The organism is Bacillus marasmi (assembly GCF_902168435.1).
GTDB lineage: Bacteria > Bacillota > Bacilli > Bacillales > Cytobacillaceae > Bacillus_BU > Bacillus_BU marasmi.
Map to the genome: position 1 here is coordinate 115,343 of NZ_LR656167.1, position 57,671 is coordinate 173,013.

At 38.4% G+C, this 57,671-nt stretch carries 56 protein-coding genes (2 of these 56 running past the window's edge); 41 read left to right on the forward strand and 15 right to left on the reverse strand.

The genetic code is table 11. From position 1 onward, the window contains the following. Together phaZ and fabG are read left to right on the forward strand one after the other, a co-directional pair. A protein-coding gene (phaZ, locus tag FXW34_RS06515) for an intracellular short-chain-length polyhydroxyalkanoate depolymerase (protein WP_147533162.1) crosses the window boundary here: on the forward strand, positions 1-444 show its 3' end. 450 nt of this gene lie to the left of the window's left edge; the window shows 444 of its 894 coding nt (coding positions 451-894); its start codon lies beyond the left edge, outside the window; its stop codon occupies positions 442-444. A gap of 17 nt (positions 445-461) precedes the next feature. After that, entirely contained in the window at positions 462-1,202 is a 741-nt protein-coding gene (gene fabG, locus FXW34_RS06520) for a 3-oxoacyl-ACP reductase FabG (protein WP_147533163.1), read from the forward strand. 49 nt (positions 1,203-1,251) lie between these two features. Here fabG and FXW34_RS06525 read toward each other — a convergent pair whose 3' ends face one another. Beyond that, positions 1,252-1,479 carry a hypothetical protein gene (locus FXW34_RS06525; protein WP_147533164.1) on the reverse strand — a complete coding sequence of 76 codons (228 nt, stop codon included), beginning with the start codon at positions 1,477-1,479 and terminating at the stop codon, positions 1,252-1,254. Positions 1,480-2,178: 699 nt separating this feature from the next. On the opposite strand from FXW34_RS06525, the gene FXW34_RS06530 reads away from it, so the two are divergent. From FXW34_RS06530 to addA, 27 genes are all read left to right on the forward strand, one after another. Next, positions 2,179-3,696, forward strand: coding sequence for an acyl-CoA synthetase (locus tag FXW34_RS06530; RefSeq protein ID WP_147533165.1), 1,518 nt, complete (start codon positions 2,179-2,181; stop codon positions 3,694-3,696). 172 nt (positions 3,697-3,868) lie between these two features. Further along, positions 3,869-4,231: a group I truncated hemoglobin gene (locus tag FXW34_RS06535; RefSeq protein WP_147533166.1), complete on the forward strand. Its 363-nt coding sequence runs from the start codon at positions 3,869-3,871 to the stop codon at positions 4,229-4,231. Positions 4,232-4,572: 341 nt separating this feature from the next. Then, positions 4,573-6,009, forward strand: coding sequence for a circularly permuted type 2 ATP-grasp protein (locus FXW34_RS06540; RefSeq protein WP_147533167.1), 1,437 nt, complete (start codon positions 4,573-4,575; stop codon positions 6,007-6,009). Between the two features lie 23 nt (positions 6,010-6,032). Further along, complete coding sequence (locus tag FXW34_RS06545; protein WP_147533359.1) at positions 6,033-6,908, forward strand: alpha-E domain-containing protein; 876 nt, start codon at positions 6,033-6,035, stop codon at positions 6,906-6,908. Continuing rightward, positions 6,905-7,780, forward strand: coding sequence for a transglutaminase family protein (locus FXW34_RS06550; RefSeq protein ID WP_147533168.1), 876 nt, complete (start codon positions 6,905-6,907; stop codon positions 7,778-7,780). The genes FXW34_RS06545 and FXW34_RS06550 overlap by 4 nt, the downstream gene beginning before the upstream one ends. 220 nt (positions 7,781-8,000) lie before the next feature. After that, entirely contained in the window at positions 8,001-8,339 is a 339-nt protein-coding gene (locus FXW34_RS06555) for a helix-turn-helix domain-containing protein (RefSeq protein WP_147533169.1), read from the forward strand. Positions 8,340-8,383: 44 nt separating this feature from the next. Then, positions 8,384-9,082, forward strand: coding sequence for a YveK family protein (locus FXW34_RS06560; protein WP_187118858.1), 699 nt, complete (start codon positions 8,384-8,386; stop codon positions 9,080-9,082). After that, complete coding sequence (locus tag FXW34_RS06565; protein WP_147533171.1) at positions 9,066-9,728, forward strand: CpsD/CapB family tyrosine-protein kinase; 663 nt, start codon at positions 9,066-9,068, stop codon at positions 9,726-9,728. Before FXW34_RS06560 ends, FXW34_RS06565 begins: the two co-directional genes overlap by 17 nt. 381 nt (positions 9,729-10,109) lie before the next feature. Further along, positions 10,110-11,216 carry a glycosyltransferase family 4 protein gene (locus FXW34_RS06570; protein WP_187118859.1) on the forward strand — a complete coding sequence of 369 codons (1,107 nt, stop codon included), beginning with the start codon at positions 10,110-10,112 and terminating at the stop codon, positions 11,214-11,216. Between the two features lie 20 nt (positions 11,217-11,236). After that, positions 11,237-12,403: an O-antigen ligase family protein gene (locus FXW34_RS06575; RefSeq protein ID WP_222705313.1), complete on the forward strand. Its 1,167-nt coding sequence runs from the start codon at positions 11,237-11,239 to the stop codon at positions 12,401-12,403. Further along, positions 12,403-13,422 carry a glycosyltransferase family 2 protein gene (locus FXW34_RS06580; protein ID WP_147533174.1) on the forward strand — a complete coding sequence of 340 codons (1,020 nt, stop codon included), beginning with the start codon at positions 12,403-12,405 and terminating at the stop codon, positions 13,420-13,422. Before FXW34_RS06575 ends, FXW34_RS06580 begins: the two co-directional genes overlap by 1 nt. Then, positions 13,419-14,423 (forward strand): glycosyltransferase family 2 protein, encoded by a 1,005-nt coding sequence (locus FXW34_RS06585; protein ID WP_147533175.1) that lies wholly within the window; start codon positions 13,419-13,421, stop codon positions 14,421-14,423. Before FXW34_RS06580 ends, FXW34_RS06585 begins: the two co-directional genes overlap by 4 nt. A gap of 11 nt (positions 14,424-14,434) precedes the next feature. After that, positions 14,435-15,550, forward strand: coding sequence for a glycosyltransferase (locus tag FXW34_RS06590; protein WP_147533176.1), 1,116 nt, complete (start codon positions 14,435-14,437; stop codon positions 15,548-15,550). Beyond that, entirely contained in the window at positions 15,544-16,620 is a 1,077-nt protein-coding gene (locus tag FXW34_RS06595) for a glycosyltransferase family 2 protein (RefSeq protein ID WP_147533177.1), read from the forward strand. Before FXW34_RS06590 ends, FXW34_RS06595 begins: the two co-directional genes overlap by 7 nt. Beyond that, on the forward strand, positions 16,621-17,628 hold the full coding sequence (locus tag FXW34_RS06600; protein WP_147533178.1) for a glycosyltransferase family 2 protein: 1,008 nt from the start codon (positions 16,621-16,623) through the stop codon (positions 17,626-17,628). A 26-nt stretch (positions 17,629-17,654) separates the two neighbouring features. Then, positions 17,655-19,193 (forward strand): lipopolysaccharide biosynthesis protein, encoded by a 1,539-nt coding sequence (locus FXW34_RS06605; protein ID WP_147533179.1) that lies wholly within the window; start codon positions 17,655-17,657, stop codon positions 19,191-19,193. Between the two features lie 33 nt (positions 19,194-19,226). Continuing rightward, entirely contained in the window at positions 19,227-19,832 is a 606-nt protein-coding gene (locus FXW34_RS06610; RefSeq protein WP_147533180.1) for a sugar transferase, read from the forward strand. A 36-nt stretch (positions 19,833-19,868) separates the two neighbouring features. After that, complete coding sequence (locus FXW34_RS06615) at positions 19,869-21,005, forward strand: polysaccharide deacetylase family protein (protein WP_147533181.1); 1,137 nt, start codon at positions 19,869-19,871, stop codon at positions 21,003-21,005. 14 nt (positions 21,006-21,019) lie between these two features. Beyond that, positions 21,020-22,369: a glycosyl hydrolase family 28-related protein gene (locus tag FXW34_RS06620; protein WP_187118860.1), complete on the forward strand. Its 1,350-nt coding sequence runs from the start codon at positions 21,020-21,022 to the stop codon at positions 22,367-22,369. A 34-nt stretch (positions 22,370-22,403) separates the two neighbouring features. Then, the gene (locus tag FXW34_RS06625; RefSeq protein ID WP_147533183.1) at positions 22,404-23,498 is read left to right on the forward strand and encodes an acyltransferase family protein; all 1,095 of its coding nucleotides are present in this window, start codon (positions 22,404-22,406) and stop codon (positions 23,496-23,498) included. A 124-nt stretch (positions 23,499-23,622) separates the two neighbouring features. Beyond that, positions 23,623-24,525 carry a beta-1,6-N-acetylglucosaminyltransferase gene (locus tag FXW34_RS06630; protein WP_147533184.1) on the forward strand — a complete coding sequence of 301 codons (903 nt, stop codon included), beginning with the start codon at positions 23,623-23,625 and terminating at the stop codon, positions 24,523-24,525. Then, the gene (locus FXW34_RS06635) at positions 24,522-25,748 is read left to right on the forward strand and encodes a DegT/DnrJ/EryC1/StrS family aminotransferase (protein WP_147533185.1); all 1,227 of its coding nucleotides are present in this window, start codon (positions 24,522-24,524) and stop codon (positions 25,746-25,748) included. Before FXW34_RS06630 ends, FXW34_RS06635 begins: the two co-directional genes overlap by 4 nt. 82 nt (positions 25,749-25,830) lie before the next feature. Continuing rightward, positions 25,831-27,141, forward strand: a complete 1,311-nt coding sequence (locus FXW34_RS06640; protein ID WP_246140902.1) for a type III PLP-dependent enzyme domain-containing protein — start codon at positions 25,831-25,833, stop codon at positions 27,139-27,141. 17 nt (positions 27,142-27,158) lie between these two features. Next, on the forward strand, positions 27,159-28,118 hold the full coding sequence (locus FXW34_RS06645) for an ATP-grasp domain-containing protein (protein WP_147533186.1): 960 nt from the start codon (positions 27,159-27,161) through the stop codon (positions 28,116-28,118). Positions 28,119-28,146: 28 nt separating this feature from the next. Continuing rightward, positions 28,147-28,728 carry a hypothetical protein gene (locus FXW34_RS06650; RefSeq protein ID WP_147533187.1) on the forward strand — a complete coding sequence of 194 codons (582 nt, stop codon included), beginning with the start codon at positions 28,147-28,149 and terminating at the stop codon, positions 28,726-28,728. A gap of 361 nt (positions 28,729-29,089) precedes the next feature. Further along, the gene (gene addB, locus FXW34_RS06655; protein ID WP_147533188.1) at positions 29,090-32,599 is read left to right on the forward strand and encodes a helicase-exonuclease AddAB subunit AddB; all 3,510 of its coding nucleotides are present in this window, start codon (positions 29,090-29,092) and stop codon (positions 32,597-32,599) included. Beyond that, a complete protein-coding gene (addA, locus tag FXW34_RS06660; RefSeq protein ID WP_147533189.1) occupies positions 32,556-36,365 on the forward strand; it encodes a helicase-exonuclease AddAB subunit AddA in 3,810 nt (1,269 codons plus the stop codon). Before addB ends, addA begins: the two co-directional genes overlap by 44 nt. A 98-nt stretch (positions 36,366-36,463) precedes the next feature. Here addA and FXW34_RS06665 read toward each other — a convergent pair whose 3' ends face one another. Genes FXW34_RS06665 through FXW34_RS06690 form a run of 6 tightly spaced genes read right to left on the reverse strand, consistent with a single transcriptional unit; the run spans position 36,464 to position 38,417 of the window. Next, positions 36,464-36,682 carry a spore germination protein gene (locus tag FXW34_RS06665; protein WP_147533190.1) on the reverse strand — a complete coding sequence of 73 codons (219 nt, stop codon included), beginning with the start codon at positions 36,680-36,682 and terminating at the stop codon, positions 36,464-36,466. A 24-nt stretch (positions 36,683-36,706) separates the two neighbouring features. Next, on the reverse strand, positions 36,707-37,129 hold the full coding sequence (locus FXW34_RS06670) for a spore germination protein GerPE (protein ID WP_147533191.1): 423 nt from the start codon (positions 37,127-37,129) through the stop codon (positions 36,707-36,709). Positions 37,130-37,144: 15 nt separating this feature from the next. Beyond that, positions 37,145-37,318: a spore gernimation protein GerPD gene (locus tag FXW34_RS06675; RefSeq protein WP_147533192.1), complete on the reverse strand. Its 174-nt coding sequence runs from the start codon at positions 37,316-37,318 to the stop codon at positions 37,145-37,147. Further along, on the reverse strand, positions 37,315-37,938 hold the full coding sequence (gene gerPC / locus FXW34_RS06680; RefSeq protein WP_147533193.1) for a spore germination protein GerPC: 624 nt from the start codon (positions 37,936-37,938) through the stop codon (positions 37,315-37,317). Before gerPC ends, FXW34_RS06675 begins: the two co-directional genes overlap by 4 nt. A gap of 27 nt (positions 37,939-37,965) precedes the next feature. Further along, positions 37,966-38,187, reverse strand: a complete 222-nt coding sequence (locus tag FXW34_RS06685) for a spore germination protein GerPB (protein WP_147533194.1) — start codon at positions 38,185-38,187, stop codon at positions 37,966-37,968. An 8-nt stretch (positions 38,188-38,195) separates the two neighbouring features. Then, the gene (locus tag FXW34_RS06690) at positions 38,196-38,417 is read right to left on the reverse strand and encodes a spore germination protein (protein WP_147533195.1); all 222 of its coding nucleotides are present in this window, start codon (positions 38,415-38,417) and stop codon (positions 38,196-38,198) included. 237 nt (positions 38,418-38,654) lie between these two features. On the opposite strand from FXW34_RS06690, the gene FXW34_RS06695 reads away from it, so the two are divergent. From FXW34_RS06695 to FXW34_RS06705, 3 genes are all read left to right on the forward strand, one after another. Beyond that, on the forward strand, positions 38,655-40,256 hold the full coding sequence (locus FXW34_RS06695; protein WP_147533196.1) for a long-chain-fatty-acid--CoA ligase: 1,602 nt from the start codon (positions 38,655-38,657) through the stop codon (positions 40,254-40,256). Positions 40,257-40,377: 121 nt separating this feature from the next. Next, positions 40,378-41,559 (forward strand): DUF418 domain-containing protein, encoded by a 1,182-nt coding sequence (locus FXW34_RS06700; protein ID WP_246140904.1) that lies wholly within the window; start codon positions 40,378-40,380, stop codon positions 41,557-41,559. A 138-nt stretch (positions 41,560-41,697) separates the two neighbouring features. Next, a complete protein-coding gene (locus FXW34_RS06705) occupies positions 41,698-42,042 on the forward strand; it encodes a YisL family protein (RefSeq protein WP_147533198.1) in 345 nt (114 codons plus the stop codon). A 366-nt stretch (positions 42,043-42,408) separates the two neighbouring features. Here FXW34_RS06705 and FXW34_RS06710 read toward each other — a convergent pair whose 3' ends face one another. Beyond that, the gene (locus FXW34_RS06710) at positions 42,409-42,969 is read right to left on the reverse strand and encodes a DUF2777 domain-containing protein (protein ID WP_147533199.1); all 561 of its coding nucleotides are present in this window, start codon (positions 42,967-42,969) and stop codon (positions 42,409-42,411) included. 154 nt (positions 42,970-43,123) lie between these two features. On the opposite strand from FXW34_RS06710, the gene asnB reads away from it, so the two are divergent. Further along, positions 43,124-44,974 carry an asparagine synthase (glutamine-hydrolyzing) gene (asnB, locus tag FXW34_RS06715; RefSeq protein ID WP_147533200.1) on the forward strand — a complete coding sequence of 617 codons (1,851 nt, stop codon included), beginning with the start codon at positions 43,124-43,126 and terminating at the stop codon, positions 44,972-44,974. 159 nt (positions 44,975-45,133) lie between these two features. Here asnB and FXW34_RS06720 read toward each other — a convergent pair whose 3' ends face one another. Further along, positions 45,134-46,099, reverse strand: coding sequence for a nuclease-related domain-containing protein (locus tag FXW34_RS06720; RefSeq protein ID WP_147533201.1), 966 nt, complete (start codon positions 46,097-46,099; stop codon positions 45,134-45,136). A 321-nt stretch (positions 46,100-46,420) separates the two neighbouring features. On the opposite strand from FXW34_RS06720, the gene FXW34_RS06725 reads away from it, so the two are divergent. Further along, positions 46,421-47,896, forward strand: coding sequence for an alpha-amylase family glycosyl hydrolase (locus FXW34_RS06725; RefSeq protein ID WP_147533202.1), 1,476 nt, complete (start codon positions 46,421-46,423; stop codon positions 47,894-47,896). A gap of 45 nt (positions 47,897-47,941) precedes the next feature. On the opposite strand, the gene FXW34_RS06730 is transcribed toward FXW34_RS06725, so the two are convergent. Then, positions 47,942-48,433: a YajQ family cyclic di-GMP-binding protein gene (locus FXW34_RS06730; protein ID WP_147533203.1), complete on the reverse strand. Its 492-nt coding sequence runs from the start codon at positions 48,431-48,433 to the stop codon at positions 47,942-47,944. Between the two features lie 106 nt (positions 48,434-48,539). Here FXW34_RS06730 and FXW34_RS06735 point away from each other — a divergent pair, with 106 nt between their 5' ends. After that, positions 48,540-49,418 carry a CvfB family protein gene (locus FXW34_RS06735; RefSeq protein ID WP_147533204.1) on the forward strand — a complete coding sequence of 293 codons (879 nt, stop codon included), beginning with the start codon at positions 48,540-48,542 and terminating at the stop codon, positions 49,416-49,418. A 319-nt stretch (positions 49,419-49,737) separates the two neighbouring features. After that, entirely contained in the window at positions 49,738-51,654 is a 1,917-nt protein-coding gene (locus FXW34_RS06740; protein ID WP_147533205.1) for an oxidoreductase, read from the forward strand. A 109-nt stretch (positions 51,655-51,763) separates the two neighbouring features. Here the strand turns inward: FXW34_RS06740 and FXW34_RS06745 are convergent, their stop codons facing one another. After that, positions 51,764-51,895 (reverse strand): DUF3941 domain-containing protein, encoded by a 132-nt coding sequence (locus tag FXW34_RS06745; RefSeq protein ID WP_147533206.1) that lies wholly within the window; start codon positions 51,893-51,895, stop codon positions 51,764-51,766. A 73-nt stretch (positions 51,896-51,968) separates the two neighbouring features. After that, positions 51,969-52,829 (reverse strand): DegV family protein, encoded by an 861-nt coding sequence (locus tag FXW34_RS06750; protein WP_147533207.1) that lies wholly within the window; start codon positions 52,827-52,829, stop codon positions 51,969-51,971. Positions 52,830-52,932: 103 nt separating this feature from the next. On the opposite strand from FXW34_RS06750, the gene FXW34_RS06755 reads away from it, so the two are divergent. Both FXW34_RS06755 and FXW34_RS06760 read left to right on the forward strand, forming a co-directional pair. Next, entirely contained in the window at positions 52,933-53,775 is an 843-nt protein-coding gene (locus FXW34_RS06755) for a YitT family protein (protein ID WP_147533208.1), read from the forward strand. A 161-nt stretch (positions 53,776-53,936) separates the two neighbouring features. Continuing rightward, the gene (locus tag FXW34_RS06760; RefSeq protein ID WP_147533209.1) at positions 53,937-54,404 is read left to right on the forward strand and encodes a hypothetical protein; all 468 of its coding nucleotides are present in this window, start codon (positions 53,937-53,939) and stop codon (positions 54,402-54,404) included. Positions 54,405-54,479: 75 nt separating this feature from the next. Here FXW34_RS06760 and FXW34_RS06765 read toward each other — a convergent pair whose 3' ends face one another. From FXW34_RS06765 to FXW34_RS06770, 3 genes are all read right to left on the reverse strand, one after another. Continuing rightward, positions 54,480-54,665 (reverse strand): DUF3813 domain-containing protein, encoded by a 186-nt coding sequence (locus FXW34_RS06765; RefSeq protein ID WP_147533210.1) that lies wholly within the window; start codon positions 54,663-54,665, stop codon positions 54,480-54,482. 1 nt (position 54,666) lies between these two features. Beyond that, a complete protein-coding gene (locus FXW34_RS22840) occupies positions 54,667-54,819 on the reverse strand; it encodes a hypothetical protein (protein WP_187118861.1) in 153 nt (50 codons plus the stop codon). Between the two features lie 121 nt (positions 54,820-54,940). Next, positions 54,941-55,759 carry a Cof-type HAD-IIB family hydrolase gene (locus tag FXW34_RS06770; protein WP_147533211.1) on the reverse strand — a complete coding sequence of 273 codons (819 nt, stop codon included), beginning with the start codon at positions 55,757-55,759 and terminating at the stop codon, positions 54,941-54,943. A 180-nt stretch (positions 55,760-55,939) separates the two neighbouring features. On the opposite strand from FXW34_RS06770, the gene FXW34_RS06775 reads away from it, so the two are divergent. The 3 genes from FXW34_RS06775 to FXW34_RS06785 all read left to right on the forward strand — a co-directional run. Next, positions 55,940-56,251 carry a metal-sulfur cluster assembly factor gene (locus FXW34_RS06775; RefSeq protein WP_147533212.1) on the forward strand — a complete coding sequence of 104 codons (312 nt, stop codon included), beginning with the start codon at positions 55,940-55,942 and terminating at the stop codon, positions 56,249-56,251. Then, complete coding sequence (locus FXW34_RS06780) at positions 56,252-56,590, forward strand: DsrE family protein (RefSeq protein WP_147533213.1); 339 nt, start codon at positions 56,252-56,254, stop codon at positions 56,588-56,590. 642 nt (positions 56,591-57,232) lie between these two features. Further along, a protein-coding gene (locus FXW34_RS06785; protein ID WP_425457408.1) for an ABC transporter ATP-binding protein crosses the window boundary here: on the forward strand, positions 57,233-57,671 show its 5' end (the start). Its footprint extends 461 nt past the window's final position; the window shows 439 of its 900 coding nt (coding positions 1-439); the start codon lies at positions 57,233-57,235; its stop codon lies off the right edge, out of view.

Consider the following 57,671-nt stretch of genomic DNA (forward strand, 5'->3'; position numbering starts at 1 on the left):
GAGCAAATTAAAAATGATCGAATTAGAGTAATTCCAACACAGACTGCCTATGAACAAAAAAATCGTGAATTTCTTAGAGCCGTCTGGAATGCGGTTATTTATAATCATAATCAACCTGAACCTTGGCGTTATGAAGAATATATTGATGACATGTTAACCCAGCGTAATTATGCTGAAGTCATTCACGCGCTCAATATGTTTAATATTAGTGCTGTCGATAATGAAGCAGCAAAGGGTACCAATCAGGCTAGTAATATTCAAATTCCCGTTCACGTTTTACGTGGTGAGCATGATCTGGTGGTTACTGCAAATATGACCCAGGAAATTATTGCAGATCTTGGCGAAATAGCAAGTTATATAGAATTGAAGAATTGTGGACATTCACCGTTGGTTGATGATTTAGGGCAGCTATTAGAAGTTATCACTGATTTTCTAAATATTTAACTGAGGAGTGGGTTAGGATGAGATTATCTGGAAAAGTGGCTATCATCACAGGGGCAGCAAATGGACTTGGACTCGCAGCTGCGGAAATTTTTGCTAAAGAAGGTGCCAGTGTTGCAATTGCTGATTTCAATGAGGAGTTAGGTCAGGCTAGAGCACAAGAGCTAGCTGACCGAGGGCATCGAGTCGCCTTTTTCCAAGTAAACGTCGCCGACCAAAATAGCGTAAATACGATGGTAAAGAATGTACTAGATACTTTTGGGAAAATTGATATTTTAGTGAATAATGCCGGAATTACGAGAGATGCGATGTTGAAAAAAATGACGTTAGAAAACTTCCAAAAAGTCATCGATGTTAATTTAACCGGCGTCTTCCTTTGTACACATGCTGTATTGCCGTCAATGCTCGAACAAGGGAGTGGCAGAATTATCAATACATCATCCGTCTCAGGTGTTTATGGAAACATCGGTCAGACAAATTATGCGGCTGCAAAGGCGGCGGTTGTTGGAATGACGAAGACGTGGGCAAAAGAACTTGGTCGCAAGGGAATTAACGTAAATGCAGTTGCACCAGGTTTTATCGAGACAAATATGACAGCTGCGGTTCCAGAAAAGGTCCTAGATACGATTAAGCAAACGATTCCTCTTGGACACCTTGGTAAGCCGGAAGACATTGCTAATGCCTATTTATACTTGGCTTCAGATGATGGGAAGTATGTTAATGGAACTACACTCCATGTCGATGGCGGAATTATGATGTAAAAAACGGAGGCCTAGTTGCCTCCGTTTTTTTGTGGAATTTTGTACCCACCTAATGCGTTGTATTCCCACTGTATTCTTCCATTAAACTCACACACATTCCAAAGCCAAAGGTAACCATTGCTCCAATCAATACTCCTATTCCGGCAGCAGATATTGCGTGCGAATGGATGTAATCGCTTACAATCATTCCAATAATAAAGAGAATTAAGCCGAGTATAAAACCCCAAGTTGCAAGTGATCTAAAATTCGCTAATGTTCGTTTCGGGTTATTTTGCACAATATCATCCTCCTTGTAAAGAATATTCTAACAATTGTAACAATTTTGTCAAACTTTTTTGAAATCTTCCTCTAGTTGGTGATTCTGAAAAGAATAATCATATTGATGGATTGATTCTGAAAAGAATAATCATATTGATGGATTCTTTCCAAAAGATTGTTGCTTTTGGGCTTGAGGCAGAAGGGAATAAAAGTTTTGCGGACATATAAGCTGTTATTTGTGTTAAAACTAGCATTTTCGAGTTGTGAGCGGACATATAATCCGCTATTTGCCCAAAATGCAGATTAAATTGGATGATTTTCACGAAATAAGGTCGCTAGTGTCCGCTAAATTCTTAAATCAATGCATTTGACTGCAAATAAGGTATTCTGAGTCCGCTGAAATCACTAGCATCATCCGGAACGGACATAGGAGCCGTTATTTGTACAAAAAACAGTGCCATCCAGGCGTGAGCGGACATATAATCCGCTATTTTCCCAAAATGCAGATTAAATTGCATGATTTTCACGAAATAAGGTCGCTAGTGTCCGCTAAATTCTTAAATCAAAGGATTTGACTGCAAATAAGGTATTCTGTGTCCGCTGAAATCAGAAACCAGATAGTGAAACAAAGACTTGATAGACATGCTAAGCACCGTGTAACTCACTTGTAACTTTCCTCACGTATTATTAAAGCAATAATAACGAGGGAGAGATCACGATGCGGTGGGAAATGGATTGGATAGATAACAGAGCAAGATTGACGCCAAATCGGGTTGCAATTATTGATGCTGATACAAATGAAACCTATACCTATCGAAACATAAATATGAGAGCAAGCGCGCTTGCAAGTTGGTTTATAGAAAATGGGGTAAAAAAAGGCGACAGGGTTGCGCTTTTGTCCCCCAATCATATCTCCTATTTTGATTTACTTTTTGCTTGTGCGAAAATCGGGGCGATATTTGTTCCGCTAAATTGGCGCTTAGCCAAGGAGGAGTTAAATTATATACTGTCGGATTGTACTCCTGTTTTGATTGGATACCACACTCAGTTCCAAGAAAAAGTCGAGCAGCTACACGCAGAGACTGAAAGGTCCTTTTGTATTAACTCTGCTGAGTATGCTAATCTTCTCGTAAACAATACTAGCCTAAAAGATATGGTGGAACTAAGGGAAGAGGACCCACTGGCAATGATTTACACCGGAGGGACAACAGGTAAACCGAAAGGGGTTGTCCTGGCTCATCGCTCGATTATGTCCAATGCATTAAATACTGTGTTAAGCTGGAATTTAACGGAGCATGACTGTACATTATCCAGTATGCCAATGTTTCATACTGGAGGATTAAATGTATTATCGATACCACTCTTGCTTATTGGCGGAAAAGTAGTCATCACTTCAGCATTTGATCCAGTAAAATCAATTGAATATATTAACACATATCATTGTACAATCGTCATTTTCGTACCAACGATGTACCATATGATGTTTCAAACAGAAGAGTTCAAAAGCAGCAAATTTCCTTCAATTCGAATATTTCTTTCGGGTGGTGCCCCGTGTCCGCTTGAGGTTTATGATACTTTTCAAAAGAAAGGAATTGCCTTTAAGGAAGGCTACGGATTAACAGAAGCCGGTCCAAATAATTTTTATATTGACCCTAAAGTTGCCAATATTAAACGAGGGTCAGTAGGTAAACCTATGATGTTTAATATGGTTAAATTGGTTACAGAGGATGGACATGAGGCTGGGCCAAATGAAGTTGGTGAAATATTAATTAAAGGAAAGCATGTATTCATTCAATATTGGAATAATCCAGAGGCAACCGCTCAAAGCATGCAGAATGGGTGGCTTCATACGGGGGACCTTGGTCGGATGGACGAGGAAGGCTTCTTCTATATTGTCGGTCGAAAAAAAGATATGATTATTACTGGTGGGGAAAATGTTTATCCGCTTGAAATAGAGCACTGGCTTGAATCCCATCCTGAAATTGATGAAGCTGCCGTAATCGGCCTTCCAGACACGAAATGGGGCGAAGTTGTAACTGCCTTTGTTGTAGTGACAAATTCACTACTTCAGGGCACTGATTTAATAGCCTATTGCGGGCGCAAACTAGGAAAATATAAAATACCGCGGAAGTTCATTTTGGTCGATGAACTGCCGAAAACTCATGTTGGAAAAATTGATAAAAAACGTTTAAAGGAAATAGGTATTCAAGTGCTAGAAATGAATAAATCTAGTTGACCTGCAGGCTGTCGATTATTATAATCGACAGCTTTTGTTCGTTTCATATTTGTTTGTCGATGAATGTTAAGGTAGACTAACGATATATTAAAGTGAAACTTTCTTTGAATATTCACTAGCATTTTGTGGAATTATTTAGTTTGTAAGTTAGATGAAGGGAGCTTTTTCAAAAATGACAGAAAATCTTTACGAAAAGTTAGGCGGGGAACAAGCAGTATCAAAGGTGGTGGATTATTTCTATGATGAGCTGGTTTTAAAAGACGAGACAGTCAATGGTTTTTTTGAGAATACTGACATGGATAAACAGCGCAGCCATCAAACAAAATTTATTAGCTTTGCTTTAGGTGGACCTAATCAATACTCCGGACAATCAATGGCAAAGGCTCACGAGGGAATGAATCTCCATCCAGAGCATTTTAATGCAATTGCCAATCATTTACATAAAGCTTTAGCGCATCATGGTGTAAGTGAAGCGGACATAGACCAAGCTTTATCGAAGGTTGCTTCATTGAGAGAAGATATTTTATATAAATAAAAAATGCAAAAACAAAGCGATCCACTCCGTGGGTCGCTTTTGTTTGTATACCAACAATGTAAACGCTTTTAAAATATTAATAAATTCCAGCGTAATAAATAATTTACTGAATATTAAAATTTAATACATTGACAATGAATATCAGTGGTGCTATCCTTTGTGTTAGAAAAGCTTACATGTTAAGTTAGCAAATATAACTGAATTCTTTGTGTTAACGGTCGAATACAAAAATACCTACGCAAACGCCTAAGGTTATTGTTAGGAAATATTACATAATTCTTGTTTTTACGACAAAAGTTGATACGAAAGAAAATACATAGAACAGTTTTAGGAGGAAGAAGATGTTTTCAGAATACGATTTTGAATCTAGTTTTGATGAAATGTTTGATGAACAAGGTGGAATTCGCAATCATTATGAACAAATACATAGTCAACTATCAGAAATGGGTGAATCAGAATTAGCGGAATTACAAGCCGCTATGCAGAAGTATATGATGAAGCAGGGGGTAACGTTTACTTTATATAACGGTAACGAAGGTAATTCCTTGGAACGAACAATACCTGTTGATATCATACCAAGAGTTATTCCAGCTCCTGAATGGTCCCTAATTGAAAAAGGAATTAAACAGCGTGTAACAGCTATGAATCAATTTATCCGTGATGTGTACCATGAACAAGTCATTCTCCGCGAAGGCATTATTCCTCGGAAAATGGTTGTCTCTAATCCGTATTTCCTAACTGAAATGATGGGCGTTAAAGTTCCCGGTGATGTCTACATTCCTTTATCTGGGATTGATTTAATCCGCGATGAGTCAGGACAATACTATGTTTTAGAGGATAACCTAAGAACTCCATCAGGACTCTCTTATATTTATAAAAATCGAGCTTGGATGAAAAGGTTGTTCCAAGAGTTGATGACAAAACATAAGGTTCGTCCAATCGATAAAAGCTTGAATTCTTTACTATCGATACTAAGAAGTCTTTCTCCTACAAATAAAAAAAATCCGGTTGTTGTTCTATTGACTCCAGGTTGCTATAATTCCGCATATTTTGAACATACTTTTTTAGCTCAGCAACTTGGGATTCCGCTTGTTGAAGGCAAGGATTTAAAGGTCATTAATCAAAAGGTATACATGAAAACGATAAAAGGTCTGCAACAGGTAGATGTTGTATATCGCCGAGTCGATGATGAATTTCTTGATCCATTATGTTTCAGAGCTGATTCACTTCTAGGAGTCCCTGGAATCATGAATGCATATCGTGCTGGAAATGTGGCGCTGGCTAATGCACCGGGGACAGGAATTGCTGATGATAAAGCAATCTACACCTATGTACCAGATATGATTCGCTTTTATTTAAATGAAGAGCCGATATTGAAAAATATCCCAACGTATGTTCTTTCTAGGGAGAATGATCTGCGGTATGTTTTAGCTCATCTACCCGAAATGGTTGTAAAGGAAACTGCTTTATCGGGTGGGTATGGAATGTTGATTGGACCTAGTTCAACGCAACAGGAAATCGCTGAGTTTAAGCGAAAGATTGTTCAAGCTCCAGAAAAATATATTGCGCAGCCTACTATTAATCTTTCGAGTGTGCCTTCACTAGTTAGCGATGGAATCAAAGGTCGCCATGTAGATTTGAGACCGTTTGCGTTTATGGGGACCAATGAAATAGAGGTATTGCCTGGTGGTTTAACAAGGGTTGCCTTAAAGGAAGGCAGTCTGGTGGTTAATTCATCGCAAGGCGGCGGAAGCAAAGATACTTGGGTATTATACTAATATATTAAAGGAAGTGTGGATGAATGTTAAATCGAATTGTTGCATCATTTTATTGGATTGGCCGTTATTCTGAAAGAATTGATTACACAGCACGTCTCGCTGATGTGAATATTTACGGACATTATAAACTTAGTGATAATGAAGAGTATTACAATTCCGTCATGACCAACCTAACGTTTGTTAGAAATAATGTTCGTGAAATAAGACAATATGCGACCAATCGGATGTGGGATTGTATTAATGGTTTTTATTTATGGTTATCTGACCATGATCATGCTGCTGAGCATAGACCATTTAAGGTGTTAAATCGTGTTCGCAATGAAGTGTCCTTGTTTAAAAACGTTGCTGATTCATCAATGCTTCATGAAGTGGAGTGGCGATTTCTAACAGCTGGTGAACAACTAGAATGTGCTGAAAATACAGCTCGTATGATACTGCATGTACTAGACTCACTTGAGAGAGAAGAAGACTTACATAACTTAGAATATCATCGTCTAGTTACGTTGCTTGAAAGCGTTGATGGATTTGAAGCTTTTCGAAAGGTACACGCCAACCATTTTACAATAGATAAGATTATTGAATTTTTATTGTTAAATTCTCTTTTCTCTAAATCTGTCTATTATTCTTTATTTTCCTTAGAGGAAAATTTTAAAGGGTTAAAATTAGAATATCAATTGGATCATCTTTCGAAAGTAATTCGTTTAGTTAATCGATTACGTGCACTTTTATACCAAAGTTTAGACTTGAAAGGGAAAACAATTGTCGAGCACCGTGAATTTTTTAACACAATTATTCTAGGGTGTGGTCAAATCAATCAGGAAATTGAGAGAAGTATTGCCCATGAACCGGAAATGGATATTAAAGACAACTTTCATCGGAAACTGGCAGAGCTTGTATGAAGCTAGAAATCATTCATCAAACGAGTTATACATACGAGGAAGAGGTTGGCTACAGTGTCAATGAGATTCGTTTAACCCCAAGGACGAACTTTCGGCAATCCTGTGCCAATCATACAATAATGACTTATCCGAATACCGAATTGTTTTCCTATCAGGACTACTTTGGTAATATTGCCCATGCCTTTACAGTGGCAAAGCCACATCGCGAGCTTATAATTAAGACACATTCAATAGTCGATACCCATGAAAAAGATCGCAATGAGTACAATCTGTTTCCTTATCGAAAAGAAGAGGATTTTTTAAAAAGTGAAAAATTTATCAATCACCATGCAGAGTTTTTATCAGCAACACCCTATACATCGCTGACGGAAGAAGTGAAAAATTATGCAATGACCCTCTCTGGGATTGATTCAGCGGGGGGTGTCTATCAGTTGCTAAGAGAAATTTCCGAAACGATTTATTCGACTTTTATTTATGATCCAAATGCAACTCACGTACATACTACAGTAGAAGAAACATTAAAGCTCAAAAGAGGTGTATGTCAAGATTTTGCCCATCTAATGATCACGATTTGTCGGATAAAGGGTATTCCCGCCCGTTATATAAGTGGTTACCATTTTATCGGAGACCTTCAAGGTGGTCACGCTGATTTTGAACAAGCCTCCCACGCCTGGATTGAAGCTTATGTGCCGGGTATCGGCTGGGTTGGTTTTGACCCTACTAATAACGGTTTAATCAATTGGCGCTATGTGAAGGTGGGCCATGGACGTGATTATCGTGATATCGTACCTGTCAAAGGTATCTATCAAGGCGCATCAGCGCAAACGATGACAGTTGAAGTCGATGTAAAACTTGTAAACGATAAAAATTAACAAAAAACAACCTCATCAACAAGCGATGGGGTTGTTTTGACGTTTAGGAGATATATTCCGTTGACACTATATAACGAACGTGATATTTTATAAGAAACGCATTGTTCTGTATACAGAACTGTTATTTCGGGGAATTTAAATGTATTTATTTTAAAAGCATAAAGTTTATTAGGTTGAATGTTCTTTAAAGTGAACAAATAATGCTGAACGAGGTAAAGTGATGATTGGAAACATAATTAACGAACTTCGGAAAAAAAAGGGACTCTCGTTATCAGAATTAGCTGACCGTGCAAAAATCTCAAAATCCTATTTGAGTAATATTGAACGAAATTTAAACCAAAATCCATCTATACAAGTGATGCAAAAGCTTGCTAATGTACTTGGGGTAGATTTGAACTCCCTACTTATTCGTAAAAAAGAGGAACAGGATGAAGTAGTAAATGTAGAGGAATGGGAAGAAATTGTAAATGAGATTAAGGATTTAGAAAGAGAACAAATTAAGGAATTCAAAACGATAGTCGATTATATAAAGTGGAAAAATCAGCGTGAGATAAAATAGGTGTTTAATATAATAAACAAATTACTCATAAAAGTGGTGGGATTGTGGAGAAAGAAATCAATATAAAAAAATTGTTGTATGTGATTCGGAAGCGTATTTGGATTGTGATACTTCTTTCTATATTATTCTCTATATTTGGTGGAGTCTATAGTGTGTTTTTTACAAAGCCTCTCTATGAATCATCATCACGACTTATTGTAAATGCTGAGCCAGAGTTAATGAATACGTTAATGGTGATGATTGAGGAGCCATCTTTTTTGGAGTATGTGATTGTGGACTTGGGCTTAGAAAAGACTCCTGAACAATTAAGTGAACAAGTATATGCAGAAAGTATTGAAGGTTCTTCAATCGTGAAAATATCGGTTATGGATGCTAACCCGCTTATGGCGAAAAAAATAGCTGATGCAACAGCCAAGGTTTTTCAAAAAGAAGTACCAAAGCTATTAGAGTTTAAAGATATATCAATTTTTTCAAAAGCAAAGCTAGGATCAAAGCCAATTAATGATGATCATGAAACTAGAATGATGCTTGGCTTTATTGTTGGATTGATTACAAGTGTCGGATTAATCTTTTTAATGAATTTCTTCGATGACACAATCAAATCAGAAAAAGAAGCTGAGCTGTTATTGGACTTGCCTGTCTTTGGGTATATATCAAAAGTCGATACTCGGCAAAAATCTGGATTAAAAAATAAGCGGATAAAAGTTAAGGTTAGGGGAGCATCACATGGAACAATTGAGTAGAAAATCTACTAATGTAAGAAAAAAAATCAACCTGATCTCATCGACTAATTTTTATAGCAAAGTCCTTGAACAATATCGTTCAATTCGAACAAACTTTAATTCTTATATAAAAGGACTTGATTACCAAACCTTGTTGATTAGTTCTCCGAATAGCGGAGAAGGAAAATCAACTATCGCTGCCAATTTTGCGATTTCTTTAACACAACAAGGAAGAAGGGTTTTGCTGATTGACGCCGATTTAAGAAAGCCAACTCTTCATTTGTCATTTAAAACGGATAATACCTTTGGCTTATGCGATGTATTAAGAGGGAATATATTACTAGAGGATTCGATATCTAAGACTGATATCAGCAACTTAGATTTACTATCAAGCGGCTCGATTCCATATAATTCATCTGAGCTATTAGGTTCAAATGAGATGGAAAAGCTTATTGAAAAGGTTACCGGAATTTACGATGTCATTATTTTTGATGCTCCAGCATTGTTGGAAGTTGCTGATGGGAAAATAATAGCGAGTCAATGTGATGGAACAATTCTTGTTTTGAAGTGGGGAAAAACAAAAAGTGATGAGGCGTTAGAAGCGAAGAAATCACTTGAATCGACAAATGCAAAAGTTTTAGGAGTTATTTTAAACGAAAAGGATTAACAATAGTTTTTTCTGATGAACATCATTAATGTGTTCTTTTTTTGGGACTAATCGTTCTATATAACGTACAAATCATTCTATATATGGAAAAATATGGTGATGTCTTCTAACCGGTATCAATGGAGGCACTCGGTCGTGCTGCGGGTTTAAACAACCTTAGACGTAAATCGTCATAAGTGTGATGTGAGGTGGGGTTAGATGCCCTCTACTTATTGGATACGATCTGAAAAGTATCTTTGGAATTGAGATTTTTCATTATAATGTCTATTCAGATTGTATAATGAAAGTTTTCAATTAACTGCAAGCTGATTTTTTATTTAATTGAATTTGAAAAGGAGCGAAATGCTGGCATGTTTTAGAGTCAATGCTGGTAAAAGAAAAATGAAAAAAATACTTTATATCACAACTGTCAGTGATACTATTAATTCCTTTTTAGTACCCCATATAGAAAAGCTAATTAGCGAGGGAAATATAGTTGATTGCGCTTGCTTTATTGATGAAGAAATTGATCCCAAGCTTCGTTCCTTGGGTGTATTAGTTCACAATGTTCCATTTACGAGAAATCCGCTCAATCCAATTAATTTTAAGGCGTATAAAGAATTGATAAAAATCCAACAGGAGCTCTACTATGATATTGTCCATGTGCATACACCGATTGCTGCTATATATGGGAGACTGTTAAAAATAAAGTTTCCGAGAATCAGGACGATTTATACGGTCCACGGGTTTCATTTTTATAAAGGTGCACCATTAGTTAATTGGGGCCTTTATTATCCGATTGAGAAATTCATGACAAATTATACAGATGCGATGATTACAATTAATAGCGAGGATTATAAAATTGCAAAAAAACTAAGATGTAAGGAAACTCTCATCGTAAACGGTGTAGGAGTTAATTTTGCCTCCTATAATAAAGAATTATTTGACAGGAGCCATGTTAGAAAAAAACTAGATTTACATAATAATGATTTTGTATTGATTATGATTGCCGAGGTGAATAAAAATAAAAATCACCAACAAATGATCAAGGCTGTTGAGATTTTAAAGAATAAGGGAATCGAAGTCAAGGTAATCTGTGCTGGAGGCGGGCCGCTTCTTAACGTTCTTAAACAAGAGGTGAAAGCTAGGAAATTAGCAAACAATATTGTATTTTTAGGCTCGCGAACAGATGTCAATCAATTAATTGTCGCCAGTGATTTAGGTATATTAGTATCCTTTCGCGAAGGCTTGCCCCGAAATATTATGGAATTAATGGCCTGCCAAAAACCTGTAATTGGCACAAATATTCGTGGAATAAGGGACTTAGTTGAAGATGGAGTGACGGGATATTTAGTTGGTGTTGGTGACGAGAAAGCAACAGCGGCAAAAATTGAAGAGCTTTATCATCAGCGGGAGCGATTGGAGCAAATGGGCGCAAACGCATATGAATTTATCCAAAAATTTGATGTCGACTCCGTAATGAAAAGTATGGAAAGGGTTTATCGATAAAGATGGAGCAGAAATACGTAATGTTTAGCGTGCAAAATATCCTCATTTTAATGATGGTGCTTTTCTTTGGGTTTACTTCGTTAAGATTTGGTGGGTTTGGAATAGGTGAAATCATCTTATTATTCTTTTGCATTCTCCAATTAATTGGACAACGGAGTATCGTGTTATCGATAGAAAAACACCTGTTTTCCTTATTTTGGATAAGCTATCTTTTCGTTATTTCGATTGGATATTGCGTCAATCGATTTTTTGATATTAATCCGCAGTTTGTTTCTTTTGATTATCAGGCCTATATTGTTGTGCTGTTTTTATGCTTCACGTTTGAAACCTTGTTTAAAGAAAGTAGCTTTGTTCATCTATACAGTATCATCCGATTTATTTATTTTATTGGATTAGCTATGATTGGCGTATTATTTATTTTATTTTTGGAAGGCTATAGGGTTCTCTTTGGTTACTATATTACCTATGCAGGATCAGACATTTTCTCTCCATTTGCTAATGATTACCATCAATTTGCTTATTTTGTGGCCCCCCTCCCATTTATTGGATTGTACATTTTTACAAAGGAAAATAATTTTATCATAAAAATTCTAGCAGTGCTTGGCGTGCTGTTAAGTGTCGATATTGGCTTAGCCACTACCTCATCAACCCTAGTGGCAGCATGGATATTGGCATTATTAGTCCTCGTAATATCAATGATTACTTTCGGTCTGAAGAGACTACGGGATGATGCAAGCCTGCTACTAGTCCTGCTATGCATTGGGAGCTTCATTTTACTATTTAATTATGAAAAGATATTCGTCATCATTCAGGATTTTTTTTATGCAGATTCCAATGGTGGAAGCAGATTAACAATCTGGACTAACGCAATGAAAGCATGGCTCCACTCTCCAGTTTTTGGGCTTGGACCAGGTTCTTTCAGTGGCGAACATGTTTTTGATGGTTATGAGGCACATAATACTTTTTTACAAATATTAACACAAGGTGGAGTTGTTGCAGGATTCATCTATTTGTTGTTTATTTCAAAATTAATCAAAATGACGCATGTGAATCTATTTCTTTTATGTGGTGTTATATCATTAGTAGCCTATGGATTTGGAATCAATGATCTACGAAGAACCGTGCTTTGGTTTTATTTTATCTTATTCTATTATTTAAGCTTAAAAAGTAAAGGAGAAGGCAGTTGATGGAACAACCATTACTATCAATTATCATCCCCGTATATAATTCTGAGAAAACAATTAGCCGAGCAATAATAAGCGTTTTAGAACAAGCTTCGGTTGAGCTTGAATTGATTTTAGTCAATGATGGTTCAACTGATGAAAGCCTTCATTTAATGAAACGATTTACAGAAATGGATTCAAGAATTAAGTTGTTTACGAGGCAGAATGAGGGAGTCAGTTCAGCAAGGAATTTCGGAATTCAGCAGGCAAAAGGAAAATATATTACGTTTTTGGATGCTGATGATTATTACATTGAAAATGGCTTGGAAAAAATCATGAAGGATGTAAATGAAAATACTCAATTAGTCATCTATGGTTATGATATTGTTTATGAAAATAAAACAATTGAATGCAGTCCACCGTTTAAATCGTGCTTACAATTCTCTGAATACGATGACTTCCGCGAATACTGCCTCCTACTAATTGAAAACGAAATAATTAATGCCCCATGGAACAAAGTATATTTAGCTGAGTTTTTGCGAGAGCATAACATCCTATTTCCGCCTGAACTGGACATGGGGGAGGACTTGAAATTTAATCTCGGCGTCCTTAGAGATGTACAATACGTGAATGTAATACCCCAACCAATCGTAAATTATACGGTCAATAAAGGAGCAGGACTAGTTTCTAAATTCAGAGGAAACCGCCTCGAACTAAGGTATAATTTGATGGTAGAATTGAAAAATTTGATTTCTTATTGGCGAAAACTTGATAAGACAGAAGCCGTGATTGATTCGATGCTGATTCGAGATATCATGGCTTTTTTTATGGACTTTTTTAAATCAAATTGCGATTATACGAGAACAGAAAAACGGAAAATGGCTAAGACAGTACTTCGCCATGATGTAATTAAGCAAATCCTTGCTAAACAACATCAGTATGATTTAGCTACGAGGCTAATTAAAGGTATTTTAGTTACTAGCAATTCCAGTTTGATTTTAATCGCGGCTAAAATTCTGAATTTAGGGAGGAGATTTCGATGAAGATTAGTGTGATTGTTACTGCTTACAATGTTGAAAAATATATTGCTAAGTGTCTTCAATCAATTGTTTCCCAAACCTATCAAAATCTCGAAATCATTGTTGTTAATGACGGTTCCAACGATGGGACACTTGAGAAAATCTCAAGGTTTGCTCAAACAGATCAGCGTTTTATAGTGATAAATCAGAATAATGGTGGACTCAGCTCGGCGCGAAATGCTGGCTTGATGTTGGCAAGTGGGGCTTACATTGGCTTTATTGACGGGGACGATTATATTGCACTAGATATGTACGAGCATCTTTTCAAATTGGCTGTTGAGAACGATAGTGAAATTTCGATGTGTGCAGTACTAAAGGTATATAACAGTTATTTCGAAAAGGATTGCTACAATGAAACTTCTCGAGTCATGAATAAGCAGGAGGCTCTTCAAGCACTTGTCGAAGAGGAATATGTTAAGCATTATGCCTGTAACAAGCTATACAAGGCGAGTCTTTTTGCAAAGATTAACTATCCAGTCGGAAAACTGTATGAAGATATTTTTACAACGTATAAATTATTTGGCCTCGCTAATAAATTAGCTTATTCGAATAAAGTCGGTTATTACTATGTACAAAGACAAGGAAGTATTTTGCGGTCAAGGTTTGATGAAAGAAAACTGGATTGTATATCTGCGTTTACGGAATTTAAGGATTATGTGGATAAACATTACCCAGCCCTTAGCGGCAAGCTACGTTGGCGTGTCAACCTGTCAGTCATTAATTCGCTATTTGATATGCTAAAATCGGAAGCCGTCTATTCAGATTGCCAATATACGAATATTGCACCAAAGCTGATTACGCATGTACGCAAAAACCTATTATTCTACTTGTTTAGCACAGAAATATCACGAGAATATCGAGTGTTGTCTGTGCTTTCATTAGGAGGTTACTCATTTATGAAGCTTTTGTTTAAAAAGACAGTTATCAGAAGAATGGTTCTTAAGAAGTCTGCAAATTTGGCTTAGGAGTGTAATGGATGAAGAAGATTCTATTTGTTATTGATCGTATGGTCATCGGAGGCGCAGAGAAAGTGTTAATCGATATCGTTAACCATCTTCCGGAGAATCAATATGATATTACTGTTTTTTCGTTGTTTGCTGGAGGTGAATTATCAAACCAGTTTCGGAAAGGTGTTCACCATTATAGCTGGTTTGATAGACAGTATAAAGGAATATACAGAGTCATCCGTTATTTAAATCCCGAAAAAATCTATCGTAAATATATTCAAGATAGCTATGATATTGAAATTGCCTTCAAAACAGGAATGCCGGAGAAAATTATCGCTGCCTCACCTAACAAAAATTCTAAGAAAATCGCCTGGATTCATGGTGATATGGAACATCAAAATTTTGGTCTTGAAAGTCATCGAACAAAAGCAAAGCAACGTGAATGTTATCTGAAGTTTGATGAGATTATTGCAGTTTCACAAAAATGCAAGCGGAGCTTTCAACAAATCGTTGGGGATTTCAATAATGTAAAGGTCATCTATAACGGTGTCAATATTGAAAAAATCAACATATTGGCGCAAGAAATGCTAGAACTGCCAAAAGAGACAGATGTACTGAACTTTATTTCTGTAGTACGTTTGCACCATGATAAGGGAGTAGACCGGATGATTTTAGCGATTGAAAACCTGGTTAAACAAGGTGTCACCGGTTTCAAGGTTTGGGTAGTTGGAGATGGAGATTTAAGGAACTTTCTGCAAAATATGATTACCGAAAAAGGATTGGACTCGTACATTGTTCTGTTAGGATGGCGAATTAATCCTTATAAGTATATACATCATAGCGATGTGTTTATTTTACCATCAAGATCGGAACCATTTGGTATTTCTGTCATTGAAGCTATGAATTTAGGCTTGCCTGTCATTAGCACTAAATGTGGAGGTGCTGAAGAGATTATTGGTAATGATGAGTATGGAAGATTAGTAGAAAACAGCGTTGACGGTATATATTTCGGCATGAAACAGGCGATTGTTGATTTCAAAAGAAAAAAAGCGGTTGACTCTAAAAAAAGTCTAGAAAGAGGGACGGACTTCAGTATTCAAGCGATGATAAAAAATGTAGAGGAGGGAATATTGTCAAAATGGTAGACGAAGCTTTAGTTAGTATAGTGATGCCAATTTATAATGCTGAAAAATATCTTACTGTATCTGTAAACAGCGTGTTAAATCAATCGTATCGAAACATCGAATTGATTTTAATTAATGATGGTTCAGAGGATGATAGTGCCGCTATGTGCGATGGATTTGCGAAACGGGACAGGAGAATTCGTGTTTATCATAGTGAAAATAATGGGCCTGGAGCAGCAAGAAATTTAGGTATCTCTTTGGCAAACGGAAATTATATTCAATTTATTGATAGCGATGATTATATTGAAAGAGATATGGTTAAGCAGATGGTAAACTCACTGAAAAAAAGGTCTGCTGACTTAGCTGTGTGTGGGATGAGGAGGGTACATCCTGAAGAAAATGGTCAGGAGCTCTTCTTTATTCCTAAAAAATTATCATATTACCATGAAATAAAGAAGGATTTTATTCAACTGCTTAAGCAAGGATTAGCCTATTCACCCTGTAATAAACTGTACAAAAAAAGCATTATTGATAACCATAACATTCGGTTTGATCCTGACATATTAAATGGTGAAGATGCGATTTTCAATATTGATTACCTGTTACATTGTCAGAAAGTGAAGATACTTGATTGTGCCTTTTATGTCTATTATCAAAGATCTGGCAGTCTAACTCATCATTATTATAAAGATAAAGAAAAAGCACAATTATTACTATTTAATAAACTAAGCAAATATTTATCAATGAATATACCGAATGAAATACAAAAGGAATTCAATGCTTATTATTTAATGGAATTTAGCTATGTTATTTTTCAAACTAGCACAAGCGTAAGGAGCGTTAGTGAGTTACTTGGTGCAATAAAGCATACGAGGAAGTTTGTTAAAACTCCAGAGTTTTCAAATGTATTAACTAATACATATTCATATAGTTGGATTCAAAGATTGGTATTGTTTTTAGCAAAGTTTAAAGGTGAATCGCTAATTGTGTTAATTTTTTACGTATATAACAAGTTAAGGAACCGCAGTTATATGAGCTCCTTTATTGAATTAATGGCACTCCGAGAGCTCACGTCTTTGGGAGGAATATAATTGTGTAGGCTGTCAGTTATTATCCCGGTTTATAATGTGGAGAATTTTTTAGGTACTTGTTTAGATTCTGTATTAAATCAATCATTTGCTGACTTCGAAGTGATATTAATTAATGATGGTTCAATGGATGCCTCTGGAGAAATTTGTAATAGCTATGCTAAAGAAGATAGGCGAATAAAGGTTTTTCATCTGAAAAATTCAGGACCATCCGTAGCAAGAAATTTTGGGTTGAAGCAAGCTATTGGTGAATATCTCATGTTTATTGATAGTGATGATTACATTATTCAAGATACCTTTAGCTTGTTAATTGATACGGCTGAGAAAAATCAAGCAAGTCTGGTCGTCTACCCCTACTATGAGAAAAATGGGGACCAACTTATGTATCGAAAGGTAACGGAATGCTTCTATAACGAAATAGAGGGGAAAAGAGCGTTTTTAAAACACGTTTGGCTTGAGGATGAGTGGCTTGCCTCATTAGTCAATAAGCTCTACCGGACTGAAGTTATCAGAAACAATGGTTTATTTTTCATAGAAGAGTTTCATATTGCTGAAGATTATTTATTTAATTTAAGGTATGTCGATGCTGCAGAAAGTGCGATTAGCATCAATGTCCCGATGTACTATTATATTCGGCACGAGTCAAGCGTTTCTTCGAGGATCATATATAACAAATATGATATTGCCCTCACCTTGTATCGTGAATCCATGCAACTACTTATGAAATACAAACTGACGGACTCAAAGGCTATAGGCAAAATTTACGCTGAATTTGCCACCCACTTAGTTCGTGCTTTATACGAGCCAACGAGGCAGGGCTTCCAAGCTTCTATTTTTCATAAATTGGATGAAATAAGAAGATATATGAACTGCCGGGAAGCACGCTCACTCTTTGTAGCACGAATTGACCTTTCATCCTTCAACCAGTTCGCAATTTTTTGCTTGAAAAATAAACAAAGCCTACTATATTATTTTGTTTTTAAACTATTAAATATGCACAAGGGGTTGTAGTTAATCTCTATGAAAAGGGACTTTTAATGAGAAGTATAAATTCAATAAAAAACATAGCTGTTAGTATTTTGTTACAACTGGTGATTATTCTCCTTGGATTTATGTCGAGGAAGGTGTTTCTTGATAGCCTCGGTACGGAATACCTTGGAGTTAATGGTGTACTCACCAATATTATCGCGATTCTTTCGCTGGTCGAAGCTGGAATTAGCGGCAGTCTAACCTACAATTTGTATAAACCTTTGGCAGAAAATAATCGTGAAAAAATTATTGCTCTTGTGCAGTTGTATAAACAAGTATACAGGGTGCTAGCATTCATCATTTTTGTTGTAAGCTTGGCGATTTATCCAATACTTGATCATTTATTAAAGGGTAGTGAATCTGTATCGTTCTTAAAGCTAGCCTTTTTCATTTTTGTGTTAAAAAATATCGTTTACTACTTTTATGAGCATAAAGTGGCCATTTTTGTTGCTGATCAAAAGGAATATATCTTGACGCGAATCTATACGATTTTTCATGTCATTGCAACGCTGGCTAAAATGTTGATTTTAATCCTAACAAAGGATTTTATTCTGTTTTTAATCATCGAGTTAATAACGAATACTCTGCAATGCTTCATAAACAATCGCGTTGTGGCTAAACGTTATCCATACTTATTTACGAAGAAAAGATACCAACTTGAAAAGCAAGAAAAGGCTGGTTTAATCACTCAGATTAAGGCGTTATTTTTACACAAAGTGGGGACATATTTTATTTATGGAACTGACAATATGATTATTTCGTATTTTTTAGGGGTTGGAACAGTTGGGCTTTATGCCAATTATTTAATGTTAATTGGACAGGTTGGAGCTTTGTTTACGCCGATATTAGGAGGAATGACGGCGAGCGTTGCCAATGTGATTACCATCGAAGGCAAAGACAAACAGTATTCAGTCTTTAATATGGTGTATTTAATTAATTTCTGGTTATATTCTATCGGTATTATATTCCTGTATAACCTGTTAGAGCCTTTTATCAATTGGTGGCTTGGTGACGGCTATTTACTGGACCACCTCACCTTTATCATTTTGTTGGTGAATTTTTATTTAACCGGAATGAGAGCTTGTATTACAACCTTTAAAGAAGGTGGAGGCATCTTCGTGCTCGACAAATATACTCCGATAATTGAAGCTGGTTTGAATGTTGGGATATCGATGATATTAGTTCATTATTTAGGCCTTGCAGGAATTTTTCTTGGTACGACAATAAGCTTACTAGCAGTTTTTTGGTACCCTCCGAGATTAGTGTTCAAAAACATATTTGGGCAAAAGGTCAGTACTTACTTTTGGAAATATGGTTTTTATAGTTTACTAGCGGTGGTGACGTGTGTGGTCACTACGCTCTTGATAGATCATCTGTTTAGTGGAAATAGCTTATTGATTTTAGTTGGCAAAGGTTTAGTTTGTTTGTTTGTTCCAAATTTAGTCTATTTGCTCGTATTCTTTAAACGTCCAGAATTTCAATATTTGAAGGATATTATTGGAAATATCTTATTGTCGATAAAGTTGAAAGTTGCACCCTCCAAATAAATGTAAAGGGTGTTTTTGTGTTGAGGTGGAAAAATGAAAAGAATATTTGACTTAATCGTTGCGTGTGCAGGGATTACATTATTATCACCAATTATTTTATTAACTGCGCTGTTAATCAGACTGAAGCTTGGGTCACCGATATTGTTTAAACAGGAACGACCTGGTTTGCAAGGGAAAATATTTACCCTTTATAAGTTTCGGACAATGACTGATGAACGTGATGAAAAAGGTGAACTACTGCCGGATCATCTTCGTTTAACTGGTTTTGGGAAGCTGCTTCGAAAATTAAGCTTAGATGAATTTCCTCAGCTCTTAAATGTGGTCAAGGGTGAAATGAGTTTAGTAGGTCCAAGACCATTGTTAGTGGAGTATTTGCCATTGTATTCGTCACAGCAGCAAAAGCGACACAATGTCCCCCCAGGCATTACCGGATGGGCTCAAGTTAACGGACGTAATGCCATTACATGGGAGGAAAGGTTTGAGCTTGATGTTTGGTACGTGGAAAACCAAAGCTTCTGGCTTGATATGAAAATATTGTTTCTGACGTTCAAAAAAGTCATTATGTCAGATGGTGTTAGCCATCAAGATTACGTCACAATGCCCGATTTTGAGGGGAATTCACTAAAAAAATCAAATTAAATTAATAAAATTAATGTAAGAAGTGAGGATTTAGTTATGTTGCAGCTATTACCACGAATCCGAGAAAGCAAGCTTTTCAAGCCACTTCGTTCAATGAAAACACAGTATATAGCCAAGCAGTACTGGAAAGGAGTTATTCAAAAGTTAAAGTCACAAAATCAATCCAACCGTAAATCAAGTCCATTTCGGCCAGGAATCGCCTTTTCCTTTGATGATAGTTTTCGAGTCCATGATTGGTTTCAGTACGGTAAAGACTTATTTGGCTATTATGATGTGAAGGTAACCTTTAATATTAACGCATTTCACCATTTTGAAGGACAGCGGAAACACAACCAAGCTGAGATTGATATGCTCTTAGAGCTGCAGGCCGACGGACATGAAATTGCTCACCATGGCTATTCCCATCAAAATGCTAAAGAGTTTGCGGATGAGCATGGATGTCGCAAGTGGATTGAAGCTGAGATTGAACCATTGTTTGACTGGATGGATCAGCAATCTCATTCCATAACGAAAGAGAAGTTCAAAATGCCGGTTAGCTTTGCATACCCTTATACCCTTTATTCACAAGCAACAAATGCTGCGTTAGTGCCAGCTTATTTTAAAGTGGTCCGAGGCGGCTTTGATCGTTATGACTTGCCAAGCCATGATATTTCCGGATATGTTCCCTCTATATGCATTGACCAAAAGGAACTGTTTGATTTTTCCTATTTTAAACAAGCGATGAAGCTAGCTAAAGAAACGGGGACAAATTTAATCATTATGTGTCATTCAATATTGCCTAATGAAGTAAACTGGGATGATTTTGGCTGGGGAGAAGAGGCGCAGCTGCCTGGTCAATATCGAACTGCACCTAAATTGCTACAGGCGATTATAAAAGAAGCGAGAAAGCTTGATATGGCATTTTATACAACTGCAGAATTAGCAGGGATTGCCACATTTATTGATCGTAATCTAGAAGCTTATCTTCGCAACGAAGTGCTAAAAACTTCTGAAAAATGGATTAAGATTGTTGATTTGCATCATGTTAAAGAACTCGACCTGCGTCACTGTCACATTACTAATTTAGATGGTATACAGTACTTTATCAATCTCGAGAAATTGTATTTGGGTAATCATCACATTAATGACCTCAGCTTATTGAACAGATTACCTAAATTGTCAACCATCTTATGAATAGGAAGTATTTAATGGTCTGGATTTTCGTAATTGCAATAGGCGTGGTTGTGGGATGGCGAACACTAAGTATGGAAAATGGCAAGACAGCCTCCGACTTCGTTGTAGATGTGAAGGATTATGGTGCGGTTGGTGATGGAGTTAGTGATGATACAAAAGCCTTTCAAACAGCGATTGATGACGTAAAGAAGCATGGTGGAGGAACCGTATTTGTACCTTCTGGAACTTACAGTCTTCAGCCGGTTTTTCTAAAGAATCATGTTCATTTGCGGGGCGAAGACCGTGATAAGTCGATTCTTAAGCTTGCTGATGATGCTCCTGATGATTACACACGTTTACTCACCACTGCAAACAACACGAGTATTCAATCACTAACCTTCGATGGAAATTATCAAAAGCATCCAAATGGTATCGAGCATATGCATTGTATTTTCGTCTTTGATCATAAAAATGTCTTGATCAATAACAATAAAATCATGAATGCGGTTGGCGATGGTATTTCGGTGTCTGGGACTAGCAAAACTAGTAAAAACATCACGATTACCAACAATATTGTTGAGGAAAATCAACGTTCGCAAATTGTGATTGAGCAAGTGAATCAATTGCAGGTTAACAACAATGTGCTTCGCTCTAAAACCGCTCGACCAGCGCTTCATTTCGAGCCATGGGAAAAACAGCAATATGAGAATGCGCAAATTAGTAGTAATACGATTGAATCGAATGTTGAAGGCTATTGCGTTCTCCTTTCAGGTGCCGATTCGGAGTTAGCTGGAGAGGGTGAGCTTGGTTATTTTTTTAATGACATAGAGTTTAAGCAAAATAAAGTTGATTGTCCTCTAGGGGCTTTGCTAGTGATGGATACAAAAAATGCGAAGCTAATTGATAATGAGCTTAAAGTGTCAGAGATTCATGTTTGGCGTAAAAATCAGCAGGTGAACATTGTACGGAATACAATTAACTCCGTTAACGGAATTCGGCTTGAAGGGGGAAAGGATGGTGAGTTAATCTCAAACGGAACAAACATCTCTCATAATATAATTATAGCCTCCAATGATGGAGTAAATATCCACGCAGGTGCCAGCAATACAAATATTATTAGTAACCATTTTACTGGTTCGAAACAAGCAACAGGGGTCGCGCTTTTTGCATCGGATCATATTACAAATACGATCATTTCTAAGAACACCTTTCAGCACTATCGCTGGGGTGTTTTATTAGATTACGACAATTATAGTGATTCTGAAATTCAAGGTGTGATCATTTCTGGTAACAGGTTTGATAGTATAAACAAAGCGATTGAGCAAACGGTGCGAAACAGCAATCGCCTTAAAGACCTGGTCATTTCGAAAAATCACTATTACTAGCTTCACATTTTACTAAAAAGGAGATTTTCGCAATATGAAGGATCAAATGAAGAGAAAGCATTTAAACTTGATCCAATTTTCTCGGGCGCTCGTCCCGCTTTTCGTCCTTTTATTCCACGCCGAAGCATTTATGCATGTCTATTTCGATTATGATTTTTTGAAATTGCAGGATGTGTCAAAATCAGGGGGAGTTTACTATTTCTTTGCACTGTCAGGCTTTATGATTTTTTACATTTACCAGGGGGATTTTGGGAACCCAAAGAGATGGAAGTTTTTTCTGCATAGCAGGTTTATTAGAATCTATCCAATCTATTGGATATTATCGCTATGTATCCTTCCGGTATATATTCTCTTTCCGAGCTTCGGCCAAGGAAACGAATCTCAGCTCAATACGATTATTACCTCGCTTCTATTGTTTCCTAACGAAAACGAACCGATTTTAAGTGTCGCCTGGTCATTAGTTCATACGGTGTTTTTTTATCTAATATTTTCGGTTGTATTTATGAAAAATAAAACAATCACAACGGTTATCCTAATGACTTGGGCTATTGTTTCGCTTGGATTCAGCACCGATATTTTTATTTCAGCCAATTACTATGTAAACTTTTTGTTCAATGGAAATAATTTGGTGTTTTTATTGGGGGTCTTATGCGCTTATGCAGTGAGAAGAATTAAACTCCAAATGATCATAGCCTGGTTGCTGGTTGCAATAGGAATGATGGGGTTTCCATTCGCCTGGTTTAATACGCAATTTGAAATATTTCATCTCAGTCTACAACTCATAACGAGTCTTGCATCTGGTTTTATCATTTTTGGTTTATCAGCGATTGACCTTCAAGCTGAAGTCAATATTCCAGTATTTGCAAAATACCTTAGCGACGCCTCTTTTTCGATTTATCTTAGTCATTTTTTAATCATGTCAGGACTATGTAAATTTTTTAGTATAACAAATGTTTTAACGAATCACTACTTTATCATTAGTATTCTCTTAATCGTTCTAGCAACTGGCGGTGGTTGTTTAGTTTATTCATTTTTGGAAAAGCCATTAAATCGTAAAATAAAGGATTTAAACATAAAAAGGACCTTAGGTTCAGATGGTAATAAATTACAGATGGTAGAAAAGTCCTGATGATAGTCGAAAAGACCTGAAAAACAATTGACTTGTTCTTTATAGAGAACTATAATTACGATAAGTGTTTCTTAAAGTGAACAAAATTACTTTTTAGATTGTCATTTTTAAAGGGGATAAGGAAATGAATTCGACTCCGCGGACAGCTTATATTTTACAAATTCATAAAAATCCAGATCAGGTAAATAGGTTCATAAAACAACTGATCACTACAGAACATGCTGATGTTTTTGTTCATATTGATAAAAAAAACACAAAAATAATTAGCGGAAAAATAATGAAGCATCCACAGGTGAAAATTCTACCAATTAGCATCAATTGTGAGTGGGGGGACATCAGTCAGGTGGACACGACCATTCTATTGCTGAGAGAGGTACTGGCTTCTAAAAATGATTATGATTTTGTTGCCTTGAGAAGTGGACAGGATTTAATCGTTAAAGAAGGTTTTAAGCAGTTTTTAACGGAAAATACCGATAGAATTTTTTTACACTATAAAAAGGTAAGCGATGAAAACCTTGGCTTTATGAAAATAAATTGGCCTAGTTTTGCCAGAAAGCGCTACACGAGTAAGCATCCAATCAGAGTCTATCGACGGGTGTTACTGAATTGTTATAAAAGGGGAATTAATTTAGCACCAAATCATAACCATTGGCCGAAGGATTATTCATTTTATAAGGGATCACAGTGGTTTACGATTCCATTTCCAGTTGCAAAATACATGATTGATTTCATAGATAAAAATCCATGGTACTATCGTTTTTTTGAAAAAACTTTGGTTCCTGACGAAAGCTTTTTCCACACATTAATACTAAATTCACCTTATAAAGCAAATGTCGTTAATACAAATTTAATGTTTCTCAAATGGGGAGAAACATTAAGTGAGCGAAATTCTCCGCAAAATCTTACTAATGAAGATGTTTCGTTGATTGAAGCGTCCAATGAATTTTTTGCACGAAAATTTGACGAGGCTATTGATGGTAATGTTATAGAGTATTTCATCAAAAAGGTGGGAGGTGCAACAAAATGAAAAATGAGGAAAAAATCTTCCTGTCTTTGCCGCATATGAGCGGAAAAGAGCTTGCATATATAACCGAAGCATTTGAAACAAACTGGGTTGCACCTTTAGGACCAAATGTTGATCGATTTGAAAAGGAAATTGCTGATTATGTGGGTGTAGGAAACGCAATTGCTTTAAGCTCTGGTACGGCTGCAATTCACCTCGCTTTACGACTCCTTGATGTAAAGCAAGGCGATACAGTGTTTTGCTCCACGCTAACGTTTATTGCTAGCGCTAATCCAATTTTATACGAGGGAGCAAAGCCGATATTCATTGATTCTGAGCCTGATACATGGAATATGTCTCCCCAGGCATTGAAAGTAGCGTTAAGGGAGGCGGCGAAAAAAGGCAGCTTGCCAAAGGCAGTCATCGTTGTTCATCTATACGGGCAGTGTGCCAAAATGGATGAAATTATTAACCTTTGCAATCAATATCAGATTCCAGTCATTGAGGATGCGGCAGAATCGCTCGGTGCATTGTATAAAGGTAAAGCAAGCGGAACAATCGGTCACTTTGGAATTTACTCCTTTAATGGCAATAAAATTATTACAGCATCAAGTGGTGGTATGCTCGTTTCCAATAACCAAGCTGCGATAAAAAAAGCAGGTTTTCTGGCTACTCAGGCGAAGGATGACGCGCCATATTACCAACACTCGCAAATGGGTTTTAATTATCGGATGAGTAATATTTTAGCTGGCATCGGCCGGGCCCAATTAGAAGTGCTGGATGAAAGGGTTTCTGCAAGAAGAGCAATTTTTCAAAGATATTTTCAGCATTTATCACATATGCCTGGAATAACGTTTATGGGTGAACTGGAAAAAACAAAATCAAACCGCTGGTTAACGGTTATGTTAGTAGATGAAGAAAAATCTGGTCGTTCAGTAACGTCATTAATCAAGTATTTAACAAATGAAAATATAGAAGCAAGGCATGTGTGGAAGCCACTGCATTTGCAACCATTATTTCAAGATGCGCCGTACTACCCTCATAGTGAAACAGAGCATGTTGCCGAAAGATTATTTCGCAACGGTATCTGCCTCCCTTCTGGTTCTGGGATGTCAGAAGAGCAACAAATGAGTGTAATAAATTGCATTAAAGAATTCTTTATTTCAAAACCAATTCAAGAAAGTAGAAAAATAGAATTATCATCAAACCAAGCAGAAAAATCATACCAGTATAAGCTATTGGGGTGACTGAAAAGTGTATTGCTATGTCCAAAAACTAGTAGAAAAGACACGGTTATAAAAGACCTAACCTAAAAAGGGGGGAATAGGCTTGGTCAAGTCAACTGGTGTTGAAGGAGGCCTTACGGTGCAACAGAATCCGCTTGATGACTTCTTATCGGATCATAAAAAAATGACGGAACTGGAACATCAATTTGGTTCATCCTTTTACTTATTTAACACAGAGCAATTGCGGATGAATTATCATAAGATTGAAAGCGCCTTTAAAAGTAGATACAGTAATTTCATCATTGGCTATTCATATAAGACAAACTACTTGCCATATTTATGCAAGGTGTTATCAAAGCTTGGTGCATATGCTGAGGTTGTGTCTCGGCTTGAGTATGATTTGGCTTTGAAAATCGGAGAGAATCCAAAGCGGATTATCTTCAATGGACCATTAAAAAGCCGCGATGATATTTTTTATGCCATTGACAATGGCAGCTTGCTCAATCTTGATTCACTTTATGAGATAAAGTTCGTTGAGGAATATGCAAAGCAGTATCCTAAGCGTGATATTAAGATTGGCTTACGGCTAAACTTCGATATCTCAGAAAATGGAGTGAGTCCACTTCAGGAAGGGTATCCAATAAGTCGCTTCGGAATTTGTGTTGAGAGTGGGACACTTCATCAAGCTATTACCGAACTTTCAGCCTATAAAAATATAAAAATAGTGGGTTTGCATGGTCATTTTTCAACAAAAAAAAGAAATATCGAAGCCTATCAAAAAATTACTGAAACACTTTGCAAGATTGGAAAACGGTATATAGAGGAGTCGCTCGAGTATATCGATATCGGTGGTGGAATATATGGTGAGGTTCCGAAATCATTTAATCTAAACACACCAAGTTTTGATGATTATGCGACAGTTGTCTGCGAGATAATGAATCGAGAATTTGCACATTGGACGAACAAACCAGCCTTAATTTTAGAGCCAGGTATTTCGATGGTAGCTAATACATTCCAATTTGTTGCGAAAGTGATTGAAACGAAAACGATTCGTGGTCAGAATTTTGTGTTGGTCGACGGTAGTGTACATAATATTAAACCAACAATGCACAAGAATAATTTACCGATGAGAATCACAAGTCAATATCCAAGCTCCACAAAAGCTACAGTTTTCCATGTCGTTGGTTATACATGTATGGAAAAGGATTACTTAGCTCACGAAGTCGTGGCAGAATTACCGCAAATAAATGATTTTCTGATTTTTGATAATGTCGGTGCTTATACGATCGTCTTTAATCCTCCTTTTATAAAAGAAAGACCCGGTATTGTTGCAGTGGATGAGGATGAGTTTATGATCGTACGGAAGAAAGAAACATTGAAGCAATTTGTTAATGAAGAAATCTATACTTTTTAAAGTGAGGTTGAGTATATTTGAATATATTAATCTGCAGTGTCGGCCGACGTGTTAAATTAATTGAATATTTCAAAAATGAACTAATGTTGGTAGGCGGAAAAATTGTTGCCGTTGACTGTGACCCAACTGCGCCAGCCTTGTACCATGCGGATTGTTTCGAAGTTGTGCCCCGTATTGATCATCCAGACTATATTCATGAAATAAAAGAAATATGCAAGAAGCACCGTATTGATGGGATATTATCGTTGATTGATCCAGAATTAAGCTTGCTTGCCAGCGTGAAGGCTGAGCTGGCACAAGAAGGGGTTAATGTAATTGTCTCCGGGCAAACAGTGGTCGATCTTTGCTACGATAAATACGAGACAGCGAAATTTTTACAAGAACACAATCTTCCAGCCGTGCCAACTTATGTCGATATAAATGAAGTCATTACTGATATAAATGAAGGAAGACTGAAGTTTCCCTTAATAGTAAAACCGAGATTTGGCAGTGCGAGCATCGGAATCCATAAGGTTACAGCTTTAAGGGAGCTAAAGGTTTTCCAAAATGACGAGCAAGTATGGATTGTACAGCCGTTCATCAATGGAGAAGAAATCGGCTGCGATTGCTATGTTGATTTATTATCTGAGCAAACGACGAACATTTTTATGAAAAAGAAGATTCGAATGAGGGCTGGTGAAACCGATAAATCAATTGCCATCAAAGACTCTAGCTTAAAAATGATGATAGAAAGGCTGATTGCTGTCCTTAAACCACTGGGGCCCATCGACATTGATTGCTTTAAAACAGAGTCGGGCTACAATATCTCAGAAATCAATCCAAGATTTGGTGGAGGTTATCTCCATGCACATGAAATGGGTCAAAACTTCGTAAAAAACATCATTAGAAATTTGAAAGGCGAGCAGAATGAAAAGAACCACGAGGACTACAAAGAAGGAAGCACACTAATAAAATTCGACCACTTCATCGTTATATAGAGTCTTTAATTTACCTAGAGTGGAAATGATGGCTCTAGGTAAATTAAAACGGAAAATGAATTTACCTAGAGTGGAAATGACGGCTCCAGGTAAATTAAAACGCAAAATGAATTTACCTAGAGTGGAAATGCTAGCTCCAGGTAAATTAAAACGCAAAATGAATTTACCTAGAGTGGAAATTAGGGCTCCAGGTAAATTAAAATGCAAATTGAATTTACCTAGAGTGGAAATTAGGGCTCCAGGTAAATTAAAATGCAAATTGAATTTACCTAGAGTGGAAATGACGGCTCCAGGTAAATTAAAACGCAAAATGAATTTACCTAGAGTGCCAATTAGGGCTCCAGGTAAATTAAAATGCAAAATGAATTTACCTAGAGTGGAAATGCTAGCTCCAGGTAAATTAAAATGCAAAATGAATTTACCTAGAGTGCCAATTACGGCTCCAGGTAAATTAAAATGCAAAATGAATTTACCTAGAGTGCCAATTACGGCTCCAGGTAAATTAAAACGGAAAATGAATTTACCTAGAGTGGAAATTCTAGCTCCAGGTAAATTAAAACTCGAAATAAATTTACACATTCCATATTCCACTTTTTATCCCTCTCATTGACATTATTTAACGAAACATCCACCGTCAAAAATACCCGTAAAAATGATAAGATAGAGACATTGCTTAATTCGAAAAAAGAAGAATAGACTTTTTACAAGAGCAGTGGCTAGCTCCAGCGGCTAGGGGCTCGGGTCACAAGCGTGTCTAGCTTCAGCGGCTAGGAGCTCATGTCATAAGCCAAATCCCTCCAGAGACTTCAGTCTCTTGCGTGATTCGTCTTATGCCAACCGCTCCTGAACAAGCCACTTCCGCTTTTCGTACAATCCCTTCCAGAAATCAGGATTTCCTGCAGGGCTCGTCTTGTTCCTGTCGTCCCTGGGCAAGCCGCTTACGCTTTTCAAGGCAAAGGAGGATTACAATTATGTCTGTTCGATTCATGCTCGGGCGTTCAGGTAGCGGTAAGACAGAAACGTGCCTTAATGAGATACATGAAAAATTACTAGCCGCACCTGGCGGAGACCCGATTATATATTTAGTACCGGAGCAAATGACATTCCTATCAGAGCAGAGGCTGGCAACTGCACCTGAGCTAAATGGAATGATTCGTGCCCAAGTATACAGCTTTACCAGACTTGCCTGGAAAGTGCTGCAAGAAACTGGCGGTTTTAATCGCTACCATCTATCTAGCACTGGTATCAGCATGCTGATTAGAAAAATTATTGAAGATCAAAAGGACGAGCTCCACTTATTTAAACGAGCTGCCGATAAGAATGGCTTTATTGAACAGATGGAGCAGTTGTTAACCGAGTTTAAGCGTTATTGCATTAAACCGGAAGAGCTTGCATCTAAACAAACTGAATTAGCAAAGCACCACTCGCTACAAGACAAATTAGCGGATCTTGAAAAAATATATCAGCAATTTGAAGAGGCATTATTAGATAAATACATTGATTCAGAGGACTACTTTAAACTACTAGCAGAGAAGGCACAAGTCTCCACATTTTTGAAGAATGCCGAAGTTTATATAGACGGATTTTATAGCTTTACGCCGATAGAGTATATGGTGCTCTTACAATTGATGAAGCATTGCAAACGGGTCACGATTACGTTAACACTTGATCAAGTTTATACTGATGCACAGCCGGATGAGCTGCAGCTATTTAGGATGACTGGTGATACATGTCAAACGCTCTATGATATAGTCCGGGCTGAGGGGATTACCTGTGAGGAGCCGCTAATGCTTAACCAACCATTAAGGTGGAAAAATCAAGCATTTGGTCATCTCGAAAAATATTTCGATATGCTACCGGTCCAGTCCTACCAAGAGGAACCGGCCATTTCAATCATCCAGGCCGCAAACCGTAGGGCGGAAATCGAAGGGATTGCTCGAAAAATCAATAAGCTTGTTGCTGAAGAAAACTATCGTTATCGAGACATTGCCATTTTAACGAGAAATGCACAGGACTATCGGGATGTAATAGAAGCCATTTTCACCGATAACGAAATTCCGCTATATTTGGATCAAAAAACCTCGATGCAAAACCATCCATTAATTGAATTGCTACGTTCAAGTCTAGAAATATTAAATGGATTTTGGCGCTATGAACCTATTTTTCGTGCCGTGAAAACGGAGCTTTTATATCCGGTTGATGCAAATCCTTATAAGCTACGAGAGCAAATGGACCGTCTTGAAAATTATGTGCTCGCTTACGGAATCCAGGGTGATCGATGGACGAGAAAACAGCCGTGGATTTATCGTAAATTCCGGGGCTTAGAGTTAGAAAATCTTCCACAAACCGATAGTGAACGGCGAATTGAGGCTGAGCTAAATGAGCTTCGCGTGATGATTACCACACCACTACTACAGTTAGCTCGACGATTAAAAAAGGCAGAAACCGGTCGGGAGCTAGCGCAAGCATTATATTTATTTTTAGAAGAATTAGAGATTCCAAGCAAACTGGAGCAATGGAAGCAAATTGAAGAAGAAAACGGCAAGCTCATTAAAGCTCGTGAGCATGACCAGGTTTGGGATGGCGTTATTGACCTGTTAGACCAGTTCGTGGAAATGCTTGGTGATGAAAAACTTAGTCAAAAGAAATTTGCAGCAATCATCGATTCGGGGATTGAGTCGCTCCGATTTTCACTTGTTCCACCTGCACTTGATCAGGTTGTTGTTGCAGATTTGGAAAATTCCCGCTTAGAGGAAATGAAAGCGGTGTTTGTCATCGGCTTAAATGAAGGAGTTATGCCGGCAAAGCTAAATGATGAAGGGATTTTTGCCGAAGAAGATCGCGAGGCATTGCTGGCACAGGGAATCAAGCTTGCTCCATCTAGTAAGACAAAATTGCTTGATGAAAATTTTTTAGCGTACAAGGCGTTTACTTTACCTAAAGAGCAATTATTTTTAAGTTATCCGATGGCTAATGAAGAAGGCAAGGCGTTAATGCCATCGCCTTACTTAAAAAGGATGCAGGAGCTTTTCCCTCAGGCACCTCAGTATTCCTTTGTTTCTGACCCGACCGACTTAACCGAGGCAGAGCAGTTGGAGTATGTCGGAAATAAAAACACAACCTTAGCATATTTAACAGCGCAATTGCAGCTGAAAAAGGAACATTACCCAATATATGATTTTTGGTGGGATGTTTATAATTATTATATCGAAAACGATACATGGCGCAGACCAGCAGCAAAAGTATTCTCAAGCTTATTTTATGAAAATAAAACGGACAAGCTGAGTGAACAGGATAGTCTTGAATTGTACGGTGACCATATACAGGCTAGTGTATCGCGAATGGAAATGTTTCACAGTTGCCCATTTTCACACTTTGCCCATCACGGGTTGAAATTACGAGATCGCCAAGTGTTCCGCCTTGAAGCCCCTGACATAGGTGAACTGTTTCATGCTGCGTTAAAGCAGATTGCTGATACCGTGAATGAAAAAAATCTGTCCTGGGAAAACATGACCAAGACGGAATGTGCTGCGTTGGCTTATGAAGCAGTCGAAGTACTTGCGCCAAAGCTACAGCACGAAATATTACTTAGCTCCAATCGCCATGCTTATTTAAAACGTAAGCTAGAAAAAATTATTAGTAGAGCAACATTTGTGTTAAGTGAGCATGCTAAAGCGAGTGGTTTTGCGCCAATTGGCCTTGAATTAGGCTTTGGACCAAATGGCGACCTGCCACCGATTGGTTTTACGCTTAAAAATGGCACGCGAATGGAGCTTGTCGGTAGAATTGATCGAGTTGATAAGGCTATAGAGGGTAATCAAGTGTATTTACGAGTGATAGATTATAAATCGAGCGAGCGCGATTTGAATTTAAGTGAAATGTATTATGGACTATCACTGCAAATGCTCACTTATTTGGATATTTTGATTACCCACTCCAAGCAATTGGTTGGGACTCAGGCGACTCCAGCAGGTGTCTTATATTTCCATGTCCATGATCCACTAATTCAAACGAAGAAAATGCTGAGCTTAGAGGAAATCGAGCAAGCTATTTTAAAGCAGTTCAAGATGAATGGGTTGATTCTTGGCGAACAAAATGTCATCCAGTTAATGGACAAGACGCTTGAAACTGGAGATTCTCAAGTAATCCCGGCGGGAATAAATAAGGATGGTAGCATTCGTTCCAGATCCAAAGTCGTTACAAAGCCAGAATTTGAGCAGTTTACTAATTATGTTCGGGAAACCTATGTGAAATCTGGGGACCAAATGCTGGCAGGTGCAGTAGAGATTGCACCTTATAAAATGAAAAATAAAACATCTTGTACGTTTTGTTCATTTAAGTCGATTTGCCAGTTTGATCCTTCTTTAACCAATAATGAGTATCGCCATTTGCCGATACTATCGAAGGAAGAAATATTAAACAATATTCAAAAGGAGGATGTATCAGTTGGCACAATCGATAATACCTCCAAAACCGAGTGATGTAACCTGGACAGATGAACAGTGGAAAGCAATTTATGCGAAAAATCAAGACATCCTTGTCGCAGCCGCTGCTGGTTCTGGTAAGACAGCTGTTCTAGTCGAGCGGATGATTCAAAAGATTATTGCTAGCGATGACCCAATCAATGTGGATGAATTGTTAGTTGTAACATTTACGAATGCATCAGCTGCGGAAATGCGAACTCGGATTGGGGAAGCACTCGAAAAAGCAATACAAGCTGACCCAACCTCAATCCATTTAAGGAAACAGCTTACCTTATTGAATCGGGCAGCGATTTCAACTTTGCATTCATTCTGTCTTGAAGTCATTCGAAAATACTACTATTTAATAGATTTGGACCCAAGCTTTAGGATTGCTAATGAAACAGAAGTTCAATTGCTTCGCGATGAGGTGATGGATGAACTGTTTGAAAATGAATACGGTAAAAATGATAATGAACCCTTTTTTGCGTTAGTCGATGCCTTTACAAATGACCGTAGTGATGATGCCTTACAAGCTATTATCGGGGATGTTTTTAATTTTTCTGTTTCTAATCCCGCTCCGGATTTGTATTTGAAATCAATGATAGCAATGTACGAGGTAGATGAAGCAACAACATCGATTGAGAAGCTCCCTTTTGCGGAGCTGATTTTAGAGGATATTGAGTTACAACTTGAGGGTGCAAAAGGGTTGCTAATGCAGGGGTTGCAACTAACGAAAGAGCCAGGGGGGCCAGCTCCTAGGGCGGAAAATTTTATTGGTGACATTGAATATGTTGATGCACTGATAGCCGCAAAAAATGAATCATGGGATGCCCTTTATTCGTTGTTCCAAAAAATCGCGTTTGCACGGGCGAAAACGTGTAAAGGGGACGAGTATGATCCGGAATTAATTGAAAAGGCCCAAGAGTTGCGGAAAAAAGCAAAAAAAATTCTAACCGATATTCAAACTGAATTCTTTATGCGAAAACCACAAAGCTTCCTAAAAGATATGATCGAGATGAAGCAGTATGTTGAAACAATTGTCGGTCTTGTACAAGAGTTTACGGAAAGATTTCTTGCTTTAAAACGAGAGAAGGGTCTTGTTGATTTTTCAGATTTAGAGCATTATTGTCTTGAAATACTAACTGAAGAGTTGCAAGAGGATGGAACAAGGCAGCCCTCTGCCGCTGCTTTATTTTATCAAAATCGTTTCAAAGAAGTTCTAGTTGATGAGTATCAAGATACGAATATGGTTCAAGAAGCAATCCTGCAATTAGTTAAAAGTGGGAACGAAGAATGCGGAAATCTATTTATGGTTGGCGATGTCAAGCAGTCCATTTATCGGTTCCGGCTTGCAGAACCTAATTTGTTTCTTGGTAAATATCGCCGTTTCACTGTTGGAGGAGATGAGAGTGGTTTACGGATTGATTTAGCGCAAAACTTCCGGAGCCGCAAAGAGGTTCTAGATGGAACGAATTTTATATTCAAGCAAATCATGGGTGTACGCGTTGGTGAGATTGAGTATGATGATGCGGCACAGTTGAAATTGGGGGCAAGCTATCCCCTTGACGATTCATTTCCAGTTGAACTGATATTAATTGAACAGAGTGAAAAACAAGGTAGCTCAGCTCAGGACGAGAATACAGAGGATCAGGAAGATACAGCTGGGGATGAAGCCGTGTTTGATATGGCGGAATTGGAGCAATCGCAGCTTGAAGCACGTGTGATGGCGAAGAAAATCCGTGAAATGATAGAGGAACGCAAAACCGTTTACAATCCAAAAACGAAGCAATCAAATCCAGTGAAGTACCGTGATATCGTCATTTTATTAAGGTCGTTCGGTTGGGCAACGCAAATCATCGAAGAATTTAAACAACAGGGAATTCCCGTATATGCGAATTTATCCTCCGGTTATTTCGAAGCTACCGAAGTGTCAATTATGCTTTCCTTATTAAAAGTGATCGATAACCCATATCAGGACATTCCATTAGCTTCTGTATTGCGTTCACCACTTGTTGGTTTATCTGAAGCGGAATTAGCACAGATTCGTATTGCCAAAAAAAATGGAGCCTATTATGAGGCTCTTGTAGAGTTTAGTGAACAAACTCCATCATTGTTTGTTGCTGAATTGTATGAAAAGGTTCGCTTGTTTTTGGAGCAATTGGCGGACTGGCGGACCCGAGCAAGACAAGGGGCCTTATCGCAGTTTATTTGGCAGCTGCTAAAGGAAACTAAGTTTTATGATTTTGTTGGTGGGATGCCGGGCGGCAAGCAGCGCCAAGCCAATTTAAGAGCGTTATTTGATCGAGCCCGTTCTTATGAGGCAACATCATTCCGTGGGCTATTCCGCTTTTTGCGATTTATTGAGCGGATGCGCGAGCGGGGGGATGACCTTGGAACAGCTAGGGCACTTGGTGAGCAAGAAGATGTTGTTCGGATTATGACGATTCACAGCAGTAAAGGGCTTGAGTTCCCGGTGGTGTTTATTGCCGGAACTAATCGTAATTTTAATAAAAAAGATTCCCAAAAGCCTTACATGCTGGATAAAGAATTTGGATTTGCAGCAAAGTACATTGATCCGGAGAAACGGATCGCCTATTCATCATTACCACAGCTTGCCTTTAAGCGTAAATTAAAGCGAGAAATGCTCGCTGAAGAGATGCGTGTATTTTACGTAGCGTTAACTCGGGCAAAGGAAAAATTATTCTTGCTCGGATCCGTGAAAAAATTACCGAAGCTGTTAGATAAATGGGGTAGTACTGGAGCTCAGAATGATTGGCTTCTACCGGATTATCATCGAGCAACTGCCTCAACCTATTTGGATTGGATTGGCCCAGCCCTTGTTCGACATCAAGATTTTGTGGCTACACTTGGGAATAGCGGAAGCATTGCTCCCGGATTGATTCCAGACGAGGTTACGTGGCATTCATCCTCGTGGAAAATTATAACAATGAAAGCTGAGGATGTTGCAAAGTTCGAGGTTGACCAAGCCGAAGTAGAATCGAACTTATTGAACTATGTTAAAGACGGAAAGGTAGTGCCGGTATCGACTGATGCAGCAACTATTATTGGTGAGAAGCTATCTTGGAAATATCCATTTTCAGAGGCGGCAATGCACCGTGCTAAGCAATCTGTTTCTGAAATGAAACGACAACTGGAGCTGTCTGACGCTGAAAGCGGTTCGGATCTAAAAAGGAAATTCACGAAGCCGCTCTTTAAGCGGCCGCGGTTTATGCAGGAAAAAGCACTGACTCCAGCTGAGCGCGGAACGGCGATGCACATGGTAATGCAGCAAATCGATTTAACTCGATCAATCAATGAGGTTTATTTAGAAAATTTACTCGACGAGTTGCTTGAAAAAGAACTGCTGACTGTCGAACAGAAGGAAGCGATTGATTTAGAGCAGATAAATGCCTTTTTTGATACGGAAATTGGAAAGCGTATGCTGAGGGCAAAAAGTGTCCGACGGGAAACTCCATTCAGTGTTTCACTTCCAGCAAGCGAAGTTTATATAGCTTGGCAGGGTGATGATGAGTCAGTCCTTGTTCAGGGGATTATCGATTGCCTATTTGAAGATGAGTACGGTCAAACGATTCTCCTTGATTATAAAACGGATTCCATCACAGCGCGCTTTAAAGGCGGCTTCGCCGAGGGAGAACCGATATTACGCGAGCGCTATCAACTGCAGCTACAACTCTATGAAAGAGCAATCGAGTCAATTTTACAAAAGCAGATTGATGAGAAATATTTATTCTTTTTTGATGGCGGGCATGTAGTTAAAATGTAAACAAAAAAGACGTGAGCAGAGGTTCTCACGTCTTTTTTGTTTTTTGATTGTTACCATCCTAACCGCTAACTTTAAAATAAATATATAATCAACAACCCTCAGTTATTCCCAATGTTTGGTTGGTCAACGAGGTCTGGATCAAGGACATTCGTGCCGTTGACACCATTATTGGTAATGATGAATCCTCCAGTATTTCCTGCACCAGAGCCTGAATAAGATTTTGAATTATTTTTAGGTGAAATAAGAAACGTATCTCCAAATTGCACGACTCCGCCACTAATATTGACAACTTGGACTGGTCCAACGAAAGCAGGCATAGTAAACCTCCTTTTTCTACAGAATTAGTTTTCCTCTCCCGGTGATACTTCGGTTTCTTGTCCGAACGGAGAATCACCCTCATGTAAAAGGTGGCGGATATGCTTAATGCGCGCCTCCATCTGAATAATTTTACTATTGCCTACGTGAACAATCGATGAGGAGGAAACCCCTAGAATGTCAATGCTTCCAACTTTAATGCCAATTGACGCTTGATTATTGGTTGATAGGGACAACTGCTCTGTAATGGACGGCAAAAGGATGGGTTCGGAAAAAACGCGATAAGAACGCACATCGCCTTCCTGCCCCAAAAAGATTTCTTCCTCACGTTGCACCGCCAAAGCCAGGTTGCCCCCTTGAATATAACAGGAATCGCCTAACTGAATAATAGAGCTGTATTGAAGTGAATCCACCTTTAGTGAATCAACAAATGAGGTTCTTTTGAGCATTACGACATTCCTTTCTTAAGGAGCAAGCGGAACGAACGGACCGATAATGAGCGATTCGGCCGGGGTGTCGAAGGTAGAGGCAAGCTGAATAGACTCTGTATCTCCAACCAATAGTACCGAAGAACTAGATACCCCAATAATCCTAATATGCCCCACGCAAAGCTCGCGATTGTAAACCTGGAAGTTCATTCGTTCTTCATTCCTTTCATGTTATTCGGTAAATTGTTGATGAACGTGCAGATTCCATTCTCCATTTCCTTAAGAAGCTTGTTAACAATGCCCTGTTTCCAGCTTTCGCGTTCCTGTTCATCTCCCACAAATGGCGTTTGACGAATGTGATGTTGTACTCTTGGAGGAATCTGAATTTTAATATCTTCTTTAATAAAATCAATATATTGCTCATCAAGCTTTTGATTGACCCGTTGTTCAGCATTAGTGACTAAGGTCGGTAATTCAGTTTCTAAAATGTTGTACACTTCCTCCTCAAGCTCAATCGTATTGCGAAATTGTCCTTTTGGGTCATTGAAGCTTCCAGGTGGAGGCGCACCAGCTTGATTAATTTCCATACTATCGATGCCTTGTAAATCGGAAGGATTTAGACCTATATTTAATGTGCCTTCTAATGTTTCAACCTTTAATTGGTCAAATTTATATTCAATTTTTTCAACATTAATTTTTGGCTTTTCTTTCACTTCTTCTAACTCTATTCTTAGCTGTGCCACAGTTCCTTCAAGAGCTTGGATTCGTTGTTCTTGCTTTTGGATGGTCTCATGTAATTGTTGAAGATAATATTGAAACTCCTGATACATACAATCACCTCGCATTATCCAGCTTAGTTATGTTAAAGGAACGGAAGGGGGCTTTGTTACTGATGTCCCACCGCTAACCCCATTTGGTTTTGAAGCCTCCGGTGCCGGAGCAGTGAAACCGCCGGTATTATAAAGATAGGATGCAGGTTTAATGATCCCAGAGCTGCCAATTTGCAGGACAGATGAGTTGGAAATTCCAGAAACCTTTAAAAAATTAATATGAATTGATTGTTGTATATAGAAGTTCATCGTATCACCTAAACATTCAAATAGTTTCCTTGATCAAGACAATCCTGATCATAGGTATTCGTCGAACTGTAATGGTTGTTTACATTCAGTCCATCACCAGTATTAAAGGAACCGGCGCCAGAAAAAGTTTTGGCGTTGGCGAATGGCATGATTTTATAAACGTCACCGATATTGAAAACGGAACTTGAGCCGATGGATATCACTTGAACAACTCCAACGATTGCTGGCATACGAAACACCCTTTATTCATTATTTCTTTACTATCCTATGTATTAGGCGATGAAAGGTGATTAATTCGCCCAATTTCGATAAAAGATAACGAACCCATACATTTGATCTAATAAATCTGTCGAATAGTGTTATATAACAAGGGAATTTAGCAAATTCCATTCCGTCGAACGAAGACAGAATTGTGTTAAAATAAAGTATATTTTGAATATTTAAATCAAATTACGGGGGTTAATTGGATGAATGTACCATTAGTTTTAACGAGTTTTTTAGATCGAGCAGTATCCTTATACGGAACAAAACCATCAATTTTTAGTGACAATAGAGTGTTTACATATGCTGAAATAAACGAAAGAGTGAACCAATTATCACATGGTTTACAAGAACTAGGTGTTGTAAAGGGTGATCGAGTTGCATATTTAGCTCCTAATAGCCTAGAAATGTACGAAGGTTTCTACGGGGTTTATCAATTAGGTGCGGTTATGGTGCCGCTAAATACCCGACTAAAACCGGAAGATTACTTATTTATTTTAAATCATAGCGAATCTAAAGTTCTTTTTGTGGATCAAGATCTTTATAGCTTAATCGTTCCAATTAAGGACAAGCTTGAAACAGTTGAAGCAATTATTGTGCACTACAAAGAACAAGATACAACTGAAATCGGTTATGATGCGTGGTTAGAAAATCAACCTAAGCTTCCATTTAATCGTGTTGAACTTGATGAAAACGACGTTGCTAGCTTGCTTTACACAAGCGGTACGACAGGAAATCCAAAAGGGGTTATGCTAACTCATCGCAATAACTACCTACATGCATTAAGTGCTCAGCATCACCTGCGCGTTAATGATAATGATGTTTTATTGCATATCCTACCAATGTTCCATGTTAACGGATGGGGTTCACCTTTCTATTACACTTCCAATGGAGCATCTCAAGTGTTCTTGAGAAAAGCAACTGCCGATACAATTTGGGCTGAAATATTAAAACATAAAGTTACGATTATGCACATGGCTCCAACGGTTCTAAATGCCTTAATCCAATATTATGAGAAGAATGTTCCAGAAGCTGAACAGGATGTTCGCGTAGTGGTTGCAGGGTCTGCACCACCTCCGGCTTTCATTACAAGAGTTGAAGAGGAGCTTGGCTGGGAGTTCATTCAAGTTTATGGTATGACAGAACTATCACCATTTGCGACTGTATCAACTGTGCGTTCACATCTTAAACATTTACCTAAGAAGGACCAGTATCGTTTAAAAGCTAAAGCGGGATATGCACAAATGGGCGTTGAGGTTAAGCTTGTTGATGATAATGGTGATGAAGTTCCTCATGATGGTCAATCGATCGGTGAGGTTGTCGTAAAAAGTCATGGAGTAATGCTAGGTTATTGGAAAAATGAAGAAGAAACGATGAAAACGATTAAAAACGGCTATCTTCACACTGGAGATATGGGAACAATGGACGAAAACGGTTATGTCGACATCGTTGACCGCAAAAAGGATATCATCATTTCGGGTGGAGAAAATATTTCTTCGATTGAAGTAGAAGGTACACTTTATGAGCACCCATCTATTCTTGAAGCTGCGGTTATTGCTGTACCACATGAAAAATGGGGCGAAACTCCACACGCATTTGTAGTTGTAAAAGAGGGTCATAGCTTAACAGAGAAAGAGGTTATCGCTTTCTCAAGAGAAAAATTGGCACACTTCAAAGCTGTTACGGGCGTAACTTTTGTAGACGAATTACCAAAAACTGCATCAGGTAAAATTCAAAAAATCCATTTAAGAAATGATTATTGGGAAGAGAAAACTGGTGAAAAAGAAGTAACTCGTTTTGTAAACTAATTTAATCAATGATATATAAAACAAAAGGATAGATTGGCAAAAGCCTGTCTATCCTTTGTTGTTTGGACATTACTCTCTATATGGTACGATAGAAAATATGGATTTGAGAGGAGTTGGGGAAGTGTCAAGACAAGACGGTGGAAGAATCATTTCATTGGATACTATACGTGGCGTATCGATTCTCGGGATATTTCTAGTAAATATGATGTCATTCCATTCCCCACTACTATATATTGATCCTTTGCAATGGTGGAATGAGCCATTAGATCAAGCCACCTATATGTTCATAGATATTTTTGCACAAGCAAGCTTCTATCCGCTGTTTTCGCTGCTGTTTGGCTTTAGTCTCGTCATTTTTAGGGAAAATGCTTTAAGGCGTGGTATGAACTTTTCGGTGCTAGCAGTTAGGCGTCTATTGATGCTTCTTTTTATTGGAATTCTACATGCTTTTTTTGTTTGGCACGGTGATATCTTAATAGAGTATGCGTTGTTAGGGCTCGTTGTATTGCCAATGCTAGCATTCTCAGGGCGAAGCTTGCTTATTTTTGGCGGGGCTCTTTATGGACTTCCGACCCTGCTATTAACTTTATTATTAATTTTCGCTTCATTAGGGGGACAAGGCATTCCATCTGAACTGAATAATCATCAAGCTATTCAACAATCGCTCGAGATTTACCAGGCTGGTACCTTTTATGAAATTACATCGCAGCGCGTAATCGATTGGTATTTTACTAATAAGCTTGAAAACCTACCATTCTTTATTATCTCGATTTATCCATTTATGTTAATCGGTGCTGGAGTGGCGAAACAAAAATGGCTTGTTAGATTAGGTCAATATAAGCGTGGGATCTCGGCGGTGTGCTATTCACTATTGGCGGTCGGCCTCATTATAAAGCTGTTGCCGTATTGGTTGAAAGGAAATATTGCCGCACAGTATGCTCAAGATAGTATTGGCGGATTTTTCTTAACTATTTTTTACGGGTTATTCATTGTTATCATGGTTGAAAATGAAAAATGGCAGAAGCTTCTTACGCCATTTGCAGCAATTGGGAAAATGTCGTTAAGTAATTATCTATTTCAATCCATCATCGCAACTTTGATATTTTATTCATATGGACTTGGGCTGTATGGGGAGATTTCACTTTTTACTGGGACTTTACTTGTTTTGGTTATTTTTGCTTTGCAGCTTTTGCTAAGTACTTTGTGGCTGCGAAAATTTTCATACGGACCGGTTGAATGGCTGTGGCGCTTAGTTACATATTCAAAAAGAGTAATGCTATTCAAATCAGAGAGAGAGAAATAGATGATATTTATTTTTTTAATAAGTTTTAAAATAGTTAGTTTATAAGTTTAACAACTTATTTTTAGTATTTTCCTCCGTGATGTGATATGATGTTTTTGTTAATAATGATTATCATGTGAAAATTAGGAGGAAATTTAATTGGTTCACGCACATATCACGGCATGGTTACTAGCAATTATTTTATTCTTTGTGGCAGTATCCCTTCAAAAAAGCGGTAATGAAAAGGGCGCGAAAATCGTGAAAATGATTTTACGAGTTTTCTATATTTTAATTTTCCTTACTGGCGGTATGCTTGTCACAATGTGGAGTATGCATCTATTGAAAGCAGCGGTTGGAATTTGGGTAATCGGTGGAATGGAAATGGTATTAGCAAAGCTTTCTAAACAAGAAAAGGCGACTGGAGCTTGGACGCAATTTGTGATTGCATTAGTCGTTGTACTTTATTTAGGATTATCACTTCCAATCGGCTTTGATTTCTTTTAATAAGATAGGCTGAAAAAAACCAGGTAGCTCCTATTTATAGGCTACCTGGTTTTTCTTTTTAAAATAAAGAAGATATGCGGACTTAGTTCAATAATAAGAAGTACAGTTAAACTAGACTAGTGTCTAGCTCCAGCGGCTAGGGGCTCGAGGTCTTAAGCCAATCCGACCAAAAGGTTAAAGAACAACCTTTAGGCCGGCTCGTCTTAAGCTTGTCGGGGCTGAGCAAGCCGCTTCCGCTTTTCAGATTGTCTAGCTCCAGCGGCTAGGGGCTCGGGGTCATAAGCCGAATCCCTCCAGAGACTAACGTCTCTTGCGTGATTCGACTTATGCCTGTCGCCCCTGAGCAAGCCGCTTCCGCTTTTCTATTTAAGAAATCTTTTCGATAATCAAGCGTTTTCCGCTGTTCAATGTGAATTCAAAGCGATCGCTGCTTTTTTCATAATAAGTGAAGTGATGCTGAACTGTACAAATCAACTCCTGATTATCAAATACGAGAAAATTTACACCGGTATTTGGAATATTTTTATTCAAAAAAGTTAAATGATTGTAGCAATATATACAATCGAAAATGGAGAATTTTAGCGAGTTTAGGGTTGTGATGAAATGAATGAAGGCATCATCATGGAGATCCTCCAGCAATCTTTCCAAGGAATAAATCAAATGCTTTTTGATTCGAATGGTGTCCTGGTTTTTAAGTTTATAAATATCATCAGCAAAACCCAATTTCCCTTCCTCAAATAAAATTCCCTTTTTCCAGCATTTATTGTTAAATACTTCTATTTCTTGGTGAAGATATTCATCGAGGCTTGATGCTTCCTCGGTTTCTTCATCAAAGAAAACCCATTGATTGTTTATATATTCAACTATTCCAGTTGTAAAGGCTCTAGCCTGACCTTCAAATAAGCGCATTCGCTGTTGTCGATTCATGATTTCCCTCCGTGGATAGTCCCTCACTTTCTTTCTAGACACTTTACCCACTTTTTAAACCATTAGCCCGTTTTAAAAATAACCATTTTCTAAAGAATGCATAATATAAAACATTCCCAGAACAATAGTCTAATTTGGAAGTGAGGAGAAAAAAATGTGCGGAATCTCAGGTTGGATTGATTATCAAAAAGACATTCGATCGGAAGCAAAGACAGTTGCGAGGATGGCTGAAACTTTGTCTAAGCGAGGTCCGGATGATACGAATGTTTGGACGGATTTACATGCCGGATTTGGTCATAAACGCCTCGTGGTTGTCGATCCCGTAGGCGGTAAGCAGCCGATGACCAAGGAAAAGTCCGGAAACCGTTTTACCATTTGTTACAATGGCGAGCTATACAATACAGAGGATATCCGCAAAGAGCTTCTAATAAAAGGATATTCTTTTAATGGTCATTCCGATACAGAAGTTTTGCTTACCGCTTACATTGAATGGCAAGAAAAGTGTGTCGACCATTTAAATGGTATTTTCGCCTTTGCTGTTTGGGATCAACAGAAGGAAAAATTGTTCATCGGTCGGGACCGACTTGGGGTTAAGCCATTATTTTACGTGGAGTCAGGGAACGGCTTAATTTTTGGCTCTGAGTTAAAAGCAATTTTGGCAAATCCTCATGTGAAGGTCGAAGTTGATCGTGAAGGCTTGTCAGAAGTGTTTGGACTTGGTCCTTCTCGCACACCTGGTGTAGGTGTTTTTAAAGGGGTTAAGGAGCTGCGCCCTGGCCATGCTTTAATTTTCAATGTGAACGGCTTAAAAATTTGGCGTTATTGGAATGTGAAAAGCGCAGAGCACCAAGATAGCATTACTGACACGATTACGAAGGTTCGCAAGTTAGTTGTCGATGCTGTGACTCGGCAGCTCGTTTCTGATGTTCCACTTTGTACATTTCTATCAGGAGGTGTTGATTCCTCAGCGATTACCGCAATTGCCGCGAATCAGTTTGCACTTGAAGGCAAAGGTGCACTTCACACATACTCCATCGATTACGAAGGAAACGCAAAATACTTTAAAGAAAATGAATTTCAGCCGAATTCCGATGCTAGTTTTATTCAAAAAATGGTGCAGGATTTCGGTACCATTCATCATAGCTGTGTCATTACCCAAGAGGATTTGGCCAAGCATTTAGTGGAAGCTGTTCATGTTCGCGATTTACCGGGAATGGCCGATGTTGATTCCTCTTTATTATGGTTTTGTCGTGAGATTAAGCAAGATTTTGTTGTAAGTCTGTCAGGTGAATGTGCAGACGAAATATTTGGTGGTTACCCATGGTTTTACCGCGAGGACGACTTAAATCGGGCAGGCTTCCCTTGGATGCGTTCCGTCGATGCGCGCCAGGCGCTTTTGCGGAATAATTGGCAATCACGGCTACGTTTGCCGGAATATATTATGAGCCGCTACTCAGAGGCAATCGCCGAGACACCACGCCTTGATGGAGAAAGTGCGGTTGATGCCAAGCGACGCGAGATGTTTTATTTAAATATGATCTGGTTCATGACAACGCTACTCGACCGTAAGGACCGCATGAGTATGGGGGCAAGCCTCGAGGTCCGTGTGCCATTCGCAGATCACCGTTTAGTCGAATATGTTTGGAACATTCCATGGGACATGAAAACATACGGACACCGTGAAAAAGGAATATTGCGTAAAGCATTAGAGGGGCTCCTCCCTGACGAAATTCTTTATCGGAAAAAGAGCCCTTATCCTAAGACACACAATCCAGAGTATACAAAACTAGTAACAGGGCTGTTAAGTGATGCACTGCGCGATAAGGGTTCCGCACTACATGAGTTTTTCGATGGAGAGGAGCTGCGCAAGATTGTTGATACAGGTGGAGCATCGTTTGTGGATCCATGGTTCGGCCAGCTAATGACCGGTCCGCAGCTATTAGCGCACCTTTATCAAATTCACGTCTGGTTCAAAGATTACGGGATTAATATAGTTGAAAATTGAGTTGGGGCCGCCTGTGGGGCGGCCTTTTAGTTTGGGTTTGATGTTAGAAAATGGGTTTTGGCGATTAAACTGAAAAATCGGCGATTAAATCTGAATTTTGGCGATTAAACTAAAAAATCGGCGATTAAATCGAATTTTTGGCGATTAAACCGAAAATCACTATATTATCAGTTCCAATGAGAGTATGTAAACCCGATTTTTTTTCGCCCCTTTATTGGGGAGCTTTAGTTTTACAAGTAATTTGGAAGCAATATTCATAGATTCCAGCCCTAAAAACTCGCGAAACTGCTTATTGGTGAATTCTGGACCATAAATAAGGTAATAGTCTTTTAATGCTTTTAGGTGGGCATCCTTTGATTTACAACCACAGCGATGACAGTGCCACGAGCCGCCGTGATATTTCATTCCGAGCGTCCCGCAGCATGGGCAGTGTACGCCGCTGGGAATCTCCGAACGCTTAATTTTGTACATTTTTTCAATGTCGAAGGTAGGCTCAACATGATGGTTTAACAAAAATTGACTCATATACTGAAGGTCAGCTTGTGAATAAAAAACCTGTTGGTGTTTAGCGGAAAATTGATTCAAACGTGGGATAACGCTCCTACCACGGCAGACACGATACTCTGCTTCGGAGCCTGCCAAAGTCTTCAAAACGCAAGATTGATTGGTCATTGCCACCAAATATTCGAGATCAGCAATTGGGAAGCTGTGTCGCGCAAGCCATCTATGTAATTCACCTAACTGAAATTGCGCTTGAAGCATGGGATTTTCATAGCCGATTTCACCATTTTGGATCATTTGATTGCGGTTTTCATCAACTTCAATTGTACCGGCCAGGTTTTTCGCTTCAATGATTGGAATGTGTGTTGGAGATAAGAGTAAGGTGTCAATTTGGAAGTGGGTGTGACGATCATTGGCTAAGCGCAGTCCTTTAATGATGTAGTAATCATGATATGGAAGGTAATGAAGGTAGGAATCGAGCGTTAATTCGCCTTTGTGTCCTGATTGTTCTCGCCTGAGCTGCTCTTTAATAACGGGAACCATAGAATGATTGCTTCTAATCCTCCCAAGAATCGCTTCGAGAAATTCCAACTTACGCGATTTTTTGCGTTTATTCATAAACATTCGCAGTACTCCTTTGTGTTTTTGATTTGTAAAAAAACTATCCGACTCATCTTTGTGATTTATGGTAAATAAACAAACTACTCCTCTCTAAATTTTCAATACACAATGTTTCGACACCAAACTCAATACGACCTCTATCAATTTTTATTTTTCATAAAAATAACAAAATCTCCTAATAGCATCTTGTTTGACCTAAACACGACAACAAGATAATCTAAAGGCATATGTAAAAATGTGAGAGATTTGTGGATAGTTGCGGAAAAAAGCTAAAAAAATACGCGAAAATCAGTGAATTCACTCATTTCAAGGGGGAGCGGAAGTTTGAAAAACAGAATTGTTTCAATCATATTAATCCTGTTTCTCATTTTTGCAGGGCTCGGTGCACCAGCAGCGGCCGCTGACAAAAAAGGGGAAAATTGGCAGGATGAGTCCATCTATTATATTATGGTCGATCGCTTCAATAACGGCGATACTGCTAATGATTTTACGATGGATTCAAAAAATCCATTAGCTTACCATGGCGGTGATTTTAAAGGGGTATCACTGCAATTGGATTACATTAAAGACATGGGTTTTACGACAATTGCGTTATCACCAATTTTTGAAAATCAAGAAAATGGCTATCATGGTTATTGGATTAATGATTTTTATAAAACTGAGGAGCATTTTGGAACGCAAAAGGAATTTAAAAGCCTGGTGAAGGAAGCTCATAAACGCAATTTGAAGGTGATGGTTGAGTTGCCAGCCACTGCAGTTGGAACGAACCACCCTTGGGTAAATGAAGCGGACAAGCAGGCTTGGTTTGGAGTCGCTGACACAACTGCAAATGGTCTAAAGAAACTGAATCTAGAACATAATCAAGTTCAGGAATATATTATTGAAGTTGCACAGTGGTGGCTAACTGAAACAGGTATTGACGGATACATGCTTAATGAAGTACAGAATATGCCGAGCAAATTTCTGAATGATTTTTCAAAAGAAATCAAATTAAGCCATCCAAACGCATTTCTGCTAGCTAATGGTGCTAATTCAAACAAACCAGAAATGGACGGATTTTTCGATTATCAAGGTAATCAAGTGCTGCGAAAGGGGTTCGCTAAACCTGATTCTTCCTTAGAGGAAATCGTCCCAATAATCGAGAAAAATCAGCAACTAATTGAGTCTGAACAAGTAGTTGGTAATTTCTTAGATAATCTGCAAATGAACCGCTATACACATGATGCGGTTGTAAATAATCTACATCCGGGTTCACGCTGGAAGCTCGCATTAACGTACCTTTATACTGTACCTGGTGTTCCGATTGTTTATTATGGAAGTGAGATAGCGCTGGAAGGAAATGAGAACGACCATAAACAAATGGATTTTCGTACCGATCAGGAGCTTGTTGAGTATATTACGACGATTGGGGAATTGCGGAATCAAATACCTGCGCTAACGAAGGGGACCTTCGAGCCTCTGTATGCAGAAGGCGGTATGATTGTTTACAAACGGGAATTCGAAGGTGAAACGGTTATCATCGCCATTAACAATACCTCTAAAACACAAAGCGTCGAGATTGATGCGGATAAAATTGCTAAAGATATGGAGTTAAGAGGACTCATAATGGACGACCAGTCGAAAGAAAAGGATGGAAAATACAAGCTGATTGTCGATCGTGATGAGGCTGAAATTTACATGGTTACCGAAAAAAGCGGATTAAACATCCCATATATTGTCGTGATGGGAATCGTTTATTTGCTGTTTACGTTATTTATTATTTTGTTATTAAAACGAAGAAAGCGGAAAGCTACAGAATAAGGAAAAAATAGGACTGGATTGAACTCCAGTCCTATTTAAGTAATGTTATCGATAATTTACAAACTGCACATCCACGGTTAGGTCAGCATCACGAACGGCAGCAATGATTTTTTGAAGGTCATCACGACTTTTACCTGTCACGCGAATTTGGTCATCCTGGATTTGACTTTTTACCTTTACGCCGCTATTTTTGATAATCGTATTGATTTTCTTTGCGTTCTCTTTATCGATACCTTGAACCATTTTGGCTCGTTGGCGAACAGTCCCGCCAGACGCACCTTCGATTTTGCCGTAATCAAGATTTTTAATCGGAACGCCGCGCTTGATTAATTTGCTAAACAATACATCTTTTAATTGACCAAGCTTATATTCATCATCGGAAATGAGCACGAGCTCTTCCTTGTCTAGCTTTACCTCGCTTTTACTGCCCTTAAAGTCGTAACGGGTACCAATTTCTTTCATCGTTAAATTAATTGCATTGGTGACTTCAGAAAAATCAACTTGGGAAACAATATCAAATGAACTGTCTTTTGCCATAGCTACCTCCGAAAACATTTTTCTTTATGTCTCCATTATAGTAAAATATAGCAGTCCAAACAACTTAAGGAATTTTATAAAAGATAAACCAATGGAGGAAATAAACATGCCTTTAGTAGATGATTTAGGTCATGTCGTCGAATTAACCGTATCCCGTGAATCAGAATTTGGCTATTTTTTAACAGACGGAACAGAAGATGTTTTATTGCATAAAAATGAAGCTAGCAAGCCGTACAGCCTTGACGATGTAGTTAATGTGTTTTTGTATACAGATTCACAAGGAAGAATCGCGGCAACTGATACCATTCCGCTTGTGACGGTTGGGAAGTATGAGTGGGTAAAAGTAAGCGATGTGAAGCCTGGTTTAGGAATATTTTTAGATATTGGCACGCAAAAGGAGCTTTTGCTTGGGGAAGAGGATTTACCTGCGCATAAAGCGGTATGGCCAATAGTCGGGGATTTATTGTATGTGACGATTCGCGTAAACAAAAATCACCGACTTTATGCAAAACTTGCTACCGATCCAATTATGGAAGACATAGCTGTGGAGGCAACTGAGAAAGATTTTAATAAAAATGTCCATGGCTATATTTATCGGACTGCGAAGGTTGGTAGCTGGCTATTTACTGCTGAAGGCTACAAAGGGTTTATCCATGAAACGCAGCGCCCAATGGAGCCACGCCTAGGTGAAAAAGTAGAGGGCCGTGTGATAGATGTGAAAGTTGACGGTACCATTAATGTGTCTATGCTCGCAAGAAAGCAGGACGTACAAGATGTTGATGCTGATAAAATATATCAGTATTTGCTGTCACGAAACGGTGCAATGCCTTATGGTGACAAAAGCTTACCAGAGGATATTACGGAGCGCTTTAACATGAGCAAAGCTGCGTTTAAACGTGCACTTGGGAAATTAATGAAAGAAGGCAAGGTCTATCAAGAAGACCGTTGGACCTATATTAAGAAAGAAGAGGGAGACTCCAATTAAGGAGTTCACCCTTTTTTTTGAGTAATCTTATTTTTTCTTTTAATTTCATTATTTCTGACAAAGGATTGTTGAAAATGATCCATCTCAACCCTAAGATATAGTAATATAATGTAGATATGCCTCTATTATCCATTTGGGGGATTTCATTCGACTTCATAGAATTAAAATGGCTGTGTGAAGAGTCATATTTATCCATCTAATAGATTTTGTGAAATTATTCACAAATTAACTGCTATACATATCGATGCCATTACCTATCATTTTCCTCCATTGAATAATCCAGGTTCAATAAACTTTACTTATTTAGGAGGTTTAAAGAATGGATTATGAAAAGTTTCTTTCGGAAGGGTATATTGGTCAGTTGAAATTGAAAAACAGAACTATTTTTCCACCTATGGGATCTGGACATGTTGAAATGGATGGGACGATTGGTCAGAAGCTCATTGATTATCATGTGCGGAGGGTTGAAGGCGGTTGTGCAATGAATATCGTCGAAATTGCTACCGTTCATCCGACGACTTGGAAACCAGGTCTCGTCGGTATTCATGATGATAAATTCCTGCCAGGACTCACAAAGCTAGCTGCGGGAATAAAGGATGCTGGCGGACTAGCCTGCGTTCAAATTTGGCATGGTGGTAGACAGCAACCACCTGTAGAGGGAGAGCCATGGGCGCCATCAGCAATACCTTGTCCGATGATGCAAGTAATGCCTCATGCTATGACCAAAGCGGAGATTCAAGAACTTGTCGCTGCTTACGGAGATGCTGCATTACGCGCCAAAACAGCAGGTTTTGATGCCATTGAAATTCACGGGGCGCATGGATATTTAATTGATTGCTTTTTAAACCCATATTCAAATACAAGAGAAGATGAGTACGGCGGCAGTTTTGAAAACCGGATTCGTTTCGCACTTGAAGTCATTGCGGATATTCGCTCAAAAGTTGGTGCCGATTATCCAGTCTTAATCCGTCTAAGTGCCAGCGAAAATGTTGAGGGCGGCATTGTGCTTGAGGATGCAATTGAGGCTGCGAAATTATATGAAAAAGCTGGTGCTGATGCAATTGACGTTTCTCAAGGCTGCTATGGAGCAATGCCATATACAGTTCCACCATATTACATGCCGCTTGGAGTTAATGTGAGCAATGCTGCAGCAATTAAGAAAAATGTAAATGTTCCAGTCATTGTCGCTGGTCGGATAAATTCACCTGACCTTGCCGAAGAAATTCTCCAAGAGGGAAATGCTGATTTTATTTCGTTAGGGCGTGTGCAGCTGGCTGATCCTGATTTTGTTAAGAAAACAATAGAAGGAAGAACTGACGAAATTGTAAGATGCATTGGTTGCGACCAAGGTTGTGTTGAAAGAATGTTTGCAGGTTATGGTGCTTCTTGTGTCTTTAATCCGACTGTCGGTAAAGAAGCGGAAATTCTCATCACCCCTGCTGAGAAAAAGAAAAAAGTTTTGGTTATCGGTGGCGGTCCTGCTGGACTAGAGGCAGCTCGGGTTGCTAGTGAGCGCAGCCATGAAGTCACTCTTTTTGAAAAGAGTGGGGAACTGGGCGGACAATATTTACTGGCCGGTTATGCACCTCACAAAGAAGGCTTTAAAGAAGCAGCCGTTCATATGGGCTACAGAGCTCAGAAAGCCGGTGTTGATATTCATTTATACACAGAGGCAACTCCAGATAGACTTAATCACCTTAACCCTGATTACGTTGTGGTTGCGGCAGGTTCTAATCCAGCTATTCCACCAATTCCAGGTGTAGGCAACAAAAATGTCTACGAAGCGCGCAGTATTATTGGTTCTAATAAGTATGTGGCACAAGATAATATTGTCGTTATTGGTGGCGGACTTGTCGGATTGGAAGCAGCTGAAATATTGACTTGCCAAGGTAAAAAAGTATCCATTGTTGAAATGATGGAGGAAATAGGCAAAGACCTAGAAATGTATATTAAGCCATACGCATTGGACTTCTTGGAAAAGAACAGCATTCGAACGTTCACTAATACGAAATGCATAGAAATTGGTGATGATTATATCCTGTTAGAAAAGGATGGAGAAAAAATTAAGGTTGATTGTGGTGCGGTCGTAATTGCCACTGGCTCTAAGAGTAATCATGGCGTTGAAGAAATGGTTAAAGGGTTGGGCTATGAATATTCTGTAGTGGGCGATGCGAAAATCCCTGGTAAAGTACTAGAAGCGATTTGGCAAGGAAATGAAGTAGCAAGAATGATTTAAGTTTATTTTACAAACTTGGGATTTTTAAAAAAAAGACAGAAGAGGGCGACTCCAATTAAGGAGTTCACCCTCTTTTTTGTTTTTGAAAAATTGTAAAGTCAGCTTGTGTTTACAAGTGGTCCGTTTTCTTTGAATAAGAACGCTTACCAGCTTTACGATTTTTTTCGCGCATCATGTTTTTTTCATGACGTAATGCATTATTATCCTGTGCTTTTTTGTCATTATCAGATGTATGTGGCATTATTTACAGTCTCCTTTCAAAAATAACTACAGTTTTATTGTCTGTAGAAATAGAAAGGAGTATGTAAATGACCTTAAGATGGCATCTTATTTAAAAAGAAGATTGCGATGGTTCCAGGTCCAGTATGAGCACCGATTGCCGATCCAATGTCAGTGATGACGATTTCCTTAGGGTGAAAAGTTTCATTTATCATCATTTTGATTTCTTGAAGGGTGTCGTCAGCTTCGGCATGGCTGATACCAATGATTTGCTGATCGAGCTGTTCGCCGCGCTCCTTCATTAATTCAATGATGCGGTTTAAGACTTTTTTCTTACCGCGCAGCTTTTCAATTGGCACAAGTTTTCCGTCCTCCATATCGATTAGTGGCTTTATGTTAAGGAGTCCACCAACAAATGCCGAGGCTTTTGAAAGGCGTCCACCGCGGGCTAAATAGTCTAATTCATGGACAGAAACGAGGCTTTCCATATGATGACTTATGAATTCAATTTGACTCACAAGCTTCTCTTTATCAACACTTTGTTGAACTAAGCGAACAGCTTCCATCACGAGCAAACCATGCCCCAATGAGGCACATGTCGAGTCAATCACAGTAAGATTAAAGTCTGGGTAGTCCTCCTTGACTTGATTGAGCACCATGATGGCGGTGGAATATGTGCCGGATAATCCGGAAGAAAAAGCAATATAGACGCCATCCTGTTTATTTTTGGCCATTTCTGTAAATAGCTCTTCAAATTTGTTTGGTGGAACTTGAGCTGTTTTCGGTACCTTTCCATCGCGCATCGCCTGATATATTGTACTAGGTTCAATTTCAATTAGGTCATCGTACTCATTTCCATCTAGTTGAACTTTTAAAGATAATAGAATAACATTGTTTTCTTGATAAAAGCTTAACGGTAAGTCTGCACCACTATCGGTTATGATGGTTAAAGCCATATGTTTCACCTGCTTTTGTGAAATGTTTTATTTAAGTGTATCGGTTTAATAAGAAAAAAACAATCTTTCCTCACTTGTTCACAATAATGTTAGGGGGCAAAAAATGGTTGTAACAGAAATGAAAAAATTCATTGTTGTTATCATTGGCGCGATCTTAAATGCAATGGCCTTAAACTTATTTCTTATTCCCGCTAACGTCTACTCCAGCGGTTTTAGTGGTGCTGCTCAATTGATTTCAAAAATAGTCACTGACTATACCCCTTTTTCATTGTCCACAGGGATTTTATTTTTTCTATTAAATATTCCCGTGACGATAGTGGCTTGGAGGAAGGTGGGAAAGTCTTTTACAATTTATAGCTTTGTCAGCGTATTATTGATGTCTTTATTTCTTGAATTAATTCCCATCAAGACAGTGTCTGACGACATTTTGTTGAATGCCGTTTTTGGGGGTGTCATATCGGCTGTCGGTGTTGGCTTTACATTGAAATGGGGTGCATCGACGGGGGGGATGGATATAGTTGCGATGCTGCTGTCGAGAATGAAGGATAAGCCAGTTGGGACTTATATCTTCACACTTAACTCCATTATTATTTTGTCAGCAGGGTTATTGTTTGGCTGGGAAAAAGCATTATATACGCTTGTAACATTATATGTCTCGACCCGTGTCATTGATGCCATTCATACACGTCATGTAAAGTTAACCGCGATGATCATAACGAAAAAACCTGAAGAGTTAAAAAAAGCGATACACGCAAAGATGGTTCGCGGTATTACATCTATCAATGTCAAAGGTGGTTTCACAAATGAGCCAAAAGAAATGCTGATGACCGTGATTACGCGGTATGAATTGTATGATTTAGAGAGAATTATTAAGGAAGTTGATCCAGGAGCGTTTACGAACATCATTCAAACAACAGGAATATTTGGCTTCTTTCGGAAGGACTAATTTAGGTTATTGACCCAATTTTTGGCGACTTGAAAAATGGGAATCAAAAAGCTCGGTTGATGCCCAAAAATTGAGCGACACGGAAAAATGGGAATCAAAGAGTTGGATTGATGCCGAAAAATTAAGCGACACGGAAAAATGGGAATCAAAGAGTATGATTGATGCCCAAAAAATTAAGCGACACGGAAAAATGGGAATCAAAGTGCATGATTGATGCCCAAAAATTGAGCGACACGGAAAAATGGGAATCAAAGAGCTCGATTGATGCCCAAAAATCAAGCGACACGGAAAAATGGGAATCAAAGAGCTCGATTGATGCCCAAAAATTGAGCGACACGGAAAAATGGGAATCAAAGAGCTCGATTGATGCCCAAAAACTGAGCGACACGGAAAAATGGGAATCAAAGAGCTCGATTGATGCCCAAAAACTGAGCGACACGGAAAAATGGGAATCAAAGAGCTCGATTGATGCCCAAAAATCAAGCGACACGGAAAAATGGGAATCAAAGAGCTCGATTGATGCCCAAAAATTGAGCGACACGGGAAAATGGGAATCAAAAAGCTCGATTGATGCCCAAAAATCCAGTGACATGAAAAAATGGAAATCAAAGAGAGAGTTGACGCCATAAATCAGTAGTAGGTTAAAAATTCATTAATTAAAGAAACAAGGCTGATTACCATCATAATCAGCCTTGTTCTATAAATTATTGTAAAGTCTCAAGCTCGCTCTGCAGTTGGCTAAGTTGTGCTTGTTCGGCTACGGTTGAATTGGCATAGGCCGATACTAAAGCATTTTTTGCCCGATCGATTGCCAGTTGCTTTTCATCCTCAGACGCATTTTTAGCCAAGTTCACAAACTTTCGGGCTTCCTGGAATAGTCTGTTTCCCATCTTATATTCCCCCGATTGTTGAATTGTGCTCATTGGACATCTTACGAGCCTCTGCCTCAGCATAGGTCGTGTGGTAAGGGAGGCGCTCATCGTGCTTCATAACTGTCGTTGCACCTTGTGATACAAAGCGTCGAGATTTATTCCGTTTACCCATGTACAATCCCTCCAACTGAGCTTGATTTTTGAAGCAATCTCTTGCTTCAATTATAGTATTACCGTAACAGAGGGATTTACAAAGGTAAGAGTTGGTTTGTCATTAAATTGTCAAAATTACCCTATAAAGCCTTTAAATTCAAATATTCATTTAAATATTCGGCGACGCCATCCTCTTCGTTTGTCAGCGTAACATCGTTGGCTATTGTTTTAACATGATTAATGCCATTTCCCATTGCGATGCCCTTTCCGGCGAATTCGAGCATTTCCAAGTCATTATCCTCATCGCCAAATGCAATAACACGCTCTTGCGGAATTTGATAGTAATCGCAAGCCCGCTTAAGCCCAACAGCTTTGTTCATTCCGCTTTTGATGATTTCAATTACATGCCAAGGGGCTGTCCAACTTCGATGGTCGACTACTTCAGCATGTACTGAGGATAGGTGTTCGCGGATTTTTTGCAAATGCACTTCATCGGTATGGATGAGCATGCTCGTTGGTGCGTCTGGTAGAAATCTAAGCAAGTCACCACTTGTAACATTTGGCTTATCAAGCTGGAAAATTTCAATTAATTTTTCATCATGATAATGAAGATAAACGTCATCTCTAATTTCAGCGATAATATTATGAAAAGAAAAGGAGTCAAGTGCTTCGATAATTTCCTTTGTAACCCTTAAATCAAGAGGAGAATGAAAAATACCCCACTTATCATTATTCGGGTGGTGAATAAATGCCCCATTAAAGTTTACAATAGGTGTATCTAATTCTAACTCACGATAATACATTTCACTCGAGCGGTAGGGTCTGCCTGTTGCGATCATGACAATGTGTCCCTCTTCACGTGCTGTACGGATTACCTTTTTTGTTCTAGAAGTAATTTTCTTATCATCCGTTAATAAAGTACCATCAAGGTCTAATGCAATAAGGTGTTTATTCGTCATAGATTCCCCTTCTCTTATTTATATAATGATCCTCTTAAGTGTAACTGAGGAAGTTTAGCGTATTGTTGTGAAAGTGTTAAGCTTGGGAAAATATTGCTAACATGGTAAACTAATTTTATGATTTTTTTGAAAGAAAATGCAAATAGATTGTCCAAAACTTTTCGATATGGAGTGATATAGATGGATGAAGCATTAAAAGAAAACATGATGGGTGCCCTTGAATTGGTTATCGACCCTGAGCTAGGTGTCGACATTGTCAATTTAGGACTTGTATACGATATTGAATTAGATGAAAACGGGAAGGCTACGGTAACGATGACGTTGACTGCGATGGGGTGCCCGCTTGCTGGAACCATCGTCGATCAAGTGAAAACGGCATTAGCTGATATCCCAGAAGTGAAGGAAACAGAAGTGAATATTGTCTTTAATCCGCCTTGGACAAAGGATAAAATGTCTCGCTATGCGAAAATTGCTTTAGGGGTACGTGATTAGATGAATAACAAAGTGATTTTAGTAAGTTCTGATACGCTTGGAAACGGTGAAAAGGAGTTAGGTGAAGGCATTTTAGAAACATTCTTCACTCTGTTAAAACAACGTGAAGATTTACCGACTGCGATATTTTTTATGAATAGTGGAGTGTTTACACTTACCGAACAATCTTTGATTTCAGTTCATATTAAAGAGCTTGAGGCCAAAGGTGTTGAGATTCTTGCCTGCAAAACGTGCGTTGATTATTATGACATCGAAAATCAATTAATTGCAGGGAAAATAAGCAGTATGGCAACATTTATTGACCTTGCTGCAAAACATGAAGTCATTACCATTTCTTAGTAACAAATAGGCTGGGACATAAGTATTTCAGCTAAACAAAAAACCGAACTATTAGGAAATTCTTACTTAGAATATCCAAATAGTTTGGTTTTTTTATTCTTGTATTCAATAGGCACTACCTTGAAATAACGTGTGTGCAAATTTTTTTGCACGGGAGTTTGTTAACCCGAATGTTGATTTACTTGTGGTTAATAATAAGCGGAAGAATTCCGCTTATTTTGGGAAATACCCATATTTCCCTAAAAATAACAGGAGTTTTTCCGCTTATTTCATAAAAATCACTGTATTTTGTCTTTTTGAGAGCAATTAAGCGGAAATTCTCCTTTTATTTCAGACCATTTAGCCCCCCTTACATACAATAAGGGGAAATTCTCCGCTTATTTTTTCTCATACCTTCATCAAAATCACCAATGAACTTTAACATAAAATCATTTAGTTCTGTCCAAGCTCCTTTTTGTTGTCAAAGGCAGTGTTTTCTTAGGGTGGTTATGAAGTCAAAACATTGCTAAAATATTCACAAATATCCGAATAATCTTAGGGCTAATTATGTATGGTAAAGGTAGGACAAACGTGAAGAAATGTGAGAGGTGAGTAGGTGTGAGTATATTAACTGTTAGAAATTTGCAGAAAAGCTTTGGCGACATGGCAGCCGTTAAAGATGTTACTTTTTCTGTGGAAAAGGGCGAGGCGTATGGATTATTAGGACCAAATGGAGCAGGGAAATCGACCATTATTAACATGATAACTGGCCTGTTTTTACCAACATCAGGACGCATTCACTTAAATGATATAGATGTGATTAAAAATCCAAAACAAGCGCAAAAGTCGATAGGAGTTGTACCACAGGATATAGCATTGTATCAGGATATGTCGGCTAAGGAGAATTTGAAGTTTTGGGGAAGAATGTACGGCTTATCTGGTAAAGCATTGAACGATAGCGTTGAGGAAGTTCTCGAAATTATTGGGCTTACAGATCGTTCAAAGGGTAAGGTCAATACATTTTCCGGTGGAATGAAGCGGCGTGTAAATATTGGCGCTGCAATACTCCATAAGCCTGAACTTCTCATCATGGATGAACCGA

Coding starts and splice junctions, on each gene's coding strand:
- FXW34_RS06675 (WP_147533192.1), bottom strand. CDS start 37,318: ATGAACTTCCAGGTTTACAATCGCGAGCTTTGCGTGGGGCATATTAGG.
- FXW34_RS06615 (WP_147533181.1), top strand. CDS start 19,869: ATGTTGCAGCTATTACCACGAATCCGAGAAAGCAAGCTTTTCAAGCCA.
- FXW34_RS06745 (WP_147533206.1), bottom strand. CDS start 51,895: ATGCCACATACATCTGATAATGACAAAAAAGCACAGGATAATAATGCA.
- FXW34_RS06620 (WP_187118860.1), top strand. CDS start 21,020: ATGGTCTGGATTTTCGTAATTGCAATAGGCGTGGTTGTGGGATGGCGA.
- FXW34_RS06765 (WP_147533210.1), bottom strand. CDS start 54,665: ATGGGAAACAGACTATTCCAGGAAGCCCGAAAGTTTGTGAACTTGGCT.
- FXW34_RS06685 (WP_147533194.1), bottom strand. CDS start 38,187: ATGAACTTCTATATACAACAATCAATTCATATTAATTTTTTAAAGGTT.
- FXW34_RS06545 (WP_147533359.1), top strand. CDS start 6,033: ATGTTAAATCGAATTGTTGCATCATTTTATTGGATTGGCCGTTATTCT.
- FXW34_RS06550 (WP_147533168.1), top strand. CDS start 6,905: ATGAAGCTAGAAATCATTCATCAAACGAGTTATACATACGAGGAAGAG.
- FXW34_RS06780 (WP_147533213.1), top strand. CDS start 56,252: ATGAATAACAAAGTGATTTTAGTAAGTTCTGATACGCTTGGAAACGGT.
- FXW34_RS06730 (WP_147533203.1), bottom strand. CDS start 48,433: ATGGCAAAAGACAGTTCATTTGATATTGTTTCCCAAGTTGATTTTTCT.
- FXW34_RS06535 (WP_147533166.1), top strand. CDS start 3,869: ATGACAGAAAATCTTTACGAAAAGTTAGGCGGGGAACAAGCAGTATCA.
- FXW34_RS06570 (WP_187118859.1), top strand. CDS start 10,110: ATGAAAAAAATACTTTATATCACAACTGTCAGTGATACTATTAATTCC.
- FXW34_RS22840 (WP_187118861.1), bottom strand. CDS start 54,819: ATGGGTAAACGGAATAAATCTCGACGCTTTGTATCACAAGGTGCAACG.
- FXW34_RS06690 (WP_147533195.1), bottom strand. CDS start 38,417: ATGCCAGCAATCGTTGGAGTTGTTCAAGTGATATCCATCGGCTCAAGT.
- addB (WP_147533188.1), top strand. CDS start 29,090: ATGTCTGTTCGATTCATGCTCGGGCGTTCAGGTAGCGGTAAGACAGAA.
- FXW34_RS06650 (WP_147533187.1), top strand. CDS start 28,147: ATGGCTCTAGGTAAATTAAAACGGAAAATGAATTTACCTAGAGTGGAA.
- FXW34_RS06775 (WP_147533212.1), top strand. CDS start 55,940: ATGGATGAAGCATTAAAAGAAAACATGATGGGTGCCCTTGAATTGGTT.
- FXW34_RS06625 (WP_147533183.1), top strand. CDS start 22,404: ATGAAGGATCAAATGAAGAGAAAGCATTTAAACTTGATCCAATTTTCT.
- fabG (WP_147533163.1), top strand. CDS start 462: ATGAGATTATCTGGAAAAGTGGCTATCATCACAGGGGCAGCAAATGGA.
- FXW34_RS06635 (WP_147533185.1), top strand. CDS start 24,522: ATGAAAAATGAGGAAAAAATCTTCCTGTCTTTGCCGCATATGAGCGGA.
- FXW34_RS06770 (WP_147533211.1), bottom strand. CDS start 55,759: ATGACGAATAAACACCTTATTGCATTAGACCTTGATGGTACTTTATTA.
- FXW34_RS06555 (WP_147533169.1), top strand. CDS start 8,001: ATGATTGGAAACATAATTAACGAACTTCGGAAAAAAAAGGGACTCTCG.
- FXW34_RS06755 (WP_147533208.1), top strand. CDS start 52,933: ATGGTTGTAACAGAAATGAAAAAATTCATTGTTGTTATCATTGGCGCG.
- FXW34_RS06710 (WP_147533199.1), bottom strand. CDS start 42,969: ATGAATCGACAACAGCGAATGCGCTTATTTGAAGGTCAGGCTAGAGCC.
- asnB (WP_147533200.1), top strand. CDS start 43,124: ATGTGCGGAATCTCAGGTTGGATTGATTATCAAAAAGACATTCGATCG.
- FXW34_RS06565 (WP_147533171.1), top strand. CDS start 9,066: ATGGAACAATTGAGTAGAAAATCTACTAATGTAAGAAAAAAAATCAAC.
- FXW34_RS06665 (WP_147533190.1), bottom strand. CDS start 36,682: ATGCCTGCTTTCGTTGGACCAGTCCAAGTTGTCAATATTAGTGGCGGA.
- FXW34_RS06695 (WP_147533196.1), top strand. CDS start 38,655: ATGAATGTACCATTAGTTTTAACGAGTTTTTTAGATCGAGCAGTATCC.
- FXW34_RS06595 (WP_147533177.1), top strand. CDS start 15,544: ATGGTAGACGAAGCTTTAGTTAGTATAGTGATGCCAATTTATAATGCT.
- FXW34_RS06540 (WP_147533167.1), top strand. CDS start 4,573: ATGTTTTCAGAATACGATTTTGAATCTAGTTTTGATGAAATGTTTGAT.
- FXW34_RS06530 (WP_147533165.1), top strand. CDS start 2,179: ATGCGGTGGGAAATGGATTGGATAGATAACAGAGCAAGATTGACGCCA.
- FXW34_RS06720 (WP_147533201.1), bottom strand. CDS start 46,099: ATGTTTATGAATAAACGCAAAAAATCGCGTAAGTTGGAATTTCTCGAA.
- FXW34_RS06735 (WP_147533204.1), top strand. CDS start 48,540: ATGCCTTTAGTAGATGATTTAGGTCATGTCGTCGAATTAACCGTATCC.
- gerPC (WP_147533193.1), bottom strand. CDS start 37,938: ATGTATCAGGAGTTTCAATATTATCTTCAACAATTACATGAGACCATC.
- FXW34_RS06750 (WP_147533207.1), bottom strand. CDS start 52,829: ATGGCTTTAACCATCATAACCGATAGTGGTGCAGACTTACCGTTAAGC.
- FXW34_RS06605 (WP_147533179.1), top strand. CDS start 17,655: ATGAGAAGTATAAATTCAATAAAAAACATAGCTGTTAGTATTTTGTTA.
- FXW34_RS06760 (WP_147533209.1), top strand. CDS start 53,937: ATGCCCAAAAAATTAAGCGACACGGAAAAATGGGAATCAAAGTGCATG.
- FXW34_RS06670 (WP_147533191.1), bottom strand. CDS start 37,129: ATGCTCAAAAGAACCTCATTTGTTGATTCACTAAAGGTGGATTCACTT.
- FXW34_RS06585 (WP_147533175.1), top strand. CDS start 13,419: ATGAAGATTAGTGTGATTGTTACTGCTTACAATGTTGAAAAATATATT.
- FXW34_RS06610 (WP_147533180.1), top strand. CDS start 19,227: ATGAAAAGAATATTTGACTTAATCGTTGCGTGTGCAGGGATTACATTA.
- FXW34_RS06740 (WP_147533205.1), top strand. CDS start 49,738: ATGGATTATGAAAAGTTTCTTTCGGAAGGGTATATTGGTCAGTTGAAA.
- FXW34_RS06590 (WP_147533176.1), top strand. CDS start 14,435: ATGAAGAAGATTCTATTTGTTATTGATCGTATGGTCATCGGAGGCGCA.
- FXW34_RS06630 (WP_147533184.1), top strand. CDS start 23,623: ATGAATTCGACTCCGCGGACAGCTTATATTTTACAAATTCATAAAAAT.
- addA (WP_147533189.1), top strand. CDS start 32,556: ATGTATCAGTTGGCACAATCGATAATACCTCCAAAACCGAGTGATGTA.
- FXW34_RS06580 (WP_147533174.1), top strand. CDS start 12,403: ATGGAACAACCATTACTATCAATTATCATCCCCGTATATAATTCTGAG.
- FXW34_RS06575 (WP_222705313.1), top strand. CDS start 11,237: ATGTTTAGCGTGCAAAATATCCTCATTTTAATGATGGTGCTTTTCTTT.